Source organism: Pseudomonas sp. YuFO20 (assembly GCF_035064975.1).
In the GTDB taxonomy this organism is placed as follows: domain Bacteria; phylum Pseudomonadota; class Gammaproteobacteria; order Pseudomonadales; family Pseudomonadaceae; genus Aquipseudomonas; species Aquipseudomonas putida_AE.
Map to the genome: position 1 here is coordinate 1 of NZ_JAXDEO010000046.1, position 56,086 is coordinate 56,086.

Sequence of the window (56,086 nt, forward strand, 5' to 3'; positions counted from 1 at the left end):
GATGGCGCCCTCAAGACCGCCATCGCCAGCAGGCTGGCTCCCACAGGGGGATCGCATCAGGCTTTGGTTTCGTCGTCGTACTGCGACAGCCACTCGACCGCCGCATCGCGGTACCGGCTGAAGCCTTTGTAATCGACCAATTGCTGATTCAGGTCGCGCAGCACCCGGTGCATGCGACGCGCCCATGCCGGGTTGGTGGCGATGTCTTCGAGGCTGAGCAGGTAGGTGCGGATCGGAAAGACAATGGCGTTGCTGCGCGGCAGGCGGTGCAGCGGTTGCAGCTCGATGCGCAGGTACACCAGCTTGCCGGCGTTTTCGGCGGTCACGAGGGTCCGGTCCGGCGCCCATTCAGGCAGGCTTTCGGCCGAGACCTCAAGGCGCGGGTTGACCGTCAGCGACCAGTTCAGGCGGCGTACCGGGTGGCCGGTGCGCAGGCGCAGGAGGAACTTCAGGGCACGGTCGAGCATGCCGATTTCCTTCACCAGCGGCACCGGGCCGTGGAATTCTTCCCAGCTCATGCCGAGGTTGAAGCGCAGCGAATAGTCGGCGCGTTGGGTGGCGATCCCGGCGCCCCAATACAGCGTACCGTCGCGTTCTTCCTGCAAGACCCAGTCGCCTTGGGCCTGGCGGGTCACGTATTCCATCGGCTCATAGGGCAGGGTCGCCGGGTCGCCGAAGGTGAAGTGATCGTCGATGTCCAGCAGGCGGTTGACCCAGTGCCACTGGCGGCCTTCACGGGACAGGGTGAAGTACTGCGGATAATCGCGGGCGTAGGACTCCATGATCAGTTCGAGCAGGTCCCACTGCGCCTCCATCATGTGCGGCGCCGCGACGTAGTGCATGCCCGGATCTTTCTCCAGGGTGATGGCGCGGTCCCGGCATTCGCTGATGTAGTGCTCGTCGATATCGAACGCGGCCCGGAAGGCGCCGTCGCCGACCGAGACATGGGGCTCGAGGTTCATCGAGTACATGTAGTCGTCATCGGGGAACGGGAAGGGCGCGCGGGCGATGGTCTCCGGGCTGTTGGCGAAGGTGTAGTCGTCGCGGTAGGTTTCGTCGGGATTGAATTTGATATTCATTGTTATGGCTTCCGTCGATCAGAGGTCGATGACCAGGCGATTGCATTTGGCGCGGGATACGCAGGGCATGATTTTCTTGTGGCTGCTCTTGTCGTCGTCCGACAGCCAGTCATCGCTGTGCAGCAGTTCGCCGTCGAGCTCCAGGACCGCGGTTTCGCAATGGCCACAGGCACCACCACGGCACAGGTAAGGCATGCTGTAGCCCGCGGCCTCGACCGCTTCGAGCATGGTCTGGTCAGGCGAGACTTCGATGGTTGCGCCACTGCGCCCGAGGGTGAAACTGAAGGCTTCGCCGCCGCTGCTTTGTTCGAGGAATCGCTCGAAGTGCACGTGGCTGTCGGTCCAGCCCAGGTCGCGGGCACAGGCCAGGGTGGCGTCGATCATGCTGTCCGGTCCGCAGGCATAAACGTGACTGCCCAGCGGGCGATCGGCGAGGATACGGCCGATGTCCATGCGCGTTTCGATGCCTTTGCGATACAGGTGGACCTGTTCGCCGTAGGTGGCCTGCAACTCTTTGCCGAGCTGTGCGTGTTCATCGCCGCGAACGGCGTAATGCAGTTCGAAGGGCACCTTGCTCAGGCGCAATTCCTCCAGCTGGGAGATCACCGGGGTGATACCGACGCCACCGGCAATGAACAGGTGCAGGCGGGCTTGCTTGATCAGCGGGAACAGATTGACCGGTGGCGTGACCTCGATCAGGTCGCCCTCGCGGACACTGTCATGCAGCGCCATCGAACCACCGCGACCGCTTTCCACCCGGCGCACGGCAATCTGATAGCTGCTGGTGTCATAGGGCGAACTCAGCAGCGAGTAGGGGTTGCGCAGCGTGTTGTTCGGGTTGGCGATGAGCACCACCACGTGGCTGCCGCCGGAGAACGCCGGCAGGTGCGCACCGGTCGGCGATACCAGGGTGAAGCGTTTGATCTCTGGGGTCACCGCTTCGATGCGGACCACCCGCAGGTTCAAGGTCCCGTTGTTCTGGCTCATGTATCGAGCTCCTCGGCTGGGGGCAGTTCGCCCGGTACTTCGGCATCGGCCTTGACCGCCTGGAAGGCCGCCAGGCGCCGGGAATAGTGGTCGCGCACCACCAGCGTCAGGCTGCAACCGGGGCAGTCGTAGACGCGTTGGGTCACGTTTTCGGTGTAGGTGTCGCAGTGCACGCACCAGACCCGGCGCACGAGCGTGCCGGAGTGCTCGCGCAGCACTTCGTCGCGATTGAGATCGAAGCGGGTGGCCACTTGCATGGCGCTGCCGAGGAAGCTTTCGGAACCGGCGAGGTAGAGGCGGGTACCCATCCTGGCGTCGCCGAGCAGGTCGTCGAGGGCGTCGATCAATGCCTGGTTGCTGGCATACACCCGCAGTTGATGACCCGGGTGCTGCTGCAATTGCGCCAGGAAGTCCTGGCCGGAAAATGACTCCTGGGCGTACAGCAAGGTCACGGGGCGATCCAGCCCGGCCATCTCCTCCAGCAAACGCAACATGACGCGACCGCCACTGCCTTGCCCGGCAATGATGTGCCGGACACCTCCCGGCAGAGGTTGCAACCGGTCGTAGACCGGCCGACTTTTGATCCCGGTGATCAACATTATTGTTATTCCTCCTGACTATCGGAGCCCAACGATGGTGGGTTGCAGATAGCAGGAGCACAGGGCGTGCCAAGTGTTTAAGTCGTTGTTTTTAAATGATTAAATATTTATACAGAAGAAAAGTGTAAGCAGAAATAACTACGTTGTAGGCGTTTTTGCAGCGTTTTATTGGAGAGAACCGGGAAAAACCTGTAGGGAGCTGGCTTGTCGGGTCGCCGCATCGCAGCGAAGGCGGCCTGACAGCCGACCAATCTCCTGCCGATGTACACCGATCAACCTGTAGGAGCCGGCTTGCTGGCGATGGCGGCCTGACAGCCGACCATTGTCTTTCAGGTGTACATGGATCAACAGCCAAGCGAGTACCTGTGGGAGCGAGCCTGCTCGCGAAAAACCTGAGAGCGCCTCGGGGTGTCAGGATCCCCGCGTCATCGTTGACGTCCATCGCTGCGATGCGGCGACCCGACAAGCCAGCTCCTACAGTTAAGAGGCAAACCGTAGATGGCTCCGAAAGAATAGGGTCGCCAAGCCCACACGCTGCAATCAGTCGCGCTGCAACTTGCGAATCAGCGTCCCTATATCAATCCCCAGATGCTGCGCAGCCTTGCGCTTGCTCCCGCACAGGTGCACGGCACGTAGAATGACCTGGCGTTCGAAATGCTGAACCTGAAGCTTGAGGTTCTGCTCCGACTCTTGCGGCGCTTGTTCCTGCGCGACCGAGGTGGCCCGGGAGCGCATCGGTTCGAGCAGTTCAGCCGGCAAATGATGCTCCTGCGCCTCATCGTCGGCGAGCACGGCCAGACGTTCGAAAATGTTCACCAGCTCGCGAATGTTGCCCGGGAAGTCATAGCTCATCAAACGCTTGCGAACGCCGGCGGACAGGCTCAGGGACGGTACGCGATCGCCATTGATGCGGCTGAGCAGGATGTCGATGAGAAACGGCAAGTCATCGCGGTGCTGGCGCAGCGGCGGGATCTCCACCGGCAGCACGGCGAGTCGATAATACAGGTCGGCGCGAAACTCACCCAGGTCCACCAGATGACGCAGGTCCTTGTTGGTGGCGGCGATGACCTGTACCTGCACGGTTTTGCTCAGGGGCGAGCCCACCGACTGGATGGTGCTGTCTTCGAGGAATTTCAGCAGCTTGGCCTGTACGTGCAGCGGGATTTCACCGATCTCGTCGAGGAACAGTGTGCCGCCCGACGCCGCTTCGATATAGCCCTGCTTGCCGCCCTGCAGCGCGCCGGTAAAGGCGCCGCGCTCGTAGCCGAACATCTCGGATTCGAACAGGCTCTCCGGGATGCTCCCGCAATTGACGTGGATGAACGGACGGTCGCCCCAGCCGGCCGCTCGATGGATGTGCCGGGCGATGGCGGTCTTGCCAACCCCCGGCTCACCCAGCAGCAACAGGCGCGCGCGCCGACGGAAAGCCCGCACGCCGGTGTCGGCGATGCTCGATAGCTGGGGCGAAAGGTGCAGGGCATTGTCCTGGGGGTCGTGCAGGCCCTGGGGCTCCAGCGGCCGGTTGTTGAGCGATGCCCGGCGCTGCGGCTGGCTGGCGTCGAAGTCTTTCTGGGTGAGCATCCGGAACGGTTTTTCGTAGGCACCGGTGGGGATCGCGTGGGTACTGCTGAGCAGCACCCGGCCTTCCCGTGAGCGGGTCAACGCACTGTTGCCACCGCGGTTCAGCGCGGCCAGCAAGTCGTCGTAGTTCAACGCCGAACGCTGGAAAAAATCACGCTCGGACAGCCCCACGGCCTGCTGTTTCGACAGGCGGTTGACGCGCTCGGCGGCCAGGTTGATGAAGCGCAGCCGGCCCTCACCGTCGCTGATGATCAGCGCTTCGCTGAAGCTGTCGAGCAAGGCATGCAAGGCAGGCGCTTCCAGCAGCGCGCCCAGCACTTCGCTGCTGACATTGACCGAAGAGCGCATGCCCATCTGCAAGGTGGGTGGCAGGTTGGAGTCTTTCATGGGTGCAACTCTTGGGGGGTGCGAACGCCCTGGCTTTCACGAAACACCGCCACGCGCCAAGCCACGCCTTCGCGAATCAGGATGCGCGAGCAATGCACATTGAAGTTCAGGTCGCGCCCGCTCAGGTCCGGCAGGGGCAGGCTGTGCCAGGTGCGTTCGGGCAAGGCATTGTCCAGCAGCAAACGGGCGATACCGGCACCATGGGTAATGCCGAAGGTGTCCTCGAAGGCTGCGTTGCGCCACTGCGGTTGCAGGTGCTCATCGATTACCAGCACCGCGTCGGGCACGGCATCGAAGACCCGGCGCAAGGCATCGATGCGTTGCTCGGCATCGTGCTGCATGCGCAACTCCTGGCTGACGTCACGAATGCTGCCCCACATGCGCAACAGCTGGCCATTGACGATGGTGGCCCTGACGTCGTTTTCCACGTAGGCCGGCGAGCCATCGTGGCGGCGATCCACCGAGAGCGCTCCGTCGACATGAAACCCGGCCTCGATCAGGCGCCGCACGAACTCTTCGTTGGCCGGGCTGCGTGGCCAGTACAGGCGCACCGGTTGCTGGTTGAAGTCGACATCCGACGGCATCTCGTACACCTCGGCCATGGCCCGGTTGCACAGGCGCCAGTGGGAGTCGTTTTCGAACACCTGGCGCACGATCTCATCCGGTGAGTGGTTGATGTCCACCGCCTCGGCGAATTCGATGCACCAGTAGGCGACCTTGGCGCTTTGCAGCATCTGGTTCATCACTTCATTGGCGTTGTGCATTTCCCGCAGCCGATGGCCCAGCGTACCAAGGGGAATCTTCAACAGGTGCAGGCGTGCCGGTTGCACATTGCGCCACTCCAGCACACCGCTGGCAATCACATGCAGCAGGCCACCGTTGTGGCGAATCAGGGTCAGCTCCAGGCTGTGGATCAGCTCGTCGGCGGGCGGGTTGGCAAACAGCGCCTGCACCGTGCGCAGAGACTCGACGCTCAATACCCGTTCGATCGGTTGATTGAGCAGCTCTTCGGGTGCATAGCCCAATTGATCACTCAGGCTCAGGGACAGGCCGAGCAGTAGTCCGTCGGCACCGACGGTACTGGTCAGGGGCTGGGCTTTGTTTACCAGCAAATTCAGGATATCCATTGGTGGATCGGCTCGATTCGGCTAATGGGACCTGGGCACAGAATGCCAGGGCAGACTGGTAAGGGCATATCGCATGCCAACTCGAAAGCCAGTGAACAGGAGGCCTTGCGCGTGGCCGTTTTGAATGCGCGCTGCGTTATTGCAGCATAATCAGCAAATATGCAGCGCGTTAATGAGATCAACGGTTGTGCGCAGAACCTGTAGGAGCTGGCTTGTCGGGTCGCCGCATCGCAGCGAAGGCGTCCGTCAGATCACCATCCCATCAAGCCAGCATCTACAGGACCAAATCGATCTAAAAATTCCAGTCCACGCCCTGAGCGTTTTGCTACTCTGAAGTTGTAGGTGAAAACGCAGACTGATGCGCAAGCGGATAGCGAGGACGCGTGGGGCGCGCTCCGAAGGGTACACGGTTAGAAAGATCTCCGCGCTGAGATCCAGCCCTTATGCCGTGTGAAGCAGGACAGCGCTTATTGCTGTTTCTGTGAGAGTCCTGATAAACCTCGTAAGCCAGAGACCAGCGCTGGCCACCTACTTGGCTCTTAGAAGCCTGCCTTGTGCAGCTGAACATATGCAGCTCGCCAAGATCAAATGCCCCGACTTTCGGGGCATTTGTTTGTCTGCTCGTAGCCAACGATCTCAGGCCTTCACCCAGCGCTGGCGACTCCAGCTGCTCAGCGTATCGACCGCAAACACCAACACCAGCATCGCCAGGATCACCGTGCTGGCCTGGGCCTCCTGGAACAGGCTGAGGCTCATGTAAAGCATTTGTCCCAAACCGCCGGCACCGACAAAACCGAGCACGCTGGCCATGCGGATATTGTTCTCCCAGCGGTACAGGATGTAGGCCAGCAGCTGCGGGAACAGATTGGGCAGGGTGCCGTAGCAGAACGCCCACACGGCATTGCCCCCCTGCAGGCGGATCGCGTCGGCCGGTTCCGGCGGGGTGTTTTCCAGCGCTTCGGCAAACAGCCGGCCGAGCACGCCGGTGGTGTGCAGCGCTAACGCCAGGGTGCCGGCATTGGGGCCGAGCCCGGCGGCCAGGACCATCAGCACCGCCCAAACAAGCTCCGGAATCGCGCGCAGGGCATTAAGCACCAGGCGCGACAAACCCTGCATCGGCCAGCCGAATCGACCGGCCGCCGGCAGCGCGAGCAACAAGCCGAACACCGTCGCCAACAGTGTGCCCAGTGCCGACATGGCGATGGTTTCCAGCGCGCCGCGAGCAATGGCCTGCAAATGTCCGGTGCTCAGGTCCGGGCTGAGAAAACGCTGAATGTAGGCGAGCATCTGTTTCAGGTTGCCGCTGCCACCCAGTTCACCGAGGTCGATGCCCAGGTAGCGGAACGAAGCGAATACTGCGGCGCCGATGCACAGCACCAGCAGCAGGTTGACCAGGCGACTCATGCCAGCCTCCAGCGCAGCAGGCGGCTCAGTTGATCGGCGAGCAGCACCAGGACGAGGAAGGTCAGCAACAGGCTGGCCACTTCACCGCCGGCGAACATGCGCATCGACAGGTCGATCTGTTGGCCCAGGCCGCCGGCCCCGACGAAGCCCATCACCACCGAGGCGCGAATCGCGCATTCCCAGCGGTACACCGTGTACGACAACAGCTCCGCCGCGACGTTGGGCAGGATCCCGTAGCTGAACGCCGCGAGCCGGCCACTGCCGGCTTGCAACAGCGCGTGGGCGGGGCGCTGGTCGACCGATTCGAAAATTTCCGCGTAGACCTTCCCCAGCATGCCGCTGTAGGTAATGGCGATGGCCAGGACCCCGGCGGTCGGCCCCAGGCCAACGGCGCGCACGAACAGCAGGGCCCAGACGATTTCCGGCACGCTGCGCAGGATGATCAGCACCCCGCGCACCGGCCAGCGCAGCAGTTGCCCCCACTGGCTCGGGCGCCCGGCGCGGGACGCTGCCGACAGGGACAGCGCGCGGCTGGCCAGCAGGCTGGCGGGGATCGCCAGGAGCAGCGCCAGGGCCATGCCAGCCGTGGCGATGGCCAAGGTCTGCAAGGTGGCTTGCCACAACAGCTGGAGGAAATCTGCGCCATGGGCCGGCGGCCAGAAGGTCGCGACAAAGCGCCCCATCTCGCTCTGGCTGTCACTGGCCAGCAATACACTCAAGTCCAGTTCGCTGAAGCGGATACCCGGCCACAGCAGGGCGATCGCCAGCAGAGTGAGCAGCAGGCGTGGCCGGGCGGCGGGATCACGGGTGGCACGGCTCAGCATCGGGGAATCTGCACGCTCAAGGGGGGAACCGGGGCTGGCGAGGGCTGCAATTGTTCGTTTGCGTAGAGTGCGTCGAGCCGCTCGCGATCGACGGCGCTGGCCGGCAGGTCGAAGAGGATTTGTCCGTCACGCAAGCCGATGATCCGCGAGAAGTGCGCCAGCGCCAGATCCACCGCGTGCAGGCTGGCGACCAGGGTCACGGCGTGCTCCCGCGCATGCTGGCAGAGGACCTTGAGCGTGTGGCCGGCCAGCACCGGGTCCATGGCCGAAACCGGTTCGTCAGCCAGCAACACCTCGGGCGCCTGATACAGCACCCGGGCAATGCCCACCCGTTGCAGTTGGCCGCCGGACAATTGTTGGCACTGAGCGAAGAGCTTGTCGTGCAGGTCGAGCCGGGTCAATGCCGCGCGAGCCCCGGGAACATCCAGCGGGTGCAGCAGGTTGATCAGGCTCTTGGCCAACCCCCACTGACCGATTTTTCCCGCCAGCACCGCGGTGATCACCCGCTGGCGCGGAGGCAGCGGCGGCGCTTGATGCACCAGGCCGATGCGCGCGCGCAGGCGTTGGCGCTGACGGGCCGACAGGTGCCAGGGCTGTTCCCCCAGCACTTGCAATTCGCCGTTGCCGGGGCGCAGGCCGGTGGCAAGTACGTTAAGCAGGCTCGACTTGCCCGCGCCGGACGGGCCGATGATGGCGACCTGTTCACCGGCTTCGATGTGCAAGTCCAGGCTGCGCAGCGCCTGTACTCCGTTGGCATGGGTGAGACTGACCCGGGTCAAATGCAAGGTCATTTGAGCAGGTCGGCGGCGCGTGCGGCTTCCTCGATGCCCTTGTAGTTTTCCGGCTTGGTCTCGATGAAGCGGCTGGCGGCCTGCAAGTCGAGGATTGCTTTCTGCTCGGGTTTCGCCGGATCAAGCGCCAGGAAGGCAGCCTTGATCTTCGCCGCAAGGGCCGGGTCGAGGGTGCCGCGCACGGTCCAGTTGTAGTCATAGTAGGCCGGCGTGGTGGCAAATACCTTGACCTTGTTGGTGTCGACCTTGCCAGCCTTGACCAGTTTTTCCCAAACGCTGGCGTTGAGCACACCGGCATCGACCTTGCCCGCCTGGACCCAGGCCACGGTGGCGTCATGGGCGCCGGAGTAACCGACGCGGCTGAAGAAGGTTTCCGGCTTGATGCCGTCCTGCAACATGAAATAGCGCGGCATCAGGCTGCCGGATGTCGAGGACACCGAGCCGAAGGCGAAGGTCTTGCCCTTGAGGTCGGCGAGGGATTTGACGTTCGGGTCGGCGGTGATGAATTTGCTGGTGAACTGGGCGTCCTGTTCGCGCTGCACCAACGGAATGGCATTGCCGGTTTTCAGCCGCGCCTGGACGAATGTGAACCCCCCGAGCCAGGCCATGTCGATCCGGTCGGTGGCCAGCGCCTCGACCACGGCCGGATAGTCGCTGACCGGCACGAACTCGACCTTCATGCCCAATTGCTGTTCCAGATAAGTGCCCAGAGGCTGGAACTTGCGCAGCAGTTCGGTGGGGGCCTCATCGGGAATGGCACTGACCTTGAGGACGTCGGCGGCCTGTGCCAGCAGGGTGGAAAAGGACAGGGTCAAGCCGACAGCCAATGCCAGGGTGCGTTTGAGCATGAAAGTTCTCCGGTTCATTAGCGCAAGTATTTCGAAGCGCCTGACCTATATGGGATAACGGTCAGGCGCTTTTTGAGGGTAGACGAAGTGCGGCGATTATAGGGATTGCAGATGGCGTATCAACCAATCGCTGCTCGGCGAGGCGCAGAGGTTACCTGTAGGAGCGAGCCTGCTCGCGAAAAACCTCAGAGCACCGCGGGGTTTCAGGCTCCCCGCGCCATCGTTAACGTCCATCGCGAGCAGACTCGCTCCTACAGGTATCGCAACGTATCCACCGTTCACCCAGCTACGTTGGCATACAAAAACCGGGGTGGCGGGACACGCAGGCGATACACGACGAGCGCGTAATGCAACAGCCGGATAACGGCTTTTACCTTGCGCTCACTGGAGAATCACCATGTCCCGAACCCCCACCCGCTACGCGGCAGGCCTGCTCGGCGTTGCCTTGGTCACTGCGACACTCACCGCCTTCACGGGCCTCGCCCAAGCCCAGGAATCCGGCCAGCCACCGGCAAAAAACTGGCAGGCCGGCCTCAAGCGTACGGACCTGGTGCGCCGCGACCTTGACGTCGCCGGGCGCGAAGTGATCCAGGTGCTCGTTGAATTCGATCCGGGCGTGGCGTCGCCGAAACACTCGCACCCCGGGGTAGAAGTGGCCTACGTCACCGACGGCACCCTGGAATATCAACTCGAAGGGCAACCGACCGTGACGCTCAAGGCTGGTGAATCCCTGTACATTCCGGCCGGCACCGCCCATGTGGCGAAAAACATCGGCCAGGGCAAGGCGTCGGAACTGGCGACCTACATCGTCAAGAAAGACACGCCGTTGGTGTCGCTGGAGCAGTAAGCGCCTCTACCGCGGGTCAGCCTGCCTGCGCCATGCGACCAGGCAGGCGACAACGATCAGCCCCAGCGCGACCAGATAGGTCGTGCGCATGCCGCTGGCAATGGCCTGCGGCTGGGCGGTGCCGATGTCGACCGCCTTTGAGGCCAGGGCAAACACGGCGCCCATCGCCGAGGCCCCGGTGACCAGTCCCAGATTTCGTGACAGGTTGAGCAGGCCGGAGACCACGCCGCGTTGATCGGGCAACACGTCGAGCATCACGGCGGTGTTGTTGGCGGTCTGGAACAGCGCATACCCCAAAGTGATAACGACCATGGGCGCGATGTAGCCGCCGACGCCGAACGTTTCGGGCACCATCGACAACAGGCAGCAGCCGAGCGCCATGCCCAGCAGCCCGGCGAGGGTCATGGCCGGGGCCCCCCAACGGTCGACGATGCGCCCGGCGGGCACTCCGGCCAGCATGGCGACCAGCGGCCCGACCGCCAGCACCAGCCCGATCTCCATCGCCGTCAACCGCAGGGTCTGCGACAGGTAGAACGGCCCGACCAGCAGCGTCGTCATCATCACGGTGGTCACCAGCAGGCTCATGGCAAGGCAGCCACTGAGTCGGCTATCGCGCAACAGCGCCAGTAACAACGTACCCAGCGAATCGAACCCCGCACGCCTGGTTTGCCCCTGGCGATCTTCGGGCAGGTAGCGTTGCACGAGCAGCCAGGCCAGCAGACCCAGGGGCACGCTGATAAAGAAAATCCAGCGCCAGCCGAATCCGTCAATGAGCACGCCACCGAGCGCCGGTCCCATCGCCGTACCCATGGCGGACATGCTCCCCAGCAGCCCCATGGCGCCACCGGTCTTGCCCTTGGCCACCGTCTCGCCGACAAAGGCCAGGGTCAGCGCCATCATGACCGCCGCGCCCAGGCCTTGCAGCGCCCTGGCCGTGACCAACAGGCCGAGATTGGGCGCCAGGCCGCACAGCGCCGAAGCCAATGTGAACAGGGTAATGCCGGACAACAGCAGGCGGCGCCGACCGACAAGGTCGCCGAGGCGGCCGACGCTGACAATCGAGGCGGTAATGGCCAGCAGATAGGCGATGACCACCCACTGCACCTGTTGAAAGGACGCGCTGAATGCCTGTGCCAGGGATGGCAGGCCGACGTTGGCGATGCTGGTGCCGAGGGACGACAACAACATCGCCAACGACAGGCTGGCCAGCGCCCCTTTCACCGAAGGTGTTTGTTGAGCCACTGCCGCGACTGCAGATCCGTCATTCATGGTGTTGCCCTTTTCTGGCCGCTCCCGACTGGAGCTACCAGAAATCTACGCCGGGGCCTAACATGGCGGAAGACGCACGGTTTGCACTGATTACGTGCATACAGCGCCATACCTGCCGACCTGAGGCCTCGCATGTCCACTCCCGATCTCAATCTGCTGATCACCCTCGATGTGCTGCTGGCAGAAGGCAGTGTCGCCCGCGCCGCCAAACGCCTGCGCCTGAGTCCATCGGCGATGAGCAGGGCGCTGGCGCGATTGCGCGAAACCACCGGCGATCCGCTGCTGGTCAGGGCCGGTCGCGGCCTGGTGCCAACGCCGCGTGCGCTGGAATTGCGTGAGCGGGTCGCCCAGCTTGTGCAGGAGGCCCAAGCGGTGCTGCGTCCGGCCGAGCAGCCCGACCTCCTGCAGGTGTCGCGCACCTTCACCTTGCGCACCAGCGAAGGATTTGTCGAAAACTTCGGCGCTGCGCTGATCGCCCGCGTCGCCGAACTGGCGCCAGGCATACGCCTGCGCTTCATGCCCAAACCCGACAAGGACAGCACGGCGTTGCGCGACGGCACGGTCGATCTGGAAACGGGGGTGGTGGGCAAGACGGCGAGCCCGGAACTGCGTACCCAGGGGTTGTTCCGCGATCGATTGATCGGCGTGGTGCGCGCGGGGCATCCGCTGTGCGACGGTGAGATGTCGCCCGAGCGTTTTGTCGCCCGCGGTCACATCAGCGTGTCACGACGAGGGCTGGAAAAGGGGCCAATTGATGAAGCCCTGGAGGCGCTTGGTTTGCAGCGGCAGATCGTGACCATGGTCGGCGGTTTCTCGACTGCATTGGCGCTCGCCCAGGCGAGCGACCTGATCGCCACTGTGCCCGAGCGGCATACCGCCAATCTGCGAGCCGGCATGCACAGCTTTGTGCTGCCGGTGTCACTGGCGGAATTTACCTTGGCGATGATCTGGCATCCTCGACTGGATGCGGATCCCGTGCATCGATGGCTGCGTGCTTGCCTGAGGGATGTTTGCGCTTCTGCCTGATAATTAATCCGGGTGTTTCATGTGTCTACGTTGATATTAAAATAATGGCTGTATCATTGTTGTAACTATTCGTGCCTGCTTTTTGTTTTGTTATATAGTCTCATTGTGTTGATATAAAAAAGTTCGAACTCATAAGTTTGTATGCTGTATCGGAGGTCAAAATGGGATCCAGTTTAGTTAAGCTAGTAATTGATAGGCGCTCTCAATTACTGTCAAGTGGCCAGAGGCTATCAATGTTGGTCACGAATTATTAATGATAATTAATAATTTTTAGTTTTGTATGGTTATCGTAAATATATGAATTTTAAGAATATTATTGATTTAAGATAATTGATTTTTATGGATTTCTCCAATATCAACTCAGCGTCAAGATTTGGCGACGAGTGGTGATGAATTTTTGACGCTGGTCGTGTCAAAAAATAACTTCATAATAATTCACACGTTTCACATATGTGATGCTAGTGTTCCTACCTCCAATTAACCCGCACTTGTCTGATTGTAGAGGACGTGCGTCATGCCGACTTCAAATCCTCGGGTTGCGATATTCGGTAATAGAGTTCCGAGCCTGAATCTTCCAGCGCTTGAGCACTTTACCGACTTGGGCAGCCTGTTGGCTGCCGATGCATTTGATGTGATGCTGCTTGACATGCCAGGTGCGTATGCCGGCAAAGTCCTTCGCAAACTGCGCTCACTTCCCTCTTACCGCTACACGCTCATCTACTGCTGTCGTGATCAGGATGGCTGGTGCGAAGCCTTGGGCGATGGCGCGTGCCCTGTGGAAACCAGCGAAATCATAAGGCTCTGGGGCGTATGGCAGGATCGCTTCGGACTGTTCAATCATGGATCCGCACCGGAACGTTTTGAAAGCCGCGTGCTTTCCTGGCTGTGGTTGCGCGACGGCGCCCAGGTGCTGGCCCTGCGCGATCCGGAGGTGCCTCAGCACTATCGCTATCCATTGCTGGACGTGCTGGCCGATAGCGAGCAGGTCAACGCGTTTGTCTGGCTCAGCCTGATGGTGCAGCAGGACTGGCTGGAGGAGGGGGTCCTGATCGACCGCGTCCGCCTCTGTTCCGATTGTGGTTCGGGACGGCTCAATTACATCGATGTGTGTACCGAATGCCATAGCCTGGACATCGCACGGCAACCGTCACTGCACTGTTTTACCTGTGGTCATGTCGGGGCGCAGGAGTCATTTCTCAAGGATGGGGTGTTGCTGTGCCCCAACTGCCTGAATCGGCTGCGCCACATTGGCAGTGATTACGACCGCCCGATGGAGAATTATCGCTGTCGCTCGTGCCAGGCGTTTTTTGTCGATGCCGAGGTGCAGGCGCGTTGCCTGGATTGCGGCCTGTCGCACACGCCCGACAAGTTGCGCATACGCGAAGTCAGGGATTTCCGCCTGTCCGAGGCCGGGCGTTTCCGTTGCCGGCAGGAGTTCAGTGAAAGAGCGGTGCAGCACTTCGGTCAGCTCAATCTGTTGGGTGGCAAGAATTTTTATGATCTGCTGACCTGGCAAATGCAGATAGTGCGCCGCCATCCGGTGCCTGAGTTTTCCCTGATCGGCCTGCGCTTCGTCAACCTCGCCGGTACGTTGTCGCACCTGGGTGAACAGCGCGGGCATGCCTTCGTTGATAGCGTGGCCGATCGCTTGAAGGAGTCCGTCAGGGAAACGGACCGCTGTTCTCGCAGTACCGAAGAGTTCTTCTGGATCATGCTTCCCCATACCGACGAGAAAGGCCTGGAAATCGTCAAGCAGCGCCTGGGCCGGGTCGCCGAATTGTTTTCGGCGCCGGAGGTCAGCGACGTTACCTTGCGTGTCATCGGCATCACCGCCCCCCAGGATCTACTGGATCAGGAAGATGGCGAGCTGTTACTGGCGCGCCTGGCCGGTGAGATGGGTGATACCCCATGAGCCCTTTCCTCGAGCAACTGTTGAACGCACTCAGCGCGCTCGCGGGTCCGGATGGCATGAGCCGCCTGTTCTACATGCTATTTCCGGCGTTCCTGATGTTCGAGTTGCCGATGATGATCATGGTGATGCTGGGCGTGTTGCGCTGGTTCACCCGTCGGCGCACCAGCGTGCCGAAGATCAGTGTTTATTGCCCGAAGGTCTCTTGCATCATTACCTGCTACAGCGAAGGCATGGACGTCCAGACCACGCTGTTGAGCCTGTGCGAACAAACCTATGGCGGCCACATCGAGATGATTCCGGTGGTGGACGGCGCCACGGTCAACCAGGCGACGCTCAGCGCCGTGCGCAGTTTCAATGTGGACCCGCAGTTGTACCCCAAGCGACATTTACGGCCGATCGCCAAATGGCAGCGGGGCGGAAGGGTGTCGTCCCTCAACGCCGGCCTGTCGCTGGCCGGCGGTGAAATCGTCATGGCGCTCGATGGTGATACATCCTTCGACAACAACATGGTCGCCTCCATCGTACGGCACTTCGAGGACCCCTCGGTACCTGCGGTCGCCGGTAGCCTGCGGGTGCGCAATGTCTGGGGCTCGTGGGTGACGGCGATGCAGGCGCTGGAGTACCTGCTGTCGATCCACATGTCGAAGATCGGCCTGGCGGAATGGAACCTGGTCAACAACGTCTCCGGCGCCTTTGGCGCATTTCGCCGCAGTTTCCTGGTGAAAATCGGTGGCTGGAACACCCACACCGCTGAAGACCTGGACCTGACATTGCGTATCAAGAGCTACTTCAAAAGACATGACCTGAGGATTCCATTCGAGCCCGAAGCGGTAGGGCACACCGATGCCCCGGCGACGCTCAGCCAGTTCCTGATGCAGCGCCTGCGCTGGGATGGCGACCTGTTTTTCCTCTACATCCGAAAGCACAACCACAACATCAGCCCCACGTTACTGGGCTGGCGCACCTTCCTGATGATCCTGCTCACGGGATTCTTCTTTCAGTTGGTTCTGCCGTTCATCATCTTCATCTACACCTTGCTGGCCCTGTTCATTCTGCCGGGCAAGACGCTGTTGTTTCTGTTTGCGCTGATCTACCTGCTGTACCTGACAATCACCCTGGTGATGTTCTTGGCCATGTTGGTGATGGTCTCCGACCGGCCCCGACAAGACATGGTGCTGGGCTTGCTGGTGCCTTTCTTCCCGCTGTTCATGCTGCTCCTGCGGTGCTGGAGCGTCGTGGCCATGCTTAACGAGATGTTCCGTCGCGGCCATGAAGAAAGCTCGATGGCACCCTGGTGGGTACTCAAGCGCGCCACGAGGTTCTGACATGCGATCGATACTTCTGGCGGTGACGCTATGGATGCCCTTTGTGATGCTGGCGGTACACCCCATGATGCTTGAAGCGGCGCCAGCGCAAAAGTGGTCCCAGGCCAGCTATGTGTGGGACAGCGAGGCGTTGCTCGATCCAGGGCAGCGTGCTGCTGAACTGACGGCGCTGCGCAAGGCCGGGATGGAAAAGATCTACCTGGGCCTCAAGGGCGCACAGGTCAAGGACCTGGCCACCACGCGCGAACGCCTGGAGCAATTGCTGCAGGACGCGGCCAGGCAGGGTCTGCAAGTGGGTCTGCTGCTGGGCGATCCTGAATGGTTGAAACCGCAGGAACGCCATCAGCTCACCGATTTGCTGGGCAAATTCCAAGGGCTTGCATTCAGCAGCCTGCACCTCGACCTGGAAGTCGAACAGCTGGGCGTACCGGTGCCCGACCAGCGTTTGCAGGACTTGCTCGACACCTTGCATGCGGCGTCTCGAGCGAGCCCCTGGCCGGTCGAGATTTCCAGCCATCATCGCTGGTTCGCCGAGCCCAAACCCGGACAAACCTGTGTGCCCTGCGGGCTGCCCGATGCTGGCGTGCGCCAGGTCAGCCTGATGATTTATACCCGCAACCCGAAAAACAGCGCACGCATGGCAGAGCAGATCGCCCAGCGCTGGCCCGATCTGCAATTTCGCCTTGCCCAAAGCACGGAGCCACAACTGGATGCCACGGAGTCCTGGGCCGGCGCGTCGACCGAGCAGTTGCAACACCAGAGCAGTGCCTGGCGTGAACAACTGCAACCCCTGGGGATTGCCGGCATCGACTGGCAAGCCTGGCGAGACTTTCCAAAACGGTGAGCCGTCATGAAGATTCGTTTCGATAGTCGTAAAGAATTGAGTCCCACTCAGGAACAGGGTTTGACCGTGCTCTACGCGCCGGGCAAACGCATGGCCTTTCGCGTGCGCTGGTATCTGATCCTGCTGCTGGTCGCCAGCCCGTTGATCTGGCTGGGGGGCAAGCTGGCCTACGGCATGCTGATGATCGACGCGCCGGCGCAGTTGCGCCTGCCGATTCTCGAGGTGCGCGCGCGCGATACCGGTCGGGTCGAGCAATTGTTCGTCAAGGCCGGTGATCAGGTCCGGACCGACCAGCCTTTGGTCAATCTCGACAATCCGGAATGGCGAGCACGGTTATCGCAACTGGCGGCCATGCCGACCCAGACCAGCCCTGCGCGCAACAACAAATTGGGTGGCAACGAACGGCAGTTGCTCAAGACTCGCATCGGCAGGGCGCAGGAAAGGGTGGGCGTGCTTGAAAGTCTGGTTGCAAGAGGGGCGGTGTCGCCTGGCGAGGTACTGACGGCGAAGTCCGAGCTCGACAGTTTCAGGGCGGATCTGCTGGCGTTCGAGCGCCGTGAGCAACTGGCCAATCAGCCGACGTTGAGCGTTGAGCGCGATGTCGTGCAACAACAGGCTGAACAACAGTGGCTGAAAACCCGACTGGCTGCGCTGCCGATCAACGCCGCGCAAAGCGGACGCATTGCCGAGGTACTGGTCAATCCTGGCGAAAACGTCGGTGCCGGCACCTTGCTGATGCGCATCGAGCGCCTGGAAGACCCCTTGCTGTGGATCTACCTGGAGCCGTTGAACATCAGCTACGCCGCGATTGGCCAGCCGCTGCGGGTGCGCATGCCGGACGGCGAGTGGTTGAGCGCCCACGTGGTCCAGGCGGTCGACAGCGCCGGCCGTACGCCGACGGTGTTGCGCGGGCCGTTCGCTGCCAGCGAAATGGGCTTGCAGGTCGCCGCCCGGTTCGACCGGCCGCTGCCACCGCGCTGGCGAATCGATCAACTGCCGTTGAACGTCCGTTTCCCCACTGACTGGCCACAACTGCTCAGTGACAGCCGTGAGTTCATCGATCAAATAGGGGAGTTCATCGCCATGGATCGAACTCCCGACACCAAAAACAGCGTATCGGAGGCTCAATAATGATGACTGCTGAGCGAATCCTGGTCACCGGTGGCGCCGGCTTCATCGGCTCGCACCTTGTCGAAGCCCTGCTCGAACACGGTTACAGCGTGCGAGTCCTGGACGATCTTTCCAGCGGTAAATTATCCAACCTGCCGATTGATCGATGCCATCTGACGTTGGTTGTGGGGGACGTCGCCGACGCGCCGACGGTCGCGCGGGCGATGAAAGACTGCACCGCGGTGGTCCATCTGGCGGCGGTGGCCTCGGTGCAGGCCTCGGTCGACGATCCGATCGCCACTCACCAAAGCAACTTCATCGGTACGTTGAATATTTGTGAAGCCATGCGCCAGGCGGGGGTAAGGCGAGTCGTTTATGCCTCCAGTGCGGCGATCTACGGCAACAACGGCGAAGGCACCGCGATCAGCGAAGACACGCCAAAAAATCCCCTGACGCCCTATGCCGCCGACAAGCTCGCCAGCGAACACTTCCTTGATTTCTATCGTCGCCAGCACGGACTGGAACCGGTCATCCTGCGCTTTTTCAATATCTACGGACCGCGCCAAGACCCTTCGTCGCCTTACTCCGGCGTCATCAGTATTTTCAGCGAGCGAGCACAAAAAAAACTCCCCATCACGGTTTACGGTGATGGAGAGCAAACAAGGGATTTTGTCTACGTCGATGACCTGGTCAAGATCCTGGTACAGGCGGTCGCTGAAGCCAAACCACGTATGGAACCGGTCAATGTCGGGTTCAACCGCTCCACCAGCGTCAACGATCTGGCGACGATGCTGAGCGAACTGCTGGGATGGCCGCTGGCGCTGACCTACGATGCGCCCCGATCCGGTGACATCCGGCATTCGCGTGCCGAGAACAGCCGTTTGCTGGCACATTTTTCGTTGGAGAAGCCGACCTGTTTTGCAGAGGGCCTGGGTCAGTTGCTCAGAAGTATTGATGCCGGCGGGCGCTAGAGACGGCTTCGGTCTCCAGCAAATGCTCAGCCAGTACATCGTTGAGAAAGCGGAACTGATCGTTGAGCCCGACCACTTCGTTGCTGAAGTGATGACCGGCTGCCGGAATCAGCAGCGCCTCGAATTTTTCGTCGAACATCAGGGTCAATACTTTACGAGACTCGAATTGTTGCGAGTAGTAGTTGGTGCCGAATACCGGGAAGCTCACGGCCAGGGTGACGGTGGTGATCATGACGTGCGCTCCTCGGAGAGTAAGAACCAGCCGAATACGCTCAACGTGAAGGCCGTCAGGGCCAGGCAGGTCAGGAGATGGATCAGCATGGTTCGACCCTCCGCTACAGGGTTTGGTGTTGGGTTGGAATTGATCCTACGCTGACGGTCGGTGGGCGGAAGGCAATCGTGGCGATGGTGAATATCGATGGGAGTGATGGTCGGAACTTGTGGGTGTTCCTGATGGCCCCTTCGCGAGCAAGCCCGCTCCCACAGTGGATCGGGTTGGACACAATTTTTGTGAACACCCATACCCCCTGTGGGAGCGGGCTTGCTCGCGAAGGCGGCCTCAAGAGCACTATCGATTCTGAGCGGACAACCACCGCCACCTATACTCAAACCAGGGGCCTTTGAACGCCGAACCTCCCGTTCGGCTCACATTTTCAGGAAACCGCGATCTTGAACCTGCGTTCGCTGATCGTCGCCGTGCTGGTGGTGTTGGCGGGATGCGCCACGGCCCCGCCTGCCCCGGTGGAAGTGCCGCAGATCATGGTGTCTCCCAGCACCTGGCAGCAGGTGGACCGGGAGATTGTCGATGCGTCGCAATCGGCCACCGATCAGGCAAAAATCTACGCCCGCGGGGCCATGGATTACTGGCGCACGCGGGTCTATCAACTGACCGAAGAAAACTTCATTCCCTGGTTCAGCAGTTACTGGACCCAGGAATGGCTGTCGATGAAGGTCAGCTGGTACTCCATCAGTAGTTCCAGGGACGAGCAAAACGCCTCGGAAAAACGCCTGGCGGCCTACCTGCTGGAGAAGTACCAGGAAAAAGTGCTGGCCCCGGCGGCGCTCGAGGTCGACCCGGACGCGATCCTCACCCTGGCAGCAGCGTTCTACGTGGACATTCTCAAGGAAGAACTGCAGAAGATTTCCCAGCGCCATGGCGTGCCGATGGCCCAGCTCAATGGTCGCGTGCGGAAAATTCCGGCGATTGCCCTCGGACCGCCATCCGCCAGGGACGCCTCGCTGTTCCAGGTGGTGCACACTGAACAGCTGGCCACGTTGCCGGCGTACGCCGCGCTGGTCGACAAGGTGCACAAGGCCGGTGGCGACAAGGGCGTCGGCTCGACCGACACGGCCATGGCCCCGGTGGCCAAGCGTGCCAGTAAACGCATTGAAGCCGAGATGGCTCCGCGCGGGGCGGCCAGTGCGGTAGCGGCGGCCGCTGGGAAACTCGCCGGTGCGTTGATCTCCGTCGGCGTGGCGGGCGTACGGGCGATCATCCAGGCCAACGACCGGCCCGACAGCGAAGCGTTGATTCGCAGCAGCCTGGGTAACACGTTCGACAAGGCCTGGACCAAGCTGCTGCAGAACCCAACCACCGGTGTCATGGCGAGCACCCTGTACATGGCCTCACAGATAGAAGGGAACCTGGCGCAGAGCGCGCAACCGTCGGTCGGTCCGGATGGGGGATCTGTCGATTGGAGTCCGACCCAGTCGACTAACCAGCAGCTCAACCCATGACCCTAGGAGAACGCTCATGTCTTATGTCGATGGCTTTGTCATTGCAGTACCCACCGCCAACCGCGAAAAATTCAGGCAGCACGCCGACATGGCCGCTGCCATTTTCATCGAGAACGGCGCGCTCAGCCTCGCCGAATGCTGGGGCGACGACGTCCCCGACGGCAAGGTGACCTCGTTTCCCATGGCGGTGAAACTCAAGGAGGATGAAACCGTGGTATTTTCCTGGATCGTTTGGCCGGACAAGGCCACCCGTGACGCCGGGATGGCGAAACTGATGACCGATCCGCGGGTGCAACCGGACGTCAATCCGATGCCGTTCGATGGTCAAAGGATGATTTTCGGCGGGTTTGAAATGATCGTGAAGGCTTGAACCGGTACCGTCGGGTCACTCCGCCGCAGGGGTGATCCGGCAGCTCTTGCGGTTGCGGATTTCGTGATCGCTCGGGCGCTCGCGGATGAACTCGAAACGCGGCTCGCCTTCGCTGTAATGCACCAGCCAGCCCCAATCCAGTTCCATTTCGTCCTGGCCAGGCTCTGGCGGCGCGGCCCACCAAGGTTCCTTGCTGAGGATCTGGCGCATACTTGCCTCCGGTTGATTTCGCTTGCATCAACTATAACTGGCATGCCGGCAGACGCCAGAAACGAGAGACCCCGCATGAATGACGACACCCACGAACCTTTCAAACGGCTGTTTTTCGCGCTGGACTGCGCACCGGCACTGCGCAAGGCCATCGGCCAATGGCGCAGTGCCTTGCACCTGCGCAGCGGGCGCCCGGTGCCGGTGGAGAATTTTCACCTGACCCTGAAGTTTCTCGGGGCGGTAGGGATCGCGCAGATTGCCGACATCTGCAGCGCAGCCGCGTCGGTGCGCACGCCGGGGGAACGCCTGACCGTGGAATTGGATCGCCTGGATGTCTGGCGCAGGGCAGGGGTCCTGGTGCTGGCACCCGAGCAGGCATCGCCGGCGCTGTTGCGGCTGGTGTATGACCTGGAGCAGGCCTTGTTGCCGTTTGGCCTGGAAGATGCCCCCCGGGAATTCCGCCCGCATTTGACCCTGGCACGTGACTACCGGGCGCCGGTGCCGGAGTCCGCTACGCCACCCGAATTTTTCCTGCGTGCCGAGCGCTTCACCTTGTTCGAATCCCACAAGGGCCGCTATCGGCCATTGGCCCAGTGGCCGTTGAGCGGTGCCTGAGCCAAAACAAAAAAGGCGCCCGAGGGCGCCAAACTTCACCTTAACCGAGGAGCCAGGTGAGTGATGCAGCGGTGGTAAGGCGCTGCATGAATATAAAAAATGTACGCAACCCCCTGTAGGAGCTGCCGCAGGCTGCGATCTTTTGATCTTGATCTTGAAAAAGCAAAGATCAAAAGATCGCAGCCTGCGGCAGCTCCTACCAGAGCAGAATTACTTACCCAACTTCACCTTGGTCCAACCCCGGGTCATGATCCGCTGCACCGCAATCGGCTGGTCAGGAACGGCATACAAGGTCGCCATCACCGCTTCCGGCGGATACGAGCCCGGTTCGTTGCGAATCGCCTCGTCCACCAAAGGCGTCGCCGCCGAGTTGGCGTTGCTGTAGCCGATGTTGTTGGTGATCTCGGCGATAATGTCCGGGCGCATCAGGAAGTTCATGAACTGGTAGGCGTTGTCGACGTTGGCGGCATCGCGCGGGATGGCGACCATGTCATAGAAGCTGCCGGCGCCTTCCTGCGGGATGCTGTAGTCGATCTTCACCTTGTCCCCGGCTTCCTCGGCGCGGGCCTTGGCCTGCAGCACGTCACCGGAATAACCGACGGCTACGCAGATGTTGCCGTTGGCCAGGTCCGAGATGTACTTCGAGGAATGGAAATACGCCACCGACGGGCGGATTTTCATGAACAGCGCTTCGGCTTCGGCGATGTGCGCCTTGTCCTGATCATTCACCGGGTAGCCCAGGTAGTGCAGGGCGGCCGGGATCATCTCGGTGGGCGAATCGAGGAAACTGATGCCGCAGGCCTTGAGCTTTTCCGCGTTTTCCGGCTTGAACAGCAGGTCCCAGGAGTTGGTCGGGGCGTTGGCGCCGAGCACTTCCTTGACCTTCTGCGGGTTGAAGCCGATGCCGATCGAGCCCCACATGTACGGGAAGGCGTGGGCGTTATCCGGGTCGCTGGCGGAGGCGTTTTTCAGCAGCACCGGATTGAGGTTTTTCCAGTTCGGCAGCTTCGACTTGTCCAGTTCCTGGTAGACCCCGGCCTTGATCTGCTTGGCCAGGAAGCTGTTGGACGGCACGACCAGGTCGTAGCCGGACTTGCCCGCCAGCAGGCGGGCCTCCAGGGTTTCGTTGCTGTCGAACACATCGTAGGTCACTTGGATCCCGGTCTCGTCTTCGAACTTCTTGACGGTGTCCGGGGCAATGTAATCCGACCAGTTATAGACGCGCAGAACCTTGTCATTGGCCTGGGCGCCCGAGGCGATCGCGCCCAATAAGGACAGTGTCAGCAGAGTCCTGCCAAACATTTTCATCGGTACAACTCCATTCTTTTTATTCAAACGCAAAATCTGTGAAACGCGACGGCCTATGCCGTCGCTTCTACCATTTGCTTTTTCGGTTGTTGCCAGGATTCGCTCGCCGTCTGGTCCATCGCTTCCTGGATCGCCCGCTTGCGGCTGGCTTCGGCACGGCGGCTGAAGTACCAGACCATGAAGGTCACGATCGACACGGCCAACAGGATCAGGCTGGCCACGGCGTTGATCTCCGGTTTCACGCCCAGTCGCACCGCCGAGAACACTTCCATCGGCAGGGTGGTGGAGCCCGGGCCCGAGACGAAGCTCGCCAGCACCAGGTCATCCAGCGACAGGGCGAACGACATCATGCCGCCGGCCGCCAGTGATGGCGCGATCATCGGGATGGTGATCAGGAAAAACACCTTGAACGGCTTGGCACCCAGGTCCATGGCCGCTTCTTCGATGGACAGGTCCAGCTCGCGAAGGCGGGCGGAGACTACCACCGCAACGTAGGCGGCACAAAACGTGGTGTGGGCGATCCAGATCGTGACGATGCCACGCTCCATCGGCCAGCCAATCATCTGCGCCATGGCCACGAACAGCAGCAACAGCGACAGACCGGTGATCACTTCCGGCATCACCAGCGGCGCGGTCACCAGGCCGCCGAACAGCGTGCGGCCCTTGAAGCGGGTGACGCGCGTCAGCACGAACGCGGCCAGCGTGCCCAGTGCGACGGCGGCAATCGCGGTGTAGCAGGCGATCTCCAGGGAACGCAGCACCGAGCCCATCAGTTGCGAGTTGTCGAGCAGGCCGGCGTACCACTTGAACGACCAGCCACCCCACACCGTCACCAGCTTCGAGGCGTTGAACGAGTAGATCACCAGGATCAGCATCGGCAGGTAGATAAACGACAGGCCGAAAATCAGCATGAACTTTGAAAATCCGAAGCGTTTCATCCCCGTGCCTCCATCTCTTTGGCTTGACTGCGGTTGAACAGCAGGATCGGCACAATCAGGATCAACAGCATCACCACCGCCAGGGCGGACGCCACCGGCCAGTCGCGGTTGTTGAAGAACTCCTGCCACAGCACGCGGCCGATCATCAGGGTCTCGGGACCGCCCAACAGCTCCGGAATCACGAACTCACCCACCACCGGAATAAACACCAGCATGCAGCCTGCGATGATGCCGTTCTTGGCCAGCGGCACGGTGATTTTCCAGAAGTTGTTGAAGTTGCTCGAGCCCAGGTCGGACGCGGCTTCCAGCAGGCTGCCATCGTGCTTGACCAGGTTGGCGTACAGCGGCAGCACCATGAACGGCAGATACGCATAGACCACGCCGATATAAACAGCGGTGTTGGTGTTGAGGATCTCGATCGGGTGCGAAGTCAGCCCGGTCCACATCAGGAAACCATTGAGCAAGCCGTTGTTGCTGAGGATGCCCATCCACGCGTAAACGCGGATCAGGATTGCGGTCCAGGTCGGCATCATGATCAACAGCAGCAGGACGTTTTGCGCTTCCTTGCTGGTCTTGGTGATGGCGTAGGCCATCGGAAAACCGATCACCAGGCACATCAGCGTGCTGAGCAATGCAACCTTCAACGAACCGAGGTAAGCCGACAGGTACAACTCGTCTTCGCCCAGCAAGGTGTAGTTGCCGATGTTGAGCAACAGGTTGAATTTCTGCTCGGCGTAGGTGTAGATCTCCGAGTAGGGCGGAATGGCCAGGGCCGCTTCCGAGAAGCTGATCTTCATCACCAGGAAGAACGGCAACAGGAAGAACAGGCACAGCCACAGGAACGGAATGCCTATGACCAGTTTTCGTCCGCTGGGCACCAGGCGCAGCAATTGTTGATTGAAGGTTCTCATGCGCGCAGTACCACGCCGCTGTCGTCTTCCCACCACACGTAGACCTGATCGTCCCAGGTCGGACGCGCACCACGGCGCTCGGCGTTGGCCATGAACGATTGCACGACCTTGCCGCCCGGCAGCTTGACGTAGAACACCGAGTGACCGCCGAGGTAGGCGATGTCATGCACCTTGCCGCTGGACCAGTTGTAGCGGGCGTCCGGCTGGGTGGTGCTGACCAGCAGTTTTTCCGGGCGGATGGCGTAGGTGATCGACTTGTCCTGCACTGACGTACTGACGCCATGGCCGACGTAGATCTTCTGCTCCAGGTCCGCGCTGTGAATGATCGCGTGGCCTTCCAGGTCTTCCACCACGGTGCCTTCGAAGGCGTTCACGTTGCCGATGAATTCGCAGACCATGCGGCTGACCGGCGCTTCATAGATGTCCACCGGGCTGCCGATCTGGGCGATCCAGCCCAGGTGCATGATCGCGATGCGCTGGGCCATGGTCATGGCTTCTTCCTGGTCGTGAGTCACCATGACGCAGGTCACGCCGACGCGCTCGATGATCTCGACCAGCTCCAGCTGCATCTGCGAGCGCAGCTTTTTATCCAGCGCGCCCATGGGTTCGTCGAGCAACAGCAGCTTCGGACGCTTGGCCAGGGAGCGGGCCAACGCCACGCGCTGACGCTGGCCGCCGGACAACTGATGGGGTTTGCGCTTGGCGTACTGGGTCATGTGCACCAGGCGCAGCATTTCTTCCACACGGGCGTCGATTTCAGCGGCGGGCAAACGATCCTGCTTGAGGCCGAAGGCGATGTTCTGCGCCACCGTCATGTGCGGGAACAGGGCGTAGGACTGGAACATCATGTTGATCGGCCGCTCGTAGGGCGGCATGTCGGTGATGTCGACGCCGTCGAGCAGGATCCGGCCTTCGGTCGGGCGCTCGAAGCCGGCGAGCATGCGCAGCAGCGTCGATTTGCCGGAACCGGAACCACCGAGCAGGGCAAAGATCTCGCCCTGATGGATTTCCAGGGACACATCGTCCACCGCGGTGGTCTCGTCGAATTTCTTGGTGACGCGGTCGACTTTCACCAACACCTTTTTCGGTGCCTGGTGACCCTCAAGAGCCTTCCTGTAGATGCTGGAGGCGTTTGCCATGTGAAACTCCCAACAGGTTTCAGTCGTCGGGCCAACGCGGCCTGACTTAATAGTTGATTGCAAACCCTTGCAGTAAGGCGCCAATCAGGACGCGGTCTCTGTAGGAGCTGGCTTGCCAGCGAAGGCGGCCTTGCAGTCAACGATGATGTCGGCTGAAAGGGCCTCTTCGCTGGCAAGCCAGCTCCTACAAGGTATTGCGCATGCCTGACGGGCACTCCACTCGGGTTAATTCGGCGCCGCCGTCCTGGCTGCCTGGTAGTGCTTGTTGTTATTGCAGTGTGTTGTTTTCGCGGGCGAGAGGCGCGCAAAAGCCCGCCTGCCCGCTCGCGGGGGCAGTAAATGGTTTGATCGTTTATGGCGTCAGCGCGAGTTACGCAACGCCGCCCGTTGCCGGCACGCGTCGCCAAACGCCTGGAAAATCTTCAGGTAGGGCGGGTTGTCCAGCACCTGCCATTCCGGGTGCCATTGCACACCGAGGGCAAATGCCTTGCTGTTCTCCACCGAGACCGCTTCGATCAAGCCATCCGGCGCGAGTGCTTCGGCGCGCAGGCCGGGAGCGAGTCGGTCGATCCCTTGGCTGTGAATCGAATTGACCTGGAACACCGGCGGCAGATCCAGCGCCTGGAACACACCGCCCGGTTGCACATCGACGGCATGGGCCGGTGCGTATTGCACCGCCAGGTCGGGATGGTTGGCCTCGCGATGATCGAGGAAGCCGGGAAGTTCATGGACCTTCTGATGCAGGCTGCCACCGAACGCCACGTTCATCTCCTGAAAGCCGCGGCAGATGCCGAGCACCGGAACGCCAGCGGCAATGGCTGCGCGAATCAGGGGAAGGGTGGTGCGATCCCGCTGGGGATCGTGTTCCGTGCCGGGAGCGCTGTCGGGGCCTTGATAGTGGAAGGGTTCCACATTCGATGGCGAGCCGGTCAGCAACAGACCGTCGAGCTGCGGTAGCAGATCCTCGATTTCGGTCAGTTCGCCCAGGGAAGGAATGACGACAGGCAGCCCCAGTGCCGCAACGCTGACAGCACGCAAGTACTTGTCGCCGCTGACATGGTAGGGGTGCAGGCCAATCTGTTTGACGCATGCAGTAACACCGATCAATGGCTTGAATGCCATTTTTATCACCTCGAAGTTTCACACTTGAACGAGCTTTTCCGGAGCTTAGCCTTGTTGATTTTAATTAACAACTCTCATGTAAAAAATTCTAAACGCCGCACGCCCGAGGCTGAGGATTTACGCGTGTTCCAGGGATGATCTGGCACTCTCGTGCCTCTGAGAGGCCCGAAAATAAACGTTTAAAGGCAAGGTGTTCGCTATTGACTTCACTTTGCCTTTCGGATTGACTGGCTACGTGAAAGGGCGGTGAACATAATAATTAACAGTAAAAAATAGGTGCATCATGTCGGTCCCTCTGCGTACCGTTCAACTCAACGAAGCAAACGCATTCCTTAAGAAATATCCTGAGGTTTTGTACGTCGACCTTCTGATTGCGGATATGAACGGTGTGGTGCGCGGTAAGCGCATCGAACGCACCAGTCTTCATAAGGTTTACGAGAAAGGCATCAACCTGCCGGCGTCCCTGTTTGCCCTGGACATCAATGGCTCCACGGTGGAAAGCACCGGCCTGGGTCTGGACATCGGCGACTCCGACCGGATCTGCTACCCGATCCCCGGCACCCTGAGCATCGAGCCATGGCAGAAGCGCCCAACCGCGCAACTGCTGATGACCATGCACGAACTCGAAGGCCAGCCATTCTTCGCCGACCCGCGGGAAGTCCTGGCCAACGTGGTGCGCAAGTTCGACGACATGGGCCTGACCATCTGCGCCGCGTTCGAACTGGAGTTCTACCTGATCGACCAGGACAACGTGAACGGTCGTCCGCAATCGCCACGTTCGCCGGTGTCCGGCAAGCGTCCGATGTCGACCCAGGTGTACCTGATCGACGACCTCGACGAGTACGTCGACTGCCTGCAGGACATCCTGGAAGGTGCGAAAGAGCAGGGCATCCCGGCTGACGCCATCGTCAAGGAAAGCGCCCCTGCACAATTCGAAGTCAACCTGCACCACGTGGCCGACCCTATAAAGGCATGCGACTACGCCGTCCTGCTCAAGCGTCTGGTGAAAAACATCGCCTACGACCACGAGATGGACACCACCTTCATGGCCAAGCCGTATCCGGGCCAGGCGGGTAACGGTCTGCACGTGCACATTTCGATTCTCGACAAGGAAGGCAACAACATCTTTGCCAGCGAGGATCCCGAGCAGAACGCCGCGCTGCGTCACGCGATCGGCGGTGTGCTCGAGACCCTGCCGGCGCAGATGGCGTTCCTCTGCCCGAACGTCAACTCCTACCGTCGATTCGGCGCGCAGTTCTACGTGCCGAACTCGCCGAGCTGGGGCGTCGACAACCGTACCGTGGCGGTCCGCGTGCCAACCGGTTCACCGGATGCCGTGCGCATCGAACACCGCGTGGCCGGTGCCGATGCCAACCCGTACCTGTTGATGGCCTCGGTATTGGCCGGCGTGCACCACGGCCTGACCAACCAGATCGAGCCGGGCGCCCCGGTGGAAGGCAACAGCTACGAGCAGAACGAACAGAGCCTGCCGAACAACCTGCGCGATGCCCTGCGCGAGCTGGACGACAGCGAAGTCATGGCCAAATACATCGACCCGATGTACATCGACGTGTTCGTGGCGTGCAAGGAAAGCGAGCTGGCCGAGTTCGAGAACTCCATCTCCGACCTTGAGTACAACTGGTACTTGCATACCGTCTGATTAGTCGGTTCAACACAATCAAATGTGGGAGCGGGCTTGCTCGCGAAAGCGGAGTGTCAGGCGACATCAATATTGGATGTGCCGGCGCCTTCGCGAGCAAGCCCGCTCCCACAGGGATCGCATTTCAAATTTGAATTGGCGGGCGTCGGCCTGACGATCACCTATTCCCCTGCGTCGAGTCACAACCATGACAACTACTCGCAGCGACTGGGAGCAACGCTTCCAGTCCCTGACAATCGAAAGCCGTGCCTTCATTGACGGCCAATACTGCGCAGCCGCCAGCGGCGCGACGTTCGAATGCATCAGCCCGGTAGACGGCCGTTTCCTGGCCAACGTCGCCAGCACCGACGAAGCCGACGCTAACCTGGCCGTCGCCGTCGCCCGCCGCACCTTCGAATCCGGCGTCTGGTCCGGGCTGGCCCCGGCCGAGCGCAAGCGCATCCTGATCCGCTTCGCCGACCTGATCCTGGCCAACCAGGAAGAACTGGCGCTGCTCGAAACCCTCGACATGGGCAAGCCGATCGGCGATTCGCTGGCCATCGACATTCCGGCCACCGCCAATGCGATCCGCTGGACCGCCGAAGCCATCGACAAGATCTACGACGAAGTGGCCGCCACCCCCCACGACCAACTGGGCCTGGTGACGCGCGAAGCGGCCGGCGTAGTAGCGGCCATCGTGCCGTGGAACTTCCCGCTGATCATGGCCAGCTGGAAATTCGCCCCGGCCCTGGCGATGGGCAACTCGTTCATCCTCAAGCCTTCGGAAAAGTCGCCGCTGACAGCCATTCGCATCGCGCAGCTGGCGCTGGATGCGGGCATCCCCAAAGGCGTGTTCAACGTGCTGCCGGGTTTCGGCCACACCGTCGGCAAGGCGCTGGCGTTGCACATGGACGTCGACGTGCTGGCCTTCACCGGCTCCACGGCGATTGCCAAGCAACTGATGATCTATGCCGGGCAAAGCAACATGAAACGCGTCTGGGCTGAAGCCGGTGGCAAGAGCGCCAACGTGGTGTTCGCCGATGCACCGGACTTGCGCGCCGCCGCGCAGGCCGCCGCCGGCGCCATTGCCTTCAACCAGGGCGAAGTCTGCACCGCCGGCTCGCGCCTGCTGGTGGAACGCTCCATCCGCGAGCAGTTCATCCCGCTGCTGGTGGAAGCCCTGCAAGGCTGGAAACCGGGGCACGCGCTCGATCCGGCGACCACCGTCGGCGCGGTGGTGGACCAGCGTCAACTGGACAACGTGCTGCGCTACATCGACATCGGCAAGGAGCAGGGCGCCCGGTTGATCGCGGGCGGCAGCCGCACCCTCGAAGACACCGGCGGCCTCTACGTCGAGCCGGCGATTTTTGACGGCGTGACCAACGCCATGACCATCGCCCAGGAAGAAATTTTCGGCCCGGTGTTGTCGGTGATCACCTTCGACACCCCTGAAGAAGCCTTGGCGATTGCCAACGACAGTATCTACGGACTGGCCGCCGGCGTGTGGACCAGCAACCTGAGCAGGGCCCACACCTTCGCCCGTGGCCTGCGTGCCGGCAGCATCTGGGTCAACCAGTACGACGGCGGCGACATGACCGCGCCGTTCGGCGGGTTCAAGCAGTCGGGCAATGGCCGGGACAAATCGCTGCATGCGTTCGACAAGTACACCGAACTGAAAGCGACCTGGATCAAGCTCTAATAACAATAAAGCGGCGGTCGCCGGCTCTTTGCGGCGGCCATCGGAGAAACTTATGAAACAAGCACATGTAAACAGCTACTACGCCGCCACCCGCAACTTCACCGGCGATTTCCCGGTGCTGGAGGGCGCGGTGGACTGCGACGTCTGCGTGATCGGCGCCGGTTACACCGGCCTGTCCTCGGCACTGTTCCTCGCCGAAGCGGGCTACAGCGTCACCGTGCTCGAAGCCGCCAAAGTCGGCTTCGGCGCCAGCGGTCGCAACGGTGGTCAACTGGTCAACTCTTATAGCCGTGACGTCGACGTCATCGAAGAGCGCTACGGCGACAAGACCGCCGAAGTCCTCGGCAGCATGATTTTCGAAGGCGCCGACATCATCCGTCAGCGCATACAGCACTACGACATCCAGTGCGACTACCGTCCGGGCGGCATATTTGCCGCGATGAACAAGAAGCAGCTCAAGGGCCTGGCCGAACAGAAGAAGGGCTGGGAACGCTACGGCAACAAGAACCTGACCATGCTCGGCAAGGATGACATCAAGCGCGAAGTCGGTTCCGACGCCTACGTCGGCGGCCTGCTGGACATGCAGGGCGGGCATATTCACCCGCTGAACCTGGCGCTGGGCGAGGCTTCGGCGATCATCGGCCTGGGCGGCAAGATCTACGAGCAATCGGCGGCGGTGGAAATCACCTATGGCGAGCCGATCACCGTACGCACCGCCAAAGGCGTGGTGAAGGCCAAGTACCTGCTGATCGCCGGTAACGCCTACCTGCCGCAGGGCCTGGACAACCGCGTGACCAGCAAGAGCATGCCGTGCGGTTCGCAGATTGTCGTCACCGAGCCGTTGTCGGAAAAGCAGGCCCGCAGCCTGATCAAGAACAACTACTGCGTCGAAGACTGCAACTACCTGCTCGACTACTACCGCCTGACCGCCGACAACCGCCTGCTCTACGGCGGTGGCGTGGTCTACGGCGCCCGTGAGCCGGACGACATCGAACAACTGATCCGCCCGAAAATCCTCAAGACCTTCCCGCAGTTGAAGGACGTGAAGATCGACTACCGCTGGACCGGCAATTTCCTGCTGACCATGTCGCGCATGCCGCAATTCGGCCGTATCGAGAAAAACGCCTACTACATGCAGGGCTACAGCGGCCACGGCGTCACCTGTTCGCACCTGGCGGGCAAGCTGATTTCGGAAATGATCCGCGGCGACGCCGAACGCTTCGACGCCTTCGCCTCGCTGCCGCACATGCCGATGATTGGCGGGCGCACCTTCTCGGCGCCTTTGACCGCCCTGGGTGCGGTGTACTACTCGCTGCGCGACCGTTTCGGGATCTAAGCTTTACCTCGCCGGTGGTCAACCCCAGGAAGGCCACCGGCTTTTTACCTGAAACACCACGTTCCCGTGTAGGAGCTGCCGCAGGCTGCGATCTTTTGATCTTGCTTTTCAAGATCAAGATCAAAAGATCGCAGCCTGCGGCAGCTCCTACAGCAACACCCACAAACGTGATTTAATAGCCGCCTTTCACGTTTCCGGGACAGGAAAACGGCGCGATCCACGCCTGCTCTCCACCCCCATTACCCTTGCGTACCAAGCACATAAGGCTGTCATGGACACGGGCTCACGACTCAAATTAGTACGCGAAAGCTACAAACTGTCCCAGCGCGAGCTGGCCCGGCGTAGCGGCGTCACCAATGCCACCATTTCCCTGATCGAGCAGAATCGCGTCAGTCCTTCCGTCAGCTCGCTGAAAAAGCTGCTCGAAGGCATCCCCATGTCCCTGGCCGACTTCTTCACCTTCGATCAACCGCCGCGCGAGCACCAATACGTCTTCCGCGCCAACGAACAGCCCGACCTCGGCCGCCACGGCCTGCGCCTGCTGCTGATCGGCGCGTCCGTGCCAAGCCGGCAGATGCGTCTGCTGCGCGAACAGTACGCACCGGGTGCGAGTTCCGGGGAAGAGCCGATCGTGCATTCGGAAGGCGAGGAGTGCGGTCTGGTCACCCGTGGCACCGTCGAATTGACGGTGGATGGGCAGATCAGTGTGCTCAATGCCGGGGACGGGTATTACTTTCCGACGACGTTGCCGCACAAGTTTCGCAATATCGGCCAGGATGAGGCGGAAATCATCAGCGCCAACACGCCGGCAAACTTCTGATTACGGCGTGACGTGATCCGGCGGCGCATCATCCATGGCGCTTGATAAAAAACCGATGCCCGCTCAGGCATCGGTTTTTTTATTTGGTCTTCCAGTGACCACCGCCCGACTCGCAATCAATCTTGGCTTGGGCGATGTGCTCGGCACCGTAGTAATACGTCGTGACCTGGGCATTGTCGGGAATATTGACCGACTGACTGTTCTTGTCCTTGCTGGTGGAATGAGGGTTGGCCAGGGATTCCTGGGTCAAGGTGGCGATGCAGGTGGCCTGGTAATGATCGTCACAATGTTCGACTTTCTTCTTGGTACTGGTCAGCATCTCCTTGCTCTCGTTGCTGCATGACCAGTCGATGGAATTGACCGGCATGCCTTCGTACTCATAGCAGCTATGACTTTCCACCACGGGAATGGAAGCGCTTTGGGATCGGGTCAGCACGTCGCAACCTTCGGCGTACGCCAGGGCAGGGCACAGGCCAGCGAGCAAAAGCAGCAGTCTAGTGTTCATCGGGATTTCCTCTCCAATGGCGCCTTGTTTGATCCAGGATCAGCGCTGATAAAGTTTCGAAACCCCGATGTGGCCTGTGGTTCCATGCATTTCGCTCAGTCACGAAGCGTTAACGCATTTCCCCAGCCTTATTGTCTGGCCTGTGCTGGATCCGGGTGGTGAGCGATGTGCTTGGGCCCCGCCAGGGCCCACAGTATCAGCCCGATCAGCGGCACAAACACGATCACCACCATCCACACACCTTTGCTGCTCGCTTTGCCTGCGCTTTTGCGCACCCGATTGATGGCCCACAACTCGATCAACAGAAGAACGGCTGCCAATACAATCCACGTCGTTTCGATCTGCATGTAGTCACCTCCTGAATAGTCTTTCCGTTAGGTGGGCAGGTGCACGCAGGGTTCATTTAATTTGCGGTTGCGAAAATGGGAGACGGATAATCAGCGCAGTCAACGTGCTCCCGGGCGCTTAATTTCGGGGAATATTCCACCGCCTTTCCCGGCGGGGATCGGGCGCTGGAACTAAGTCAGGCTGCTCAGCGCTGCGTTGTGAAAAAGTGAACAAGCTCCTGCGCACTTCGACACTGTGGGTGCGATGCAGCTTGACGGATGCTGAAACCGAAGTGCTTGGTCATCTTTTTTGCGAATGCGGTTTTGTTGCCTGGCCCTTGCTTGCCCAGCGCGTTTGATAGTTCTTTCAAACGATCCCATGGCTTGTTGAGTGTCTGCTCAGGTTGCAATTCATTGAAGTCATCAATGCCTAGCCATTTGTTCATTGCGACCGAATCAGCTAGAAACCATCCCTCCAAAGCTTTGACTGCGACGAAAATAATGTTTATCCGTGGATTTGAGATGCGTTCTCGCACCAGATCAACTGACTCTTCGTCTTCGAGATCGGTCAGCACAACGATGACGTCTACCGCCTGCTGATCCAGACGGTTTAGATAAGCATCGATATTTTGCGGCAAGAGGTTACCGCCACCTTTGGCATTGACTACAGGGTTAACCAGCAAAAACTCGTTTTCTTGCAAGAACGCTTGGAAGTCCGCCGATTCGACAACGATTTTTTCGCTATCACCTTCAACGATGAATCCGACTCTCACCATGGCAGACCCCCATCAAAAAGATTGGTAAGCCACGCCGTATCAAGCGGAATGTCTTTTTTATTTACGGACGACTCTGAAGCACGTTTGACTTTGGTCTTGCCATCGTCTTTATTCACCAGCCATAGCTCTTCAAGATCAAGGTTGCGTACCACAGACTCGCTATGAGTGGTGATGAAAACCGGGTGATCAACTGATGCATTTTCACGCATCAACTGTACAAGTTCGCCAATAGCCTTCGGATGAATGCCCCGTTCTGGCTCCTCTATGATTGTTATGCCGGATTTCCCTGCTCGGCTAAGTACAGCAGTCATGATACAGAGAGCATAAATTGTCCCATCTGAAATCAGACGCGCCGGGAAGCGAGCTTTCGTTCCTTCTTCTTTGAAGGTGATGACTGTAGAACCATCCAGTCGCTGTTTCTCGGTGGATACGTTCTCCATCCCGGGAACGATCAATTCGATCCACTCGAGAACCTGTTCTCGAAAGTGCTCGTTCTTCTCCAGAATTGACAGCATGGTGGCCACGTTCCGACCATGACTATCAAGAGTCGTAGCATCTGCTGTCGAACTATCTGGCTCCTTGGCTTCTGTAGGGTTAATTCGAAATACCTGGATGTTGGTAAGCATTCGATATATCGGCGAATTGCCTAGCAACATCAGTGCACTCATGTCCTGTGCATATTTAGGGAAGTGCTGCAGGTTTTCACTGTCAGTCAAGGCGATACGTGTCTGATCGCTGCTCTTGCGGTCAATAACTTGAACACCATTAACCTTTAGGCTTTCAAGTACTCGAGGCTCTCGGTGTATTTCGGATATCGACAGGTTGTAGTCGAATGCCACTTCCTCAAGATTTATTCTGAGGGTGAAGGAAATGGTCGTGCGTTTTTCCTTTCGGTGCTTGAAGCAGTGAATTTGTTGAAATCCACCAAAATCCCGGATTGCCTGAGTGGCGCCGCGCTTTACTACCGCGCCTAAAAAATCGAGCGCATCAGTGATATTGCTCTTGCCAGCACCATTCGAGCCGGCCAGAACCGTAAAGGCTGGTACGTCATTCAGGACAATGTGTGCCGCGCTCTTGAAGCCCGTGATCTCGAGGTATTCAATTTTCATCGCTAATCCTCAGCTTTCCTCTGTCACAGTATTTCCGGCCCAGAAACTCTTGAGGTCAGGTGCCCGAAATCAGTGCTCATGCCGTGTTCTTCTCAATTGCGCCTGATTCTATAGACTATTTGCAGAGTTCGCTCCTTGCCGAATCAGTCAGCCGCTAGTGACAGGCATGTTTCCCGGAAACAAGTAGATTGGATGCCAATTTCCTGCTGCATGTCGTCAACGAATCAAGCCACAATCGCTGTGGGAATCAAGACCACGACAAGAGAAGAACCCGCATTGAAAGCGGGTTCTCGAGCTGAAAATTGATCACTGCACCTTAGGCACCTCAAACCCCCGTTGCTCAATCACCCCAAACACATCCCGCACATCCTGGAGCAGAATCCGGGCGATGTTGGCGACGGTGTTGATGTCGTTTTCGGCGTAGTCGGGCAGGCTGGTGCAGGCCATGAGGTTGATGTACTGGAGGACGGCGTTGAGGCGTTCGCTGACGCAGTTGTGGAGTTCGCGGATTGGGGCCTGGTTGTCGATGAGGAGGACGGGGTAGCTGGTGGCGAATTGCTTCATGGGGATGAAGCGGGGTGGCGGATTATTCATGGTCACAAGTAAATCTTCCTCGTATCTGTAAGAAGAGCTACTCGTATCGATAGGGCTGCGAAACCCTATTGCCCACTTCTGTCAGCGACGGGCCCGAATATAGGCAGTGGTTTTGGTGGCTGCAAATGAGGTGTAGGGCTGGTTTTGGAATTTTAAGGTCAAAAGATCGCAGCCTGCGGCAGCTCCTTGTATCTCGACTATCGCTCCATCAAGAGCGATAGTTCTCGACTGATCATCGAGGGAGGGACCTGGAAGCCGTGCAGCTCCTTAGGCTTTGTGCCTGTGATGTAGATTGTGCTCCAGCCCTCCACACTCACTCATACAGTTCGAACGGTATCTTGGGCCCGTCTCTGGCGAGAGCCCGCATTCACAAGGTTGGACGGAGTGCAGTGATGATCGCAACGGACTAATGGAGGGACGGTCATGTCCAGTTTCGTCGGCGTCGATGTCGCAAAGAACACCTTTGATATTGCTACTCATCTGCCAAATGGCAAACACAAAACCAAGGCCAAACTGGCTAACGATTCAAAGGGTTTCAAAGAGTTCGAGGCCTAGTTGGTAAAACAGGTCGAACCTTCGGCCCTGATCGTGATGGAAGCGACCAGTATCTATCACCTGGAGCTGGCCGAGTTCGTTTACAACAAGGGTTACCGGGTCTGCGTGGTCAATCCGGCCACGACCCACGCCTACGCCGACAGCGAGTTACGTCGGATCAAAACCGATAAAAGCGATGCCAAACTGATCGCTGACTTCGCCCGCGAAAAGAATGAAAGGCTTGCGCTGTGGGCGCCGGAGCCGCTCAAATATCGCCAGCTCAAAGCCCTGGTGCGCCGCCTGGATGATCTCCAGGAGATGGAGCGAATGGAGTGCAATCGTCTGGATGTGTCCGATGAGAAGGTTAAAGCCTCGATCAACTCTGTGCTGCGCCACATCGAAAAAGAGATCGCTGAAACGCACAAGGCAATCAAAAACCACATCGATGACGACCCGGATATGCGCGAGATGCGCGACTTGATCGTGACCATTGACGGTATCGGGGAAAAAACGATTGAGCGGCTGCTGGCCGAACTGGGCGACCTGCGCAAGTACGACGATCCTCGCAAACTAGTCGCTGCTGCCGGACTGAACCCGAAGCTTCACGACTCGGGCAAGCTCAAGGGGCGCACTACGATTTCAAAAATCGGCTCAGTGAGTGTGCGTGCAGGCCTCTACATGCCAGGCCTGGTAGCGTTGCAGCATAACGAGGCGATCAAGGCCATGAAAGACCGCCTGAAGGCCAACGGCAAGGCCCCCAAGCAGATCATCTGTGCGGCGATGCGCAAGCTGCTGCACTTCGTTTACGGCGTGCTCAAGTCGGGCCAACCCTACGACCCGAAACTTGCGCTTGCCCGGTGAGGTTCAAGACGGTATCTACAGGTGCGGGGTGGCACGGTTTTTTGTGGTGAAGGGTCCGGTTTTTTTGGTTGGCGCGGCTCTTCAGGTGTGGAGATAGGGTTTGTCCCAGGAAATGAGGGTGTCGGTACTACAGCCACTTCGCAACCCACCGGCGGACAATTCCCTTGTCAGAATGGGAAATGTCCTACAAGTTTTGCAGATCAAAATCTAACGTTCGTCGGATGTCAGCTGGCTATCAGCGCATTTGCCTGCCCATCTCATCACGGCTGCTAAGCTTCGTCGTTGCAGCACCCGAGCCTGTCCTGGGCTCACGTTGCGTGCGCAACCACGGAGTTCCACGTCTATTCCTGTCGGCAATCTGCACGGAGGCAGGCGATGGTGATCAAGCGCATGGTTGATTCGAGCGCGGCGGGGGTTCCCGTGGCGCTCGATCCTGAAGAGATGCAGCGCGTACTGGCGTTGCTGCTGGCCAGCCCGTTGTTCGCCAAATCCCGGCGCATGGGCAGTTTGTTGCGCTTTCTGGTCGAGCACGACCTGCAACCTTCAAATACCCCTCTTACCGAACACGCCATCGGCATCGCGGTGTTCCGTCGCGATCCGGCGGTGTACTGCACCGGCGACGATCCGGTGGTGCGGGTGCAGGTGGGGCGGTTGCGGCGCAAGCTCGCGGCGCATTACGCCAGCAACGGCCAGCAGGACCCGGTGCGGCTGAGCATACCTGCCGGGTGTTATCGCCTGGCTTATCAGCGGTTGCAAACCAAGGGGACCGCCACCCGCCATCCGGTTTTGCAGATCCAGCCGTTCACCTGCATCACCCCGGATGGCGATGACTTCGCCCGGGGCTTGTGCGAAGAGCTGAGCTGTCGCTTGTTCGAGTCGTTCGAGCAAACGCAAAGCGTGGCCAATCATGTGTTAATGAAGGTGCCGCGCAGCAGCGTAAAAGCAGCGGATGGCGGACGCGGCGGGCGCTACAGCTATTGCCTGGAAGGCAGCGTGCGGGTCGAGCCAGCGCGGGTGCGGGCGTCGTTGCGCCTGGTGGATGTGGCGCAGGGGCGGATTCGCTGGTCGGCGCAGTTCGATCGCAACCAGCCTTATGGCATCGCCACCCAGGAGGACCTGGCGCAATCGATCTGCCTGTCCCTGACGGGCTACTTTGCCAAAGGCGCGATCGACGAATGAAAGGGGCAACCCTGGGGTTGCCCCGGTGCGCAGCAGTTACACGGTTTTCCATTGACCGCCTTCGTAAAGGCGACCGGCGGTGTTTTCGAACGTCAGGTCGATTTCGATCGCCTTGGAGCGTGAGGTACTGAACATGGTACTGGTCTGTACGTTCTGTTCGAACCATACGAGGATGGTTTCAACGGGGGTCAGTACGGTTTTACCGGTGACGACCGGGTCCACCGCCACGTAGATCGGCGTGCTGACCTGATTGCCATCGATGCCGGTGGACAGCTGGTTGATCCCCGGATGGATCGGCGCGTACTCGTTCACAAAGGTCATGGAAACGTCCGGGCCGCCCGTGATCGCCGGGCTCAGCAGGCCGTGTTCATCGAGTGTCGAGGTTTGCCCAAGACCGATATTGACGATGTTGGTCGAGACTTTGACCTGGACGTTTTCCTTGAACACGTTGGAGGCGAACAGCTGATACAACGGCGTCCAGCTGAATTCGTTATTGCTCAGGTACGCGACATAGGACTGCCAGACCACGTTGTAGTCGGCGGTGCCGACCTTCTTGGCAAAGCACAGCTTGTAGCCAGACTTCTTGAGCAGGGTCAGGTCGCCGGCGGCGATTTCGATGGTGACGGTTTTTTGCGCCGCCGCCAGGGCGGACTTCAAGACCCTGCCATAGTCCGACGCCTTCAGTTGCGTTGCACCCATGATCGACTTGACGGCTTCTTGCACATCATCGTGCAGCTGCTGGCGTTGTTGGCTGACAGCGTTTGATTGGCTCATGGTGTCCCTCTTCCTTGGTGGTGTGTTGGGCAATCGATGGGTGGAGGGCAGTCAACCCGGTCCATCCATCGAGGGCTTCACTCTAGGTTCAAGCAGCGCATGGGCTAAGTGTCTTGGCGTTACAGGCGGGTAACGGGGGGGTATCAATCAGGTTGAAGTGGCGGGGCGAACGACGGGCCGCCCCGCCAGGGCCTCAGGCTGCCTTCACATCGGCCCAGACGAAGTTCCAGCTGGTGCGCTTGCCCTTGGCAATCTCGATCAGCTTGTTCTCATACACCGTGTGATTGACCAGGCCGGCGTAGGTCAGGGTGCGAGCAGCGTTGTTGCCGCTGCACTCGCCCGGTACGCCGCCAGACTCGAACATGGCTTTTATCATGTCGGCTTCCGACGGGGCGCTGCTCTGGTTTTTTTCAACTTTGACGAAACTCATGATGTCACCTCTTCCGTGATGGGAAATCGGTGGAGTTGAGGGTCGACAGCGTTCGTGCCTGCCGCAACACACCGAAGGCCATACTGTATTGGCCTGCCGTGCGGCGCAGAAGTGACAAGTGGGGCGGTGAGGTAACAGCACGATCGGGGGGACGTATCAGCGAGGTATCAAGCGCGGGTCGATTCAGGTGGAGTTTGCTCGCGAAAGGCCTGACGATTCCATGTCAGGGCTTTGTCGCGAGCAGGCTTGTGGATCTTGATTACAGGCTGGTAGCGAGTTTCCCACTCGACAACCGACGCTTGTAGGCACTGTCGCGATTGGCCAGCCACCAGTACAACGGCGAGGTAATCACCAGGCCCACCACCCAGGACAGATCCGCACCGTTGATGTGCTCGGAAATCGGTCCGACGTACAGCGGCGTGTTCATGAACGGAATCTGCACCAGGATGCCGATCGCGTAGGCCAGCAGCGCCTGCGGGTTGTAGCGCCCGTAGATGCCGCCATCGACGTGGAAGATCGAGTCGATGTCGTACTTGCCCTTGTGAATGGCGTAGAAGTCGATCAGGTTGATCGCCGTCCACGGCACCAGCACCACCAGCAACACCAGCACCATGTCGACGAAGTGGCCGATGAAGTCAGCGGAGGCACCGACGGCGGCGAAGCAGCAGGCGCCGAGCACGATCACCGAGAGCACGGCGCGGCTCTTGGCGGTGGGGATCCAGCGGTAGGCGAAGGTCTGCACGAGGGTGATCAGCGACAGTACGGCGCCGTAGAGGTTGAGGGCGTTGTGGCTGATGACGCTGAGCAGGAACAGCACCAGCATCAGCGGGCCGATGGAACCGGTGGCGAGCTTGACCGCGTCCATGGTGTCCATGCCGACGGGCGTGGCCAGTACGGCGACGGCGCCGAAGACAAACGACAGGCTGGAACCGAGCACGGTGCCCAGGTAGGTGGTCCAGAAGGTCGACGCCACGGGCACGTCGGCCGGCAGGTAGCGCGAGTAGTCGGACACGTAGGGCGCGAAGGCGATTTGCCAGAGCGCGGCCAGGGACACCGTCGCCAGCCAGCCGGAGATGTTGAAGCTGCCGCGGGTGAGGAAGTCGTCCGTCTGCACGTGGGTCAGGATGTAGGCGAAGCCCAGCACGATGCCGATGCCCAGCACCCAGGTGCCGATACGGTTGAGTACGTGGATGAAGCGATAGCCGATGATGCCGATGATGCCCGAACCCAGGGCGCCGATGACGATGCCCACGGGTACCGGGACACTGTCGACCACGCCGTGCAGGGATTTTCCCGCCAGCACGATGTTGGAGGCGAAGAAGCCGATGTACATGACGCCGGCGATCAGCACCACCAGCAGCGCGCCGAGGGAGCCGAATTGCGCGCGGCTCTGGATCATCTGCGGGATGCCCATCTGCGGGCCCTGGGCCGAGTGCAGCGCCATCAGCACGCCGCCGACCAGATGGCCGACGAGGATGGCGACGATGCCCCACACCAGGTTCAGGTGAAACAGCTGCACGCCGAGGGCGCCGGTGACGATGGGCAAGGGCGCGATGTTGCCACCGAACCACAGGGTGAACAGGTCGCGCGTCTTGCCATGACGGTCTTGCGGCGGCACGTAGCCGATCGTGTGTTTCTCGATGAGCGGAGCGCTCGTTGCTGCAGTGGTTACCATGACGAACTCCAAGGCAAAGTGAGTACGTGGACGTACTTCGGTGAGCGTCGCGCGAACGACGCTTTTCTTGTTGGAGCGATCATGTGCAATGGCTCGGGATAGATAAATTAGTAAGTTTGTTGCTTCAAACCTTAAAAAATATATGCCGCGCCGGCGGTCGCCTCCGGTATGTTCAGCCTTGACCGCAGGCCGGCACCAACCCCTTGTGTGCGCTGCCGATTCCTTGACCCTGATGTTCTGTTTTCCGGAGGTTCCCATGGCCGCCTACAACCTGCGCCAGCTCAGGTATTTCGTCACCACGGCCGACTGCGGCAGCGTGGCGGAGGCCTCGCGCAAGCTCTACATCGCGCAGCCATCGGTATCGACGGCGATCAAGCACCTGGAAGAAAGTTTTGGCGTGCAACTGTTCATCCGCCATCACGCTCAGGGGGTGTCGCTGACGCCGAGCGGCTCGCGGTTCTACCGCAAGGCCCAGGAGCTGCTGCGGGTCGCCCATGAGTTCGAGCAGAACGCCCTGGCGGACAACGACGTGGTGGCGGGACAGATCGACATCGGCTGTTTTGAAACCGTGGCACCGCTGTACCTGCCACGCCTGATCGCCGGTTTCAAGGAGCGCTGGCCCGGGGTGGAAATACGCATTCGCGATGGCGAGCAGCAGGAGCTGGTGCAGGCGTTGACCGCCGGCAGCATCGACATGGCCATGGTCTACGAACATGACCTGGACAGCACCATCGAGACCGTGGCGCTGATGCCGGCCCAGCAACCCTATGCCTTGCTGCCCGCCGACCATCGCTTCGCCCAGCAGGCGAAAGTCTCGCTGCACGACCTGGTGCTGGAGCCGATGATTTTGCTGGACGTGGTGCCCAGCCGAACCTACTTCGTGAGCATTTTCGAAGAGCGCGGGCTGACGCCGAACATCGTGTTCAGCTCGCCGTCGATCGAGATGGTGCGCGGGATGGTCGGGCGGGGTTTCGGCTTTTCGATCCTGGTGACCAAACCGTTTTCCGAGTACACCTATGACGGGCAAAAAGTCGTGTGCGTGCCGCTGGCCGAAAACGTCACCGGCTCGGGGTTGTCCGCGGCGTGGTTGCGCCGGGCACAGCTGACCAAACCGGTGCAGCTGTTCGTCGATTACTGCCAGGAAGAACTGGCCCGACTCTATACCTGAGCGTCGGGCCAGGGATCAGTTGCTGATGGCCAGCAGCATCCGTTGCAGCATGGCGTCGCAGCCGTTCAGTTGTTCCAGGCTGACGAACTCATCGGGTTTATGGCCTTGCTCCATGCTTCCCGGGCCACACACCACCGTCGGGATGCCCGCTGCATCGAACAGACCGCCTTCGGTGCCGAACGCCACCGTGCCGAATTCCCGCGAGCCGGAAAACGCGGCGATCAATTCCGCGGCTTCGCTGCGGGCATCGGTGGCCAGGCCGGGGTACGCCGACAACTCACTGAAGCGGATCTCGCTGTGCTCGCTCACGGCGCGCATGCGCGGCAACAACTGCTGCTCGGCATAAGCCTGCAGTTCCTCTGCCACCAGGCGCGGGTCGTGGGAGGGCAGGGCGCGAACTTCGAAGTCGAAGCGGCAGTCGGCCGGCACGATGTTCAAGGCCTTGCCGCCGCCAATCACCCCGGTTTGCACGGTGGAGAACGGCGGATCGAAGCGCGGGTCATGCAGCTCCGGGGCCTTGAGCCGTTGGCCGATGCGCTTCAGTTCACCGATCAGCTCGGCTGCGTATTCGATGGCATTGACCCCGAGCGGGGCGTAGGCCGAATGGCAGGCGTGACCGTGGATGTCGCAGCGCATCGCCAGCTTGCCCTTGTGGCCCAGCACCGGTTTGAGCTCGGTGGGTTCGCCAATGATGCACAGCAGCGGTTTGACCGGACGTTGCTCGAGGGCCTTGAGCAGGGAGCGCACGCCCAGGCAGCCGACTTCCTCGTCGTAGGACAGGGCGATATGCACCGGCAGGCGCAACGAGGCCTGCACCAGCGCGGGCACCAGGGCGAGCACGCAAGCGATGTAGCCCTTCATGTCCGCCGTGCCGCGACCGTACAGCAGGCCATCGCGCTCGGTGAGCTGGAACGGCGCGACGGTCCACGGCTGGCCGTCGACCGGGACCACGTCGGTGTGCCCCGAGAGCACGATGCCCGGCCGGTCCGCCGGGCCGATCGTGGCGAACAGGTTGGCTTTGCTGCGCTCCTGGTTGTAGACCAGCTGGCACGGCACATCGAAGCCTGTGAGGTAGTCGCGGACAAACTCGATCAGCTGCAGGTTGGATTCGCGGCTGGTGGTGTCGAACGCCACCAGCGTTGCGAGCAGATCGCGGCTGGCGCTCATCGATCGTCTCCAGCGACGCCGTAGCCAGGGGACCGGTCGGGCGCCAGGGCGCGGTCGATGTAGTCCTGGACCTGCGGACGGTAGGCCAGCCAGAGCCTCTGCAGCTGGCCAATCGGATCTTCGTCGGCCCAGTCGACCCGCAGGTTGACGATCGGCCAGGTCAGCTCGCCGACCACCATGACCGCGGCCGAATGCACCGGCCCGGCTTCGCCACCGGCCGCCACGCCACCTTGCATCGCCGCGATCAAGCGGTCGGCCAGTTGGCCTTCAGCCTGTTCGAAGGCGCGGACCAGGGCCTCGATCACCGCCGGGCTTGCGAGCATGTTGCCGGCCGCCACGCATTGCTCGCCGGACACCGCGTTATGGTTGCCCAGGGTTTGCGCGCCGCTGAAGTGCGCGGTGCGGCCGAGGTGGTCGATGGCGGTGATCTGCCGGTACTGGCTGTAGCCGTTGCGGGTCAGCACCTTGTCCAGGGCCTCGGCGGGTGCCAGGCCCTGCTCCATCAGGGCCAGGGTTTCCGGGCCAAGGGAGGGCAGGGTGATGTTCTGCGTCGAGACGGCGCCCACACCGGGCAATAACCAGGGGCAGCGGGCGCCGACAGCGATACTCGAGGAGCTGATGGCGATGCCGAACTGACCGGTGTCGGGGCAGCGGGCGGCGATGGAAAAGGTCATGGGGCGGGTCCTTGTCTGGATTTTGTAGGAGCGAGCTCGCTCCTACAGAAGATCAATGGCGGGAGCGGGCGGCTGGAGTTTGTCGCGACGCGGTCTGCCCGTTATTCGGGGATCACCGCAATCACATCGATCTCCATCAGCCACTGCGGCTGACCCAATGCCGTCACCACCAGCCCAGTGGAAATCGGGAACACGCCTTTGAGCCACTTGCCCACTTCCTGGTACACCGGCTCGCGGTAGCGCGGATCGATCAGGTAGGTGGTGGTCTTGACGATGTGGCTCAGGTCGCTGCCAGCTTCTTCCAGCAGTTGCTTGACGTTGCGCATGGCCTGCTCGGTCTGTGCCCGCGGATCGCCCAGGCCAACCAGGTTGCCCTCGAAATCGGTGCCGACCTGGCCGCGCACATACACGGTGTTACCGGCGCGGACGGCCTGGCACAGGTCGTTGTCCAGGCTCTGGTTCGGGTAGGTTTCCTTGGTGTTGAACATGCGAATGCGGGTATGGGTTGGCGTGGTCATTTGAAACTCCTGAAATTTTGGGGGCCGGCGCGGTTCACGCGCCGTGCGGGAATCAAGCGTTGGCAGTGGTCTTATGTGCGGCCGGGCAGGCTTGGGCCTCGCGTTGGTCGGCATCGCGGTACTCGAGATAGGTCCGCTGGATGGCAATGTGATCGGCCACGTACTTGGCGTCATGCCACACGCCCCAGATGAAGGACGAACCGCGACGGGACTGCCAGGGCAGGCCGAGGAAATACACGCCCGCCTCGCTGGACACACCGCGCTGATGCCGGGGCTTGCCGTTGTCGTCGAAGGCGTCGACCTGCAGCCAGCTGTAGTCCACGGCAAAACCGGTGGCCCAGATGATCGACGTCACGCCGGCCTTGGCCAGGTCGAGTTCGAGGATCGGGTTGGAGACACAGTCCGGCTCCGGGAAGGTATGGCGCGCTTCGGGTTCTTCCGGCAGGTCCAGGCCATTGCGTTCGATGTAGGCATCGGCGGCGTCGAGCAGGGCCAGGTAGTTTTCATCGCCCCGGGCCAGGTTGTCCGCCAGGTTCGCCTGGAAGGTCGCCACGCTGCCGTTGAACGATTGGGTCAGGCCCACCAGCACCATGCCGGCATGGGCCAGGCCACGAAAATCCACGGTGCGGCCACCCTGGGCGCCGCTGACGGCGATCGTCACGTGCTCGCGGCCGGGTTTCATCGCGGCCTGGTCCCACTCGCCCAGCACCCCCAGCCACCAGCAAAAATCGCGGTTGCGATAGGCGCGGGGCGGACGATCGTGGGCGCCTACCGACAGGTACACCTGCTTGCCGGAGCGCTGCAATTCATCGGCGATCTGCACGCCCGAGGAACCGGCGCCCACCACCAGCACGGCACCCTCGGGCAATTGCCCGGGATTGCGGTAGTCGGCGGAGTGGATCTGCAGCAGTTGCGCATCCTTGGGGGCGATCGGCGGGATCACCGGACGCTGGAACGGACCCGTGGCAGCCACCACGCGGCTGGCCTCGATCACGCCTTGGGAGGTCTCGATGGTGAAGCCCGGGCGGCCAACGTTGCGCTCAACCTTCTGCACTTCCACGCCAGTGCGGATCGGCGCCTTGAACTTGCGGGCATAGGCTTCGAAGTAATCGGCCACGCGCTCCTTGGGGGCAAAACCATCGGGGCTGATGTCGTCGAATTCCAGGCCGGGAAAACGGTCGTGCCAGGCCGGACCATTGGCCACCAGCGAATCCCAGCGGCCGGTGCGCCAGCGCTCGGCGATACGATTGCGCTCCAGCACCAAGTGCGGCACGCCGAGCTTGCTCAGGTGTTCACTCATGGCTACGCCGGCCTGGCCGGCGCCGACAATCAAGGTATCTATTATTGTTTTTTCAATGGTCATCTGCTTGCCCTTCGAAGTTGGTTAACGGTCGGTGTCGACCTGCCATTTCCTGGGCTCAAGACTAGGGATCAGCCTGATATCGGTAAAATATTATTAAGCTGGCATTTGAGTATAAATAATTGATGCAGAGGGTTTGCCCGGGCGGATTGGAGGGGGAGGGCGCAGCCCGTCGGAGAAGAAAAACGTCGACTCGCGCCCAGTAAAAGGACTGTTTTCAGTGGTTTCTTGTAGGGCATTTCTGGAAATAAGTAAGAAATTTCCCAAAGTTTCCGGGAGGGGTGGAATGTGCGAGTGGGATAGTTCATTGTCGTTGTAGGAGAACAGTCATAGTTCCCGTGTGTATATTGTTGCACTCATTTTGACATGGAATTCACAGGCTGTAGCAGGGAAACTTTCTATTCTGTTGGCTAGAGTTTCGAGTTCCTGTCTTGCAGGTTTTAGCGATTGCATTGGCTGTCGCAAAATAATCGGGAGGTGTTATGTCTTCAAGCAGTTTTCAAAACGAAGTGCCGAAGGCTCGGGTCAATATCAAGCTCGATCTGCATACCGGTGGTGCGCAGAAAAAAGTCGAATTGCCACTGAAGCTGATGGTGATGGGGGACTACAGCAATGGCAAGGAGCAGCGTCCCTTATCTGCCCGTAGCAAGGTTTCCATCAACAAAAACAACTTCGATAGCGTATTGGCGGAGTTTTCTCCGGTCTTGAAAGTGGCCGTGGAAAACACCCTGGTCGATGACGCTGGCGACACCTCGGTCGAGCTGAATTTCCAGCGCATGAAGGACTTCGAGCCAGAGCAGGTGGCGCGGCAAATCCCGCACCTGCGTGCGCTGCTGGCCATGCGCAATCTGTTGCGCGACCTTAAGTCGAACCTGCTGGACAATGCCACTTTCCGTCATGAGCTGGAACGCATCCTCAAGGACGATGCGCTGAGTGACGAACTGCGCGCCGAGTTGGCCGCGTTGGCTCCGGAAGAAAATCGTTAATCCACTTCGGTTCGTTTAAAGGGAAGTTACCTGCATGTCCATCGAAAGTTCCAACGTGCATTCGCGCGGCACTACAGTGTTGTCCGAAGAAAATAAAGGCGTCTATGGTGCGCTGTTTGGCAAGATCAATCTCAGTCCGGTCGATACATTAAGTAGTATCGAAGTATTTCAAAATACCGAGGCACTGTCCGAAGTGTCGGCCGATGAGCGAGTGACGGCGGCCGTCAGTGTATTTTTGAAACTGCTCGGGCAGTCTTCGCAGAAAATCGAGCGCCTGGATAAAGTCCTGCTCGATGAACACATTGCCTCACTGGATGCGCAAATCAGCCGGCAACTCGATGCCGTGATGCACCACCCGGATTTCCAGCGCGTCGAGTCAACCTGGCGCGGGGTCAAATCACTGGTCGACCAGACCGATTTTCGCCAGAACGTGCGCATCGAATTGCTGGATATCAGCAAGGATCATCTGGTCCAGGACTTCGACGATGCACCGGAAATTGCCCAGAGCGGCCTGTACGTGCATACCTATACCCAGGAGTACGACACACCGGGTGGCGAGCCGATTGCCGCCGCAATCTCCAACTACGAGTTCGATCGCAGTCCGCAGGACATCGCCCTGCTGCGCAACATTTCCAAAGTCGCGGCGGCTGCGCACATGCCATTTATCGGCACCGTCGGCCCGGCTTTCTTCGGCAAGCGCTCGATGGAGGAAGTGGCCGCCATCAAGGACATCGGCAACTATTTTGACCGTGCCGAATACCTGAAGTGGAAGGCGTTCCGCGACAGCGACGACGCCCGCTACATCGGCCTGGTCATGCCCCGTGTCCTCGGGCGCCTGCCCTATGGCCCGGACACAGTCCCGGTGCGCAGCTTCAACTACATCGAGAGCGTCAAGGGCCCTGACCACGACAAATACCTGTGGACCAGCGCCTCGTTCGCCTTCGCCGCCAACATGGTCAAGAGTTTCATTGCCAACGGCTGGTGCGTGCAGATCCGCGGGCCGCAGTCGGGCGGCGCGGTCACGGAATTGCCTATCCACCTGTACGACCTGGGCACCGGCAACCAGGTGAAGATCCCTTCGGAAGTCATGATCCCGGAAACCCGCGAATTCGAATTCGCCGATCTCGGTTTCATCCCGCTGTCGTATTACAAGAATCGCGACTACGCGTGTTTCTTCTCGGCCAACTCGACCCAGAAAGCGGCCCTGTACGACACCGCCGATGCGACCGCCAACAGCCGCATCAATTCGCGCCTGCCCTACATTTTCCTGCTGTCGCGCATTGCCCATTACCTCAAGCTGATCCAGCGCGAGAACATCGGCACCACCAAGGACCGGCGCTTGCTGGAACTGGAGCTGAACAAGTGGATCGGCGGGTTGGTGACCGAAATGACCGACCCGGGCGACGACCTGCAGGCCTCGCATCCGCTGCGTGACGCCAAGGTGACCGTGGAAGACATCGAAGACAATCCGGGCTTCTTCCGCGTCAAGCTGTATGCCGTGCCGCACTTCCAGGTCGAAGGCATGGACGTCAATCTTTCGCTGGTGTCGCAGATGCCCAAGCGCAAGCCCGATGCCGTTCGCGGGGAAACCAGGTCTTGAAAATCGACCGTCCCGTATGGTCTGCGGGGGCACTCCTGTGCCCCCAGCAGTTCCAGCAACAGGCACGCTGGGAAGCCTGGACCAACGAACGCCTGGCTCACTTGTCACTGGTGCATCCCTGGGGTGTAGCGGCGGTGGCGTTTGACCAGGAGACCCTGCGACTGGGCAAGCTCAAGGCCACAAGGTTGTGCCTGCGCATGCCCGACGGCACCTTGATCGATACCGATCAGGTGGATCGTCTGCCCTCAGCCCTGGAATTGACCCAGCTGCTGTCCAGTGACGTGCAGGACGCCACGGTGTTATTGGCCTTGCCGCTGGAACAGGCCAATGGCAACAACTGCCTGCTCGATGACGGCAAGGTCGAGCGACCGACGCGTTATCGCCAGGACTGGCGCAAGGTGCAGGATTTGTACGAAGGCGAGGCGCAGCAGATCGGCGTGCTGGAACACGTGCTGAGCCTGCGTCTTGCCCACGACGACAACGCCGATTACCTGACCTGCCCGATCGTGCGCCTGGTGCGGGACGGGCAGGGCGCATGGGGGCTGGATGACACTTATGTGCCGCCACTGCTCGATTTTGCGGCTCACCCGGGATTGCTGGCGCAGTTGGATAATCTGTTGACCCAATTGGCCGCCAAGCGTCAACGGCTGATGGGCTTGCGTCGTGAAAGTAACCAGCGCATGGCCGATTTTGCCGTGGCCGATGTGTCGCTGTTCTGGCTGCTCAACGCCCTGAACACCTACCAGCCGATCCTGGCAGATCTCAAGGCGCACCCGGCACGGCATCCCGAATCGGTGTACCGGGAATTGGCAAAGTTGGCCGGCGGCCTGCTGACCTTTTCCCTGGAACACGATATCGACCAGATCCCGGCTTACCGGCATGAGCATCTGGAAAGTGTGTTCCCCCCATTGTTGCGTCTGATTTCCACGTTGCTGGAGGCCAGTCTGCCTTCGCGTGTGATCGCCCTGGCGCTGGAGGAGAACGGCGACAACCGCTGGAAGGTCAGCCTCAATGATCCACGCCTGCGCGAGCGTGAAGGCGCTGATTTTTATCTGTCGGTGCGTTGCCGCTTGCCGGCAGCACAGGTGCAGAGCCAGTTCCCGCGCCTGTGCAAGATTGGCACCCCGGATGAGGTCGATCAACTGATCAATGCCGCGCTCGACGGTGTGCCGTTGCAGTCGCTCAGCCATGTACCGGCAGCCATTCCGCTGCGACTGGAGAACCAGTATTTCGCCCTCGATCTCGACCATGCCAAGGGCCAGGCGGTGCTGGCTGCAGGGGTCTGCGCCTTCTACGTCCCGAGCACGCTGGCCGAGGTAAAACTTGAACTGTTCGCGGTGTTGCGCACATGAACCTGAAAGCCTCAAGAAAACCAGCCGCACTGGCGGTGGATATCGACGCGTTGTTGCAGGACAGCTACCTGCTGGTAGTGGAATTGTGCAAGGGCGCATCGGCGCACGATGGCATGGCGCTGAAGGGCCTTTGCGTCAAGCAGGTCGAACATGTCCGCCAGATGCTCGAGCACGCCGGCCTGAGCCCACGCAGCATTGATCACATCAGCCATGCCCAGTGCGCTTTGCTCGATGAAACCGTACTCCGTGTGGATAAGCAGGCTCGCGATGCCTGGACGAAAGAGCCCTTGCAAGCGAAGTTCTTCAGTCGCCACCAGGCGGGCGAGTTCCTGTATGAAGACATGCGCGAAGTCTTGCGCGAGCCCGCCCCTGATCCATTGGTGCTGACGGCGTTCCATCGGGTGCTGATGCTCGGCTTCCAGGGGCGTTATCGCGACGCCGACGACCCTGAGCGCGAACAGTTGCTCAGCGCGCTCCATGCACAGGTCGCACCCTTGGCACTCAGCCAGACGCTGGCGACAAAGATGACGTTCGGACAGGGACTGCGTATTTGGCTGTGGCCGCGTTCGCCACTGGCTCATGGTCTGCTTGTGGGCCTGCTGTTTGTCGGTTGCTGGTGGGGGCTTGACCAGCTGTTGGCCAATCTCCTCAGCTCGGTTTTGCCCGGTGAGGCTTGAGGTGGGACCGATGACGCCGACACTGATGCGTGGTCTCTGGTTATGGGCGGGCGTGCTTTCACTGGCGTTGCTGGTTGTCGTTCCCTTGACCTGGAGCCTGCGCATCATCGCCGTCCTGGTCGTTGTGTGCGTCATGGTCCTGGCCTGGAGCCGGATTGGGCGCCGGACATGCGCGTCAGTGACCCTGGCCGAAAATACCTCGCTGCCTCCGGCCGCCTACCGTCAACCAGTGGTTCTGGTTTGTGGCGATGGCCTGACGGGATTGTTCGGCGCGACGCCGTTGGAACACCTGGCTTTGCGCACAACCCGCCACGGTTGTTATGTGCGGGTACCCGAGCTTGAGCAGTTGCCTGCGATCACCGCCAGCCTGATGACGCTGCGTCCCGAGTGGAGTGGGCAGCTCAGCGTCATGTTCATCGTCAACCCGACCGAACACGTCGACAGCGCCGTGTTGGCCGGACAGGCGCGCGCACTGCGCTATCAGGTCGGCATGGTTCGCAAGGGCGGCGTTGCGCTGCCGCTACTGTTGACCAGCTATGTGCAAGCCTCGGCCGCAGAAGGTCCCTGGTTCAATTGGGAGGCCGGTGAAGTCAGCCCCAGGGTGCACGAGGGCGGAACCTGCGCCAGCCTGGACGACTGGCAAAGGCAGCCGTCAGACAGCGCAACGCGCTCAGCCCGGATGCACACCAGCGTGAAGCTGAACAGTGTCGTGGCATGGCTGGATCAAGCGGTAATGCCCCACCTGGCCCCCCGTGATGTACGCGATCCCGACAGCCTGCCGAGGATCTGTGCCATCACCTTCGTACCGGCGCTCGCGCAATCAGTCGCGGGCAACCTGTGGCAGCAATGGCTGCGCAACAAGGTTGCACTGCATGACGTCAGGCAGGCGCAGCCAGGGCAGGGCACTTCAATGCCTTTCCCCGATCCCTTGCTGGCGCTGCTGCCCTCGCAGAATCAACGCGCCCCATTGCGCCGCGCGAGCGTCATCGCGTTGTGGATGTTCGCCATTGTCGGGACAACGGCCCTGGCCAGCTCGGCCTGGCAAAACACCCTACTGGTCCGCCAGGTCAGTGACGACCTGCGTCGTTACCACGCCATCCCCGTGACAGGACAACCCGATCGGCCTGAATTCATCCTGCGCGAGCAGGCACTTGCGGTGCTGCGCGAGGATGCCCTGCGCCTGGACGGCTACTACCGACACGGCGCTCCCCTGTCGCTGGGACTGGGCCTTTACCGGGGCGAGCGATTGCGCATCAGACTGCAGTCGACGATTGCCGGTCACCGTCATCCGTCGCTGGCCCCAAGGCTTGCGGGTAATCCAAAGCCGGTGCGCCTGGACAGCCTGTCGCTGTTCAGTACTGGCAGTGCCCAGCTCAAGCCTGGCTCGACCAAGGTACTGATCAATGTCCTGGTCGACATCAAGGCCCAGCCTGGCTGGCTCATCGTGATCAGTGGCCATACCGATGCCACTGGCAGCGCCGAGCAAAACCTGCAGTTGTCCCGGGCCCGGGCGGCCGCCGTGCACGACTGGATGCAGCACATGGGCGGTATCCCCGCCAGTTGCTTTGCGGTGCAGGGCTTTGGTGCCAGCCAGCCCATCGCCAGCAATGACAACGAGGCCGGGCGCAGCGCCAATCGTCGAGTCGATATTCGTCTGGTGCCGGAGCCGGGAGCCTGCGTGTTCCCCGCTACGGGGCCGGATTTGCAACCCCCTGTCGCATAACGCGGCATTCATGTTCAGAGAGAAGGAGCTTCACATGGCAATTCCCGTTTACCTGTGGCTGAAAAATGACGGCGGCGCGGACATCAAGGGTTCGGTGGATGTCGAGGCACGTCAGGGCAGCATTGAAGTGCTGGCTCTGAATCACAGCGTGTCCATCCCAACCGATAACAACACGGGCAAATTGACAGGTACACGGATCCACGATCCGTTTGTATTCACCAAGGAAATTGATTCTTCCAGTGTCTACCTGCTTAAAGCCGTCACACAGGGACAGACCCTGATGAGCGCCGAGTTCAAGTGGTACTGCATCAACGAGGCAGGCCAGGAGGTCGTGAACTACACCGCGCTGCTCGAGAACGTCAAGGTGGTGAACGTCGAGTCGAAAATGCACGACATCAAGGATCCGTCCAAAGAAAAGCACAATCATCTGGAGGAAATTGAATTGCGCTACGAAAAGATCACTTGGAGATTCCTGGAGGGCAACCTCAGCCACTCCGATTCCTGGGCCGAACGCGGGCAAGCCAATTTAGCGCCAGCAGGCTGACAAACCGCTGAACACCTGAGAACCCGCATACGTCGATGACGGCGGGTTTCGGCGTGTCGTGTTGAGCGTCCGTACGCGGGCGCTCAGCAAGTCCCTCGATTACCAGCCTTATACTCAAAACAAGGACGTACCCATGGTACAGAACGCCTCCCGCTTGCTTCGTCGTCTCAATCCCTACTGTGCCCAGGCGCTGAGCGCGGCGGCGACGCTGTGCCAAAGTCGCGCCCATGGCTACATCAGTATCGAGCACTGGCTGCTCAAATTATTCGAACAGGGCGAGGGCGACCTGACGCTCATTGCCCGTCGCTACGAATGGGATCTGGACGTTCTCTGGGGCGGACTGCTTGAACACCTGGACACACTGCCGCGCAGCGTACACGCCAAGCCGCAGCTGTGTGGCAAGTTACAGCGACTGATCAGCAATGCCTGGCTGCGTGCATCGCTGGACAGCCAGGATCACCTGCGCTCAGCCCACTTGCTTGGCGCGTTGCTGGAGTCTCCTGACCTGCTGGCTTGCGAAGCGGCCTGGCCTCTGTTCAGTGTCAGCGAAACCCAGTTGCAGCATCTGTTCGCACTGCTTGATCAACACTCCGAAGAGCGTCCCCAGGCGCAGCAAGCGGCTGCCATTGATCAGGCACAAGTATTGACTGGATCCGCTGCCGTCAACCACGAGGCCTTGCAGGCCGTGCTGGACAGGTTCACCCAGGACATCACCGCCAAGGCCCGGGAAGGGCGGATCGACCCGGTGTTCGGCCGTGACGATGAGATCCGCCAGGTCATCGACATCCTCAGCCGCCGGCGCAAGAACAACCCGTTGCTGGTCGGCGAGCCGGGAGTCGGCAAGACCGCACTGGTCGAAGGACTGGCGCTGCGCATTGCCGAGGGCAATGTTCCGGACAGCCTCAAGCCGGTCAGCGTGCGTACCCTCGACCTGGGGTTGCTGCAAGCGGGGGCCGGGGTCAAGGGCGAGTTCGAGCAACGCCTGAAAAACGTCATCGATGCCGTCCAGCAATCGGCATGTCCCGTGCTGTTGTTCATCGATGAAGCCCATACCCTGATCGGCGCCGGCAACCAGGCGGGCGGTGCCGACGCGGCGAACCTGCTCAAGCCCGCGCTCGCCCGTGGCGAATTGCGCACCATCGCCGCCACCACCTGGAGCGAATACAAGCAGTACTTCGAGCGCGATGCCGCCCTGGAACGACGCTTCCAGAAGGTCAAGGTCGACGAGCCGGATGACCACGATGCCTGTCTCATGCTGCGTGGCCTGAAGGCGCGTTACGCCAGCCATCATGGCGTGCACATTCAGGATGCGGCGGTACAGGCGGCGGTCACGCTTTCGCGGCGCTACCTGACCGGTCGCCAGCTGCCGGACAAGGCCGTCGACCTGCTCGACACCGCCAGTGCACGGGTGCGCATGAGCCTCGACTGCGAACCCCAGGCACTGGTCAGACTCAAGGCCGGGCAGGCGGCCCTGGGACTTGAACGACAAGCCCTGGAAGAAGATGCACAACTCGGTGGCAGTAGCCTTGACGAGCGCCTTGCCTCGATCGATGCGCAACTTGTCGACTTGAAAGACCAACACAGTGAGCTGGTGCGGCAATACCGCAACGAACTCGACCTGACCCGCCAACTGCTTGATGCACGTCAGGCTCACCCCCTGCAGATCACCCTTTGTATGTGGCTGCAAGATCAGCTTGCCGAAGTGCAGGGCGCCCAACCGTTGCTCTCCCTGGACGTCAACCCGCGCAGCGTAGCTGAAGTGATTGCCGACTGGACCGGCGTGCCGCTGGGTAGTCTGCTCAAGGACGAGCAGGCCAGCCTGTTGGCGCTGGAGCAGCAGTTGAGTGAGCGTGTCGTCGGCCAGGATCATGCCCTCGCTGCATTGGCCCAGCGTCTGCGCGCGGCCAAAACCGGCCTGACCGAGGAGCAGGCACCGTTGGGCGTGTTCCTGCTGGTCGGCACCAGCGGCGTCGGCAAGACGGAAACCGCCCTGGCGCTGGCCGACTGCCTGTTCGGTGGCGGGCAGTCGCTGATTACGCTCAACCTCTCCGAGTACCAGGAAGCCCACACCGTCAGCCAACTCAAAGGCTCGCCACCGGGCTATGTCGGTTACGGCCAGGGTGGTGTGCTCACCGAAGCGGTGCGCCGGCGCCCCTACAGCGTCGTATTGCTCGACGAAGTGGAAAAGGCTCACCGCGACGTACTCAATCTGTTCTACCAGGTCTTCGATCGCGGCTTCATGCGCGATGGCGAGGGACGCGAAATCGATTTTCGCAACACCGTCATTCTCATGACCTCGAACCTGGGCAGCGATGAACTGCAAACCTGCCTGCAACAACACCCTGACGTAACGGACAACACCTTGCAGGAGCTGCTGCGGCCACTGTTGCGTGAACACTTCCAGCCGGCCTTGCTCGCGCGCTTCCAGACCCTGATCTACCGCCCGCTGCAAGTCGACGCACTGCAGCGCATCGTCGCGCAAAAACTCGCCCGGGTCGCCACGCGCCTGCAACGCCACTACGGCCTGACCTGCCAGGTCGACAACGCACTCAACCAGGCCCTGGTTGCCGCCTGCCTGTTGCCCGATACCGGCGCGCGCAACATCGACAGCCTGCTCAACCAACAGATCCTGCCGGTGCTCAGCCAGCAACTTCTGCAGCGCCAGGCGACCCGTCAACAAACCCGGGGGGTGACCCTGGGTTACAGCGACGATCAAGGCATCACGCTGCAGTTCATCGACACACAGGAAGCGATGCCAAGCGTCGTCAAGGAGGCCTGA

Annotated in this window: 54 protein-coding genes; 25 read left to right on the forward strand and 29 right to left on the reverse strand. The window is 60.6% G+C overall.

All coding sequences use genetic code 11. The annotated features are described in order from the left end of the window. Positions 1–56 precede the first annotated feature (56 nt). The 9 genes from SOP85_RS22990 to SOP85_RS23030 form a co-directional block, all read right to left on the reverse strand. A complete protein-coding gene (locus SOP85_RS22990; protein ID WP_323608555.1) occupies positions 57–1,079 on the reverse strand; it encodes a heme-dependent oxidative N-demethylase family protein in 1,023 nt (340 codons plus the stop codon). Positions 1,080–1,097: 18 nt separating this feature from the next. Then, positions 1,098–2,066 (reverse strand): PDR/VanB family oxidoreductase, encoded by a 969-nt coding sequence (locus tag SOP85_RS22995; protein WP_274077556.1) that lies wholly within the window; start codon positions 2,064–2,066, stop codon positions 1,098–1,100. Then, positions 2,063–2,665, reverse strand: a complete 603-nt coding sequence (locus SOP85_RS23000; protein WP_323628310.1) for a dimethylamine monooxygenase subunit DmmA family protein — start codon at positions 2,663–2,665, stop codon at positions 2,063–2,065. Before SOP85_RS23000 ends, SOP85_RS22995 begins: the two co-directional genes overlap by 4 nt. A gap of 540 nt (positions 2,666–3,205) precedes the next feature. Next, positions 3,206–4,633 (reverse strand): sigma-54 interaction domain-containing protein, encoded by a 1,428-nt coding sequence (locus tag SOP85_RS23005; protein WP_323628311.1) that lies wholly within the window; start codon positions 4,631–4,633, stop codon positions 3,206–3,208. Then, positions 4,630–5,760: a PAS domain-containing protein gene (locus SOP85_RS23010; protein ID WP_274077559.1), complete on the reverse strand. Its 1,131-nt coding sequence runs from the start codon at positions 5,758–5,760 to the stop codon at positions 4,630–4,632. The genes SOP85_RS23005 and SOP85_RS23010 overlap by 4 nt, the downstream gene beginning before the upstream one ends. A gap of 636 nt (positions 5,761–6,396) precedes the next feature. Continuing rightward, positions 6,397–7,164: a phosphonate ABC transporter, permease protein PhnE gene (gene phnE, locus SOP85_RS23015; protein ID WP_323608557.1), complete on the reverse strand. Its 768-nt coding sequence runs from the start codon at positions 7,162–7,164 to the stop codon at positions 6,397–6,399. Further along, positions 7,161–7,988: a PhnE/PtxC family ABC transporter permease gene (locus tag SOP85_RS23020; RefSeq protein WP_323628312.1), complete on the reverse strand. Its 828-nt coding sequence runs from the start codon at positions 7,986–7,988 to the stop codon at positions 7,161–7,163. The genes phnE and SOP85_RS23020 overlap by 4 nt, the downstream gene beginning before the upstream one ends. Continuing rightward, positions 7,982–8,779 carry a phosphonate ABC transporter ATP-binding protein gene (locus tag SOP85_RS23025; protein WP_323628314.1) on the reverse strand — a complete coding sequence of 266 codons (798 nt, stop codon included), beginning with the start codon at positions 8,777–8,779 and terminating at the stop codon, positions 7,982–7,984. The genes SOP85_RS23020 and SOP85_RS23025 overlap by 7 nt, the downstream gene beginning before the upstream one ends. Then, positions 8,776–9,627 (reverse strand): putative selenate ABC transporter substrate-binding protein, encoded by an 852-nt coding sequence (locus tag SOP85_RS23030; protein ID WP_323628315.1) that lies wholly within the window; start codon positions 9,625–9,627, stop codon positions 8,776–8,778. The genes SOP85_RS23025 and SOP85_RS23030 overlap by 4 nt, the downstream gene beginning before the upstream one ends. A gap of 397 nt (positions 9,628–10,024) precedes the next feature. Here SOP85_RS23030 and SOP85_RS23035 point away from each other — a divergent pair, with 397 nt between their 5' ends. After that, complete coding sequence (locus SOP85_RS23035) at positions 10,025–10,474, forward strand: cupin domain-containing protein (protein ID WP_274077564.1); 450 nt, start codon at positions 10,025–10,027, stop codon at positions 10,472–10,474. Between the two features lie 6 nt (positions 10,475–10,480). On the opposite strand, the gene SOP85_RS23040 is transcribed toward SOP85_RS23035, so the two are convergent. After that, positions 10,481–11,743, reverse strand: coding sequence for an MFS transporter (locus tag SOP85_RS23040; RefSeq protein ID WP_323628316.1), 1,263 nt, complete (start codon positions 11,741–11,743; stop codon positions 10,481–10,483). Between the two features lie 132 nt (positions 11,744–11,875). Between SOP85_RS23040 and SOP85_RS23045 the strand changes: the two genes are divergently transcribed. The 6 genes from SOP85_RS23045 (at position 11,876) to SOP85_RS23070 (ending at position 18,931) form a co-directional block, all read left to right on the forward strand. Continuing rightward, positions 11,876–12,769, forward strand: coding sequence for a LysR family transcriptional regulator (locus SOP85_RS23045; protein ID WP_323628317.1), 894 nt, complete (start codon positions 11,876–11,878; stop codon positions 12,767–12,769). Positions 12,770–13,283: 514 nt separating this feature from the next. Next, positions 13,284–14,681 (forward strand): diguanylate cyclase domain-containing protein, encoded by a 1,398-nt coding sequence (locus SOP85_RS23050; RefSeq protein WP_323608562.1) that lies wholly within the window; start codon positions 13,284–13,286, stop codon positions 14,679–14,681. Continuing rightward, a complete protein-coding gene (locus SOP85_RS23055) occupies positions 14,678–16,006 on the forward strand; it encodes a glycosyltransferase family 2 protein (protein ID WP_323628318.1) in 1,329 nt (442 codons plus the stop codon). The genes SOP85_RS23050 and SOP85_RS23055 overlap by 4 nt, the downstream gene beginning before the upstream one ends. A 1-nt stretch (position 16,007) precedes the next feature. Further along, on the forward strand, positions 16,008–16,850 hold the full coding sequence (locus SOP85_RS23060; protein ID WP_323628319.1) for a hypothetical protein: 843 nt from the start codon (positions 16,008–16,010) through the stop codon (positions 16,848–16,850). Between the two features lie 6 nt (positions 16,851–16,856). Continuing rightward, on the forward strand, positions 16,857–17,981 hold the full coding sequence (locus tag SOP85_RS23065; protein ID WP_274077570.1) for an HlyD family secretion protein: 1,125 nt from the start codon (positions 16,857–16,859) through the stop codon (positions 17,979–17,981). A 2-nt stretch (positions 17,982–17,983) separates the two neighbouring features. After that, positions 17,984–18,931, forward strand: a complete 948-nt coding sequence (locus SOP85_RS23070) for an NAD-dependent epimerase/dehydratase family protein (RefSeq protein ID WP_323608564.1) — start codon at positions 17,984–17,986, stop codon at positions 18,929–18,931. On the opposite strand, the gene SOP85_RS23075 is transcribed toward SOP85_RS23070, so the two are convergent. Continuing rightward, on the reverse strand, positions 18,903–19,163 hold the full coding sequence (locus tag SOP85_RS23075; RefSeq protein ID WP_323628320.1) for a hypothetical protein: 261 nt from the start codon (positions 19,161–19,163) through the stop codon (positions 18,903–18,905). The two genes, SOP85_RS23070 and SOP85_RS23075, sit on opposite strands and share 29 nt — an antisense overlap. Before the next feature lie 437 nt (positions 19,164–19,600). Here SOP85_RS23075 and SOP85_RS23080 point away from each other — a divergent pair, with 437 nt between their 5' ends. Then, a complete protein-coding gene (locus SOP85_RS23080; protein ID WP_323628321.1) occupies positions 19,601–20,668 on the forward strand; it encodes a hypothetical protein in 1,068 nt (355 codons plus the stop codon). A 16-nt stretch (positions 20,669–20,684) separates the two neighbouring features. Then, complete coding sequence (locus SOP85_RS23085; protein WP_323608568.1) at positions 20,685–21,038, forward strand: DUF1428 domain-containing protein; 354 nt, start codon at positions 20,685–20,687, stop codon at positions 21,036–21,038. A 15-nt stretch (positions 21,039–21,053) separates the two neighbouring features. Here the strand turns inward: SOP85_RS23085 and SOP85_RS23090 are convergent, their stop codons facing one another. Next, positions 21,054–21,248: a hypothetical protein gene (locus SOP85_RS23090; RefSeq protein WP_274077574.1), complete on the reverse strand. Its 195-nt coding sequence runs from the start codon at positions 21,246–21,248 to the stop codon at positions 21,054–21,056. Positions 21,249–21,323: 75 nt separating this feature from the next. Between SOP85_RS23090 and thpR the strand changes: the two genes are divergently transcribed. Further along, positions 21,324–21,863 carry an RNA 2',3'-cyclic phosphodiesterase gene (gene thpR / locus SOP85_RS23095; RefSeq protein WP_323628322.1) on the forward strand — a complete coding sequence of 180 codons (540 nt, stop codon included), beginning with the start codon at positions 21,324–21,326 and terminating at the stop codon, positions 21,861–21,863. 210 nt (positions 21,864–22,073) lie between these two features. Here thpR and SOP85_RS23100 read toward each other — a convergent pair whose 3' ends face one another. The 5 genes from SOP85_RS23100 to SOP85_RS23120 form a co-directional block, all read right to left on the reverse strand. Next, positions 22,074–23,171 carry a polyamine ABC transporter substrate-binding protein gene (locus SOP85_RS23100; RefSeq protein ID WP_323628323.1) on the reverse strand — a complete coding sequence of 366 codons (1,098 nt, stop codon included), beginning with the start codon at positions 23,169–23,171 and terminating at the stop codon, positions 22,074–22,076. A 53-nt stretch (positions 23,172–23,224) separates the two neighbouring features. After that, positions 23,225–24,109, reverse strand: coding sequence for an ABC transporter permease subunit (locus tag SOP85_RS23105; RefSeq protein ID WP_274077577.1), 885 nt, complete (start codon positions 24,107–24,109; stop codon positions 23,225–23,227). Next, on the reverse strand, positions 24,106–24,987 hold the full coding sequence (locus tag SOP85_RS23110) for an ABC transporter permease subunit (protein WP_274077601.1): 882 nt from the start codon (positions 24,985–24,987) through the stop codon (positions 24,106–24,108). Before SOP85_RS23110 ends, SOP85_RS23105 begins: the two co-directional genes overlap by 4 nt. Before the next feature lie 29 nt (positions 24,988–25,016). Then, positions 25,017–26,159, reverse strand: a complete 1,143-nt coding sequence (gene potA / locus SOP85_RS23115) for a polyamine ABC transporter ATP-binding protein (protein ID WP_274077578.1) — start codon at positions 26,157–26,159, stop codon at positions 25,017–25,019. 360 nt (positions 26,160–26,519) lie between these two features. Beyond that, entirely contained in the window at positions 26,520–27,281 is a 762-nt protein-coding gene (locus SOP85_RS23120) for a gamma-glutamyl-gamma-aminobutyrate hydrolase family protein (RefSeq protein ID WP_274077579.1), read from the reverse strand. Positions 27,282–27,564: 283 nt separating this feature from the next. Between SOP85_RS23120 and SOP85_RS23125 the strand changes: the two genes are divergently transcribed. The 4 genes from SOP85_RS23125 (at position 27,565) to SOP85_RS23140 (ending at position 32,775) form a co-directional block, all read left to right on the forward strand. Further along, entirely contained in the window at positions 27,565–28,941 is a 1,377-nt protein-coding gene (locus SOP85_RS23125; protein WP_008063763.1) for a glutamine synthetase family protein, read from the forward strand. A gap of 187 nt (positions 28,942–29,128) precedes the next feature. Then, a complete protein-coding gene (locus SOP85_RS23130; RefSeq protein WP_323608573.1) occupies positions 29,129–30,619 on the forward strand; it encodes an aldehyde dehydrogenase in 1,491 nt (496 codons plus the stop codon). 52 nt (positions 30,620–30,671) lie between these two features. After that, positions 30,672–31,955, forward strand: coding sequence for an NAD(P)/FAD-dependent oxidoreductase (locus tag SOP85_RS23135; protein ID WP_274077582.1), 1,284 nt, complete (start codon positions 30,672–30,674; stop codon positions 31,953–31,955). Positions 31,956–32,226: 271 nt separating this feature from the next. Further along, positions 32,227–32,775, forward strand: a complete 549-nt coding sequence (locus SOP85_RS23140) for a cupin domain-containing protein (RefSeq protein WP_007946335.1) — start codon at positions 32,227–32,229, stop codon at positions 32,773–32,775. 79 nt (positions 32,776–32,854) lie between these two features. On the opposite strand, the gene SOP85_RS23145 is transcribed toward SOP85_RS23140, so the two are convergent. The 5 genes from SOP85_RS23145 to SOP85_RS23165 all read right to left on the reverse strand — a co-directional run bounded on the left by SOP85_RS23145 (position 32,855) and on the right by SOP85_RS23165 (position 36,091). After that, positions 32,855–33,280: a hypothetical protein gene (locus SOP85_RS23145; protein ID WP_274077583.1), complete on the reverse strand. Its 426-nt coding sequence runs from the start codon at positions 33,278–33,280 to the stop codon at positions 32,855–32,857. A gap of 128 nt (positions 33,281–33,408) precedes the next feature. Then, positions 33,409–33,627 carry a PLD nuclease N-terminal domain-containing protein gene (locus tag SOP85_RS23150; RefSeq protein ID WP_274077584.1) on the reverse strand — a complete coding sequence of 73 codons (219 nt, stop codon included), beginning with the start codon at positions 33,625–33,627 and terminating at the stop codon, positions 33,409–33,411. Between the two features lie 185 nt (positions 33,628–33,812). After that, entirely contained in the window at positions 33,813–34,382 is a 570-nt protein-coding gene (locus SOP85_RS23155; protein ID WP_323628324.1) for a DUF4276 family protein, read from the reverse strand. Next, complete coding sequence (locus SOP85_RS23160) at positions 34,376–35,491, reverse strand: AAA family ATPase (protein WP_323628325.1); 1,116 nt, start codon at positions 35,489–35,491, stop codon at positions 34,376–34,378. The genes SOP85_RS23155 and SOP85_RS23160 overlap by 7 nt, the downstream gene beginning before the upstream one ends. 306 nt (positions 35,492–35,797) lie before the next feature. After that, positions 35,798–36,091, reverse strand: a complete 294-nt coding sequence (locus SOP85_RS23165) for a fructose-bisphosphate aldolase (protein WP_323628326.1) — start codon at positions 36,089–36,091, stop codon at positions 35,798–35,800. Positions 36,092–36,508: 417 nt separating this feature from the next. Here SOP85_RS23165 and SOP85_RS23170 point away from each other — a divergent pair, with 417 nt between their 5' ends. The 3 genes from SOP85_RS23170 to SOP85_RS23180 all read left to right on the forward strand — a co-directional run bounded on the left by SOP85_RS23170 (position 36,509) and on the right by SOP85_RS23180 (position 38,659). Continuing rightward, positions 36,509–36,640, forward strand: coding sequence for a hypothetical protein (locus tag SOP85_RS23170; RefSeq protein WP_323628328.1), 132 nt, complete (start codon positions 36,509–36,511; stop codon positions 36,638–36,640). After that, positions 36,641–37,480 (forward strand): IS110 family transposase, encoded by an 840-nt coding sequence (locus SOP85_RS23175; RefSeq protein WP_323628329.1) that lies wholly within the window; start codon positions 36,641–36,643, stop codon positions 37,478–37,480. 375 nt (positions 37,481–37,855) lie between these two features. After that, entirely contained in the window at positions 37,856–38,659 is an 804-nt protein-coding gene (locus SOP85_RS23180; protein WP_323628330.1) for a hypothetical protein, read from the forward strand. Positions 38,660–38,695: 36 nt separating this feature from the next. Here the strand turns inward: SOP85_RS23180 and SOP85_RS23185 are convergent, their stop codons facing one another. The 3 genes from SOP85_RS23185 to SOP85_RS23195 form a co-directional block, all read right to left on the reverse strand. Continuing rightward, positions 38,696–39,433 carry a hypothetical protein gene (locus tag SOP85_RS23185; protein WP_274077586.1) on the reverse strand — a complete coding sequence of 246 codons (738 nt, stop codon included), beginning with the start codon at positions 39,431–39,433 and terminating at the stop codon, positions 38,696–38,698. A 193-nt stretch (positions 39,434–39,626) separates the two neighbouring features. After that, positions 39,627–39,863, reverse strand: a complete 237-nt coding sequence (locus tag SOP85_RS23190; protein ID WP_274077587.1) for a hypothetical protein — start codon at positions 39,861–39,863, stop codon at positions 39,627–39,629. A 259-nt stretch (positions 39,864–40,122) separates the two neighbouring features. After that, complete coding sequence (locus SOP85_RS23195; protein WP_274077588.1) at positions 40,123–41,538, reverse strand: purine-cytosine permease family protein; 1,416 nt, start codon at positions 41,536–41,538, stop codon at positions 40,123–40,125. A 256-nt stretch (positions 41,539–41,794) separates the two neighbouring features. Here SOP85_RS23195 and SOP85_RS23200 point away from each other — a divergent pair, with 256 nt between their 5' ends. Then, a complete protein-coding gene (locus tag SOP85_RS23200; RefSeq protein ID WP_274077589.1) occupies positions 41,795–42,706 on the forward strand; it encodes a LysR family transcriptional regulator in 912 nt (303 codons plus the stop codon). Positions 42,707–42,721: 15 nt separating this feature from the next. Here SOP85_RS23200 and argE read toward each other — a convergent pair whose 3' ends face one another. From argE to SOP85_RS23220, 4 genes are all read right to left on the reverse strand, one after another. Further along, a complete protein-coding gene (gene argE, locus SOP85_RS23205; RefSeq protein WP_323628332.1) occupies positions 42,722–43,873 on the reverse strand; it encodes an acetylornithine deacetylase in 1,152 nt (383 codons plus the stop codon). Continuing rightward, positions 43,870–44,547 carry a DUF1028 domain-containing protein gene (locus SOP85_RS23210; protein ID WP_323628333.1) on the reverse strand — a complete coding sequence of 226 codons (678 nt, stop codon included), beginning with the start codon at positions 44,545–44,547 and terminating at the stop codon, positions 43,870–43,872. Before SOP85_RS23210 ends, argE begins: the two co-directional genes overlap by 4 nt. A gap of 101 nt (positions 44,548–44,648) precedes the next feature. Then, positions 44,649–45,065, reverse strand: coding sequence for a RidA family protein (locus SOP85_RS23215; RefSeq protein WP_008058648.1), 417 nt, complete (start codon positions 45,063–45,065; stop codon positions 44,649–44,651). 52 nt (positions 45,066–45,117) lie between these two features. After that, entirely contained in the window at positions 45,118–46,428 is a 1,311-nt protein-coding gene (locus SOP85_RS23220) for a flavin-containing monooxygenase (protein ID WP_323628335.1), read from the reverse strand. A gap of 479 nt (positions 46,429–46,907) precedes the next feature. Between SOP85_RS23220 and tssB the strand changes: the two genes are divergently transcribed. The 7 genes from tssB (at position 46,908) to tssH (ending at position 56,086) form a co-directional block, all read left to right on the forward strand. Then, a complete protein-coding gene (tssB, locus tag SOP85_RS23225) occupies positions 46,908–47,411 on the forward strand; it encodes a type VI secretion system contractile sheath small subunit (protein ID WP_274077593.1) in 504 nt (167 codons plus the stop codon). 34 nt (positions 47,412–47,445) lie between these two features. After that, positions 47,446–49,011, forward strand: coding sequence for a type VI secretion system contractile sheath large subunit (tssC, locus tag SOP85_RS23230; protein WP_323628336.1), 1,566 nt, complete (start codon positions 47,446–47,448; stop codon positions 49,009–49,011). Then, positions 49,008–50,363 carry a type VI secretion system baseplate subunit TssK gene (gene tssK / locus SOP85_RS23235; RefSeq protein WP_323628337.1) on the forward strand — a complete coding sequence of 452 codons (1,356 nt, stop codon included), beginning with the start codon at positions 49,008–49,010 and terminating at the stop codon, positions 50,361–50,363. The genes tssC and tssK overlap by 4 nt, the downstream gene beginning before the upstream one ends. After that, positions 50,360–51,040, forward strand: a complete 681-nt coding sequence (gene tssL, locus SOP85_RS23240) for a type VI secretion system protein TssL, short form (protein WP_323628338.1) — start codon at positions 50,360–50,362, stop codon at positions 51,038–51,040. Before tssK ends, tssL begins: the two co-directional genes overlap by 4 nt. A 10-nt stretch (positions 51,041–51,050) precedes the next feature. Then, positions 51,051–52,763, forward strand: a complete 1,713-nt coding sequence (locus tag SOP85_RS23245; RefSeq protein ID WP_323628340.1) for an OmpA family protein — start codon at positions 51,051–51,053, stop codon at positions 52,761–52,763. Between the two features lie 34 nt (positions 52,764–52,797). Further along, the gene (locus SOP85_RS23250; RefSeq protein ID WP_323628341.1) at positions 52,798–53,307 is read left to right on the forward strand and encodes an Hcp family type VI secretion system effector; all 510 of its coding nucleotides are present in this window, start codon (positions 52,798–52,800) and stop codon (positions 53,305–53,307) included. Positions 53,308–53,440: 133 nt separating this feature from the next. Further along, positions 53,441–56,086 carry a type VI secretion system ATPase TssH gene (gene tssH / locus SOP85_RS23255; protein WP_323628342.1) on the forward strand — a complete coding sequence of 882 codons (2,646 nt, stop codon included), beginning with the start codon at positions 53,441–53,443 and terminating at the stop codon, positions 56,084–56,086.

Excerpts from the sequence above, each read along its gene's own strand:
- SOP85_RS22990 (WP_323608555.1), bottom strand. The coding sequence starts at position 1,079 with ATGAATATCAAATTCAATCCCGACGAAACCTACCGCGACGACTACACC.
- SOP85_RS22995 (WP_274077556.1), bottom strand. The coding sequence starts at position 2,066 with ATGAGCCAGAACAACGGGACCTTGAACCTGCGGGTGGTCCGCATCGAA.
- SOP85_RS23000 (WP_323628310.1), bottom strand. The coding sequence starts at position 2,665 with ATGTTGATCACCGGGATCAAAAGTCGGCCGGTCTACGACCGGTTGCAA.
- SOP85_RS23005 (WP_323628311.1), bottom strand. The coding sequence starts at position 4,633 with ATGAAAGACTCCAACCTGCCACCCACCTTGCAGATGGGCATGCGCTCT.
- SOP85_RS23010 (WP_274077559.1), bottom strand. The coding sequence starts at position 5,760 with ATGGATATCCTGAATTTGCTGGTAAACAAAGCCCAGCCCCTGACCAGT.
- phnE (WP_323608557.1), bottom strand. The coding sequence starts at position 7,164 with ATGAGTCGCCTGGTCAACCTGCTGCTGGTGCTGTGCATCGGCGCCGCA.
- SOP85_RS23020 (WP_323628312.1), bottom strand. The coding sequence starts at position 7,988 with ATGCTGAGCCGTGCCACCCGTGATCCCGCCGCCCGGCCACGCCTGCTG.
- SOP85_RS23025 (WP_323628314.1), bottom strand. The coding sequence starts at position 8,779 with ATGACCTTGCATTTGACCCGGGTCAGTCTCACCCATGCCAACGGAGTA.
- SOP85_RS23030 (WP_323628315.1), bottom strand. The coding sequence starts at position 9,627 with ATGCTCAAACGCACCCTGGCATTGGCTGTCGGCTTGACCCTGTCCTTT.
- SOP85_RS23035 (WP_274077564.1), top strand. The coding sequence starts at position 10,025 with ATGTCCCGAACCCCCACCCGCTACGCGGCAGGCCTGCTCGGCGTTGCC.
- SOP85_RS23040 (WP_323628316.1), bottom strand. The coding sequence starts at position 11,743 with ATGAATGACGGATCTGCAGTCGCGGCAGTGGCTCAACAAACACCTTCG.
- SOP85_RS23045 (WP_323628317.1), top strand. The coding sequence starts at position 11,876 with ATGTCCACTCCCGATCTCAATCTGCTGATCACCCTCGATGTGCTGCTG.
- SOP85_RS23050 (WP_323608562.1), top strand. The coding sequence starts at position 13,284 with ATGCCGACTTCAAATCCTCGGGTTGCGATATTCGGTAATAGAGTTCCG.
- SOP85_RS23055 (WP_323628318.1), top strand. The coding sequence starts at position 14,678 with ATGAGCCCTTTCCTCGAGCAACTGTTGAACGCACTCAGCGCGCTCGCG.
- SOP85_RS23060 (WP_323628319.1), top strand. The coding sequence starts at position 16,008 with ATGCGATCGATACTTCTGGCGGTGACGCTATGGATGCCCTTTGTGATG.
- SOP85_RS23065 (WP_274077570.1), top strand. The coding sequence starts at position 16,857 with ATGAAGATTCGTTTCGATAGTCGTAAAGAATTGAGTCCCACTCAGGAA.
- SOP85_RS23070 (WP_323608564.1), top strand. The coding sequence starts at position 17,984 with ATGACTGCTGAGCGAATCCTGGTCACCGGTGGCGCCGGCTTCATCGGC.
- SOP85_RS23075 (WP_323628320.1), bottom strand. The coding sequence starts at position 19,163 with ATGATCACCACCGTCACCCTGGCCGTGAGCTTCCCGGTATTCGGCACC.
- SOP85_RS23085 (WP_323608568.1), top strand. The coding sequence starts at position 20,685 with ATGTCTTATGTCGATGGCTTTGTCATTGCAGTACCCACCGCCAACCGC.
- SOP85_RS23090 (WP_274077574.1), bottom strand. The coding sequence starts at position 21,248 with ATGCGCCAGATCCTCAGCAAGGAACCTTGGTGGGCCGCGCCGCCAGAG.
- thpR (WP_323628322.1), top strand. The coding sequence starts at position 21,324 with ATGAATGACGACACCCACGAACCTTTCAAACGGCTGTTTTTCGCGCTG.
- SOP85_RS23100 (WP_323628323.1), bottom strand. The coding sequence starts at position 23,171 with ATGAAAATGTTTGGCAGGACTCTGCTGACACTGTCCTTATTGGGCGCG.
- SOP85_RS23105 (WP_274077577.1), bottom strand. The coding sequence starts at position 24,109 with ATGAAACGCTTCGGATTTTCAAAGTTCATGCTGATTTTCGGCCTGTCG.
- potA (WP_274077578.1), bottom strand. The coding sequence starts at position 26,159 with ATGGCAAACGCCTCCAGCATCTACAGGAAGGCTCTTGAGGGTCACCAG.
- SOP85_RS23120 (WP_274077579.1), bottom strand. The coding sequence starts at position 27,281 with ATGGCATTCAAGCCATTGATCGGTGTTACTGCATGCGTCAAACAGATT.
- SOP85_RS23125 (WP_008063763.1), top strand. The coding sequence starts at position 27,565 with ATGTCGGTCCCTCTGCGTACCGTTCAACTCAACGAAGCAAACGCATTC.
- SOP85_RS23130 (WP_323608573.1), top strand. The coding sequence starts at position 29,129 with ATGACAACTACTCGCAGCGACTGGGAGCAACGCTTCCAGTCCCTGACA.
- SOP85_RS23135 (WP_274077582.1), top strand. The coding sequence starts at position 30,672 with ATGAAACAAGCACATGTAAACAGCTACTACGCCGCCACCCGCAACTTC.
- SOP85_RS23140 (WP_007946335.1), top strand. The coding sequence starts at position 32,227 with ATGGACACGGGCTCACGACTCAAATTAGTACGCGAAAGCTACAAACTG.
- SOP85_RS23145 (WP_274077583.1), bottom strand. The coding sequence starts at position 33,280 with ATGAACACTAGACTGCTGCTTTTGCTCGCTGGCCTGTGCCCTGCCCTG.
- SOP85_RS23150 (WP_274077584.1), bottom strand. The coding sequence starts at position 33,627 with ATGCAGATCGAAACGACGTGGATTGTATTGGCAGCCGTTCTTCTGTTG.
- SOP85_RS23155 (WP_323628324.1), bottom strand. The coding sequence starts at position 34,382 with ATGGTGAGAGTCGGATTCATCGTTGAAGGTGATAGCGAAAAAATCGTT.
- SOP85_RS23160 (WP_323628325.1), bottom strand. The coding sequence starts at position 35,491 with ATGAAAATTGAATACCTCGAGATCACGGGCTTCAAGAGCGCGGCACAC.
- SOP85_RS23170 (WP_323628328.1), top strand. The coding sequence starts at position 36,509 with ATGTCCAGTTTCGTCGGCGTCGATGTCGCAAAGAACACCTTTGATATT.
- SOP85_RS23180 (WP_323628330.1), top strand. The coding sequence starts at position 37,856 with ATGGTGATCAAGCGCATGGTTGATTCGAGCGCGGCGGGGGTTCCCGTG.
- SOP85_RS23185 (WP_274077586.1), bottom strand. The coding sequence starts at position 39,433 with ATGAGCCAATCAAACGCTGTCAGCCAACAACGCCAGCAGCTGCACGAT.
- SOP85_RS23190 (WP_274077587.1), bottom strand. The coding sequence starts at position 39,863 with ATGAGTTTCGTCAAAGTTGAAAAAAACCAGAGCAGCGCCCCGTCGGAA.
- SOP85_RS23195 (WP_274077588.1), bottom strand. The coding sequence starts at position 41,538 with ATGGTAACCACTGCAGCAACGAGCGCTCCGCTCATCGAGAAACACACG.
- SOP85_RS23200 (WP_274077589.1), top strand. The coding sequence starts at position 41,795 with ATGGCCGCCTACAACCTGCGCCAGCTCAGGTATTTCGTCACCACGGCC.
- argE (WP_323628332.1), bottom strand. The coding sequence starts at position 43,873 with ATGAGCGCCAGCCGCGATCTGCTCGCAACGCTGGTGGCGTTCGACACC.
- SOP85_RS23210 (WP_323628333.1), bottom strand. The coding sequence starts at position 44,547 with ATGACCTTTTCCATCGCCGCCCGCTGCCCCGACACCGGTCAGTTCGGC.
- SOP85_RS23215 (WP_008058648.1), bottom strand. The coding sequence starts at position 45,065 with ATGACCACGCCAACCCATACCCGCATTCGCATGTTCAACACCAAGGAA.
- SOP85_RS23220 (WP_323628335.1), bottom strand. The coding sequence starts at position 46,428 with ATGACCATTGAAAAAACAATAATAGATACCTTGATTGTCGGCGCCGGC.
- tssB (WP_274077593.1), top strand. The coding sequence starts at position 46,908 with ATGTCTTCAAGCAGTTTTCAAAACGAAGTGCCGAAGGCTCGGGTCAAT.
- tssC (WP_323628336.1), top strand. The coding sequence starts at position 47,446 with ATGTCCATCGAAAGTTCCAACGTGCATTCGCGCGGCACTACAGTGTTG.
- tssL (WP_323628338.1), top strand. The coding sequence starts at position 50,360 with ATGAACCTGAAAGCCTCAAGAAAACCAGCCGCACTGGCGGTGGATATC.
- SOP85_RS23245 (WP_323628340.1), top strand. The coding sequence starts at position 51,051 with ATGACGCCGACACTGATGCGTGGTCTCTGGTTATGGGCGGGCGTGCTT.
- SOP85_RS23250 (WP_323628341.1), top strand. The coding sequence starts at position 52,798 with ATGGCAATTCCCGTTTACCTGTGGCTGAAAAATGACGGCGGCGCGGAC.
- tssH (WP_323628342.1), top strand. The coding sequence starts at position 53,441 with ATGGTACAGAACGCCTCCCGCTTGCTTCGTCGTCTCAATCCCTACTGT.